The 57,671-nt window shown below is 58.3% G+C and carries 47 protein-coding genes, 2 tRNA genes, 1 pseudogene and 1 riboswitch (2 of these 51 running past the window's edge); of the genes and pseudogenes, 19 read left to right on the top strand and 31 right to left on the bottom strand.

Annotated features, from left to right (window positions below; genetic code table 11):
• Window positions 1-3,015, bottom strand: partial view of a pyruvate:ferredoxin (flavodoxin) oxidoreductase gene (gene nifJ, locus M9920_16875; GenBank protein ID MCO5053953.1) — the 5' portion only. It extends 600 nt beyond the left edge of the window; only the first 3,015 of its 3,615 coding nucleotides appear in the window; its start codon is at window positions 3,013-3,015; its stop codon lies off the left edge, out of view.
• Between the two features lie 257 nt (window positions 3,016-3,272).
• Between nifJ and M9920_16880 the strand changes: the two genes are divergently transcribed.
• Window positions 3,273-4,475: a CvpA family protein gene (locus M9920_16880; protein ID MCO5053954.1), complete on the top strand. Its 1,203-nt coding sequence runs from the start codon at window positions 3,273-3,275 to the stop codon at window positions 4,473-4,475.
• A 55-nt stretch (window positions 4,476-4,530) separates the two neighbouring features.
• Here the strand turns inward: M9920_16880 and M9920_16885 are convergent, their stop codons facing one another.
• The 6 genes from M9920_16885 to dnaA all read right to left on the bottom strand — a co-directional run bounded on the left by M9920_16885 (window position 4,531) and on the right by dnaA (window position 10,596).
• Window positions 4,531-5,034 carry a hypothetical protein gene (locus M9920_16885; protein MCO5053955.1) on the bottom strand — a complete coding sequence of 168 codons (504 nt, stop codon included), beginning with the start codon at window positions 5,032-5,034 and terminating at the stop codon, window positions 4,531-4,533.
• A gap of 34 nt (window positions 5,035-5,068) precedes the next feature.
• Entirely contained in the window at window positions 5,069-5,716 is a 648-nt protein-coding gene (locus M9920_16890) for a sigma-70 family RNA polymerase sigma factor (protein MCO5053956.1), read from the bottom strand.
• Between the two features lie 17 nt (window positions 5,717-5,733).
• On the bottom strand, window positions 5,734-6,780 hold the full coding sequence (locus M9920_16895; protein MCO5053957.1) for a polyprenyl synthetase family protein: 1,047 nt from the start codon (window positions 6,778-6,780) through the stop codon (window positions 5,734-5,736).
• Window positions 6,781-7,718: 938 nt separating this feature from the next.
• Window positions 7,719-8,138, bottom strand: a complete 420-nt coding sequence (locus M9920_16900; protein MCO5053958.1) for a secondary thiamine-phosphate synthase enzyme YjbQ — start codon at window positions 8,136-8,138, stop codon at window positions 7,719-7,721.
• A gap of 81 nt (window positions 8,139-8,219) precedes the next feature.
• Window positions 8,220-9,197 carry an ABC transporter ATP-binding protein gene (locus tag M9920_16905; GenBank protein ID MCO5053959.1) on the bottom strand — a complete coding sequence of 326 codons (978 nt, stop codon included), beginning with the start codon at window positions 9,195-9,197 and terminating at the stop codon, window positions 8,220-8,222.
• A 67-nt stretch (window positions 9,198-9,264) separates the two neighbouring features.
• Window positions 9,265-10,596, bottom strand: coding sequence for a chromosomal replication initiator protein DnaA (gene dnaA, locus M9920_16910; protein ID MCO5053960.1), 1,332 nt, complete (start codon window positions 10,594-10,596; stop codon window positions 9,265-9,267).
• 683 nt (window positions 10,597-11,279) lie between these two features.
• Here dnaA and M9920_16915 point away from each other — a divergent pair.
• From M9920_16915 to M9920_16930, 4 genes are all read left to right on the top strand, one after another.
• Window positions 11,280-11,861: a thioredoxin family protein gene (locus M9920_16915; GenBank protein ID MCO5053961.1), complete on the top strand. Its 582-nt coding sequence runs from the start codon at window positions 11,280-11,282 to the stop codon at window positions 11,859-11,861.
• A 4-nt stretch (window positions 11,862-11,865) separates the two neighbouring features.
• The gene (gene prmC, locus M9920_16920; GenBank protein MCO5053962.1) at window positions 11,866-12,720 is read left to right on the top strand and encodes a peptide chain release factor N(5)-glutamine methyltransferase; all 855 of its coding nucleotides are present in this window, start codon (window positions 11,866-11,868) and stop codon (window positions 12,718-12,720) included.
• Between the two features lie 110 nt (window positions 12,721-12,830).
• Window positions 12,831-13,748 carry a ThuA domain-containing protein gene (locus M9920_16925; GenBank protein ID MCO5053963.1) on the top strand — a complete coding sequence of 306 codons (918 nt, stop codon included), beginning with the start codon at window positions 12,831-12,833 and terminating at the stop codon, window positions 13,746-13,748.
• Window positions 13,749-13,860: 112 nt separating this feature from the next.
• On the top strand, window positions 13,861-14,514 hold the full coding sequence (locus tag M9920_16930; protein MCO5053964.1) for a YceI family protein: 654 nt from the start codon (window positions 13,861-13,863) through the stop codon (window positions 14,512-14,514).
• A 234-nt stretch (window positions 14,515-14,748) separates the two neighbouring features.
• On the opposite strand, the gene M9920_16935 is transcribed toward M9920_16930, so the two are convergent.
• Complete coding sequence (locus M9920_16935) at window positions 14,749-15,639, bottom strand: LysR family transcriptional regulator (protein MCO5053965.1); 891 nt, start codon at window positions 15,637-15,639, stop codon at window positions 14,749-14,751.
• 77 nt (window positions 15,640-15,716) lie between these two features.
• Between M9920_16935 and M9920_16940 the strand changes: the two genes are divergently transcribed.
• Both M9920_16940 and wrbA read left to right on the top strand, forming a co-directional pair.
• The gene (locus M9920_16940; GenBank protein MCO5053966.1) at window positions 15,717-16,439 is read left to right on the top strand and encodes a pirin family protein; all 723 of its coding nucleotides are present in this window, start codon (window positions 15,717-15,719) and stop codon (window positions 16,437-16,439) included.
• 23 nt (window positions 16,440-16,462) lie between these two features.
• The gene (wrbA, locus tag M9920_16945; protein ID MCO5053967.1) at window positions 16,463-17,062 is read left to right on the top strand and encodes an NAD(P)H:quinone oxidoreductase; all 600 of its coding nucleotides are present in this window, start codon (window positions 16,463-16,465) and stop codon (window positions 17,060-17,062) included.
• A 171-nt stretch (window positions 17,063-17,233) separates the two neighbouring features.
• On the opposite strand, the gene M9920_16950 is transcribed toward wrbA, so the two are convergent.
• The 4 genes from M9920_16950 to trpS all read right to left on the bottom strand — a co-directional run bounded on the left by M9920_16950 (window position 17,234) and on the right by trpS (window position 22,565).
• Entirely contained in the window at window positions 17,234-20,167 is a 2,934-nt protein-coding gene (locus M9920_16950; GenBank protein ID MCO5053968.1) for a C45 family autoproteolytic acyltransferase/hydrolase, read from the bottom strand.
• A gap of 371 nt (window positions 20,168-20,538) precedes the next feature.
• Window positions 20,539-20,615, bottom strand: a tRNA-Asp gene (locus M9920_16955).
• 340 nt (window positions 20,616-20,955) lie between these two features.
• On the bottom strand, window positions 20,956-21,384 hold the full coding sequence (locus M9920_16960; GenBank protein MCO5053969.1) for a hypothetical protein: 429 nt from the start codon (window positions 21,382-21,384) through the stop codon (window positions 20,956-20,958).
• Window positions 21,385-21,602: 218 nt separating this feature from the next.
• On the bottom strand, window positions 21,603-22,565 hold the full coding sequence (trpS, locus tag M9920_16965; GenBank protein ID MCO5053970.1) for a tryptophan--tRNA ligase: 963 nt from the start codon (window positions 22,563-22,565) through the stop codon (window positions 21,603-21,605).
• Between the two features lie 131 nt (window positions 22,566-22,696).
• Between trpS and M9920_16970 the strand changes: the two genes are divergently transcribed.
• Entirely contained in the window at window positions 22,697-25,849 is a 3,153-nt protein-coding gene (locus M9920_16970) for a c-type cytochrome (protein MCO5053971.1), read from the top strand.
• A gap of 320 nt (window positions 25,850-26,169) precedes the next feature.
• Here the strand turns inward: M9920_16970 and M9920_16975 are convergent, their stop codons facing one another.
• Complete coding sequence (locus M9920_16975; protein MCO5053972.1) at window positions 26,170-28,380, bottom strand: sialate O-acetylesterase; 2,211 nt, start codon at window positions 28,378-28,380, stop codon at window positions 26,170-26,172.
• A gap of 225 nt (window positions 28,381-28,605) precedes the next feature.
• Here M9920_16975 and M9920_16980 point away from each other — a divergent pair, with 225 nt between their 5' ends.
• On the top strand, window positions 28,606-29,721 hold the full coding sequence (locus M9920_16980) for a 1,4-beta-xylanase (protein MCO5053973.1): 1,116 nt from the start codon (window positions 28,606-28,608) through the stop codon (window positions 29,719-29,721).
• Window positions 29,722-29,836: 115 nt separating this feature from the next.
• Window positions 29,837-30,184, top strand: a complete 348-nt coding sequence (locus tag M9920_16985; GenBank protein ID MCO5053974.1) for a hypothetical protein — start codon at window positions 29,837-29,839, stop codon at window positions 30,182-30,184.
• Between the two features lie 39 nt (window positions 30,185-30,223).
• Here the strand turns inward: M9920_16985 and M9920_16990 are convergent, their stop codons facing one another.
• Window positions 30,224-30,604: a hypothetical protein gene (locus tag M9920_16990; GenBank protein ID MCO5053975.1), complete on the bottom strand. Its 381-nt coding sequence runs from the start codon at window positions 30,602-30,604 to the stop codon at window positions 30,224-30,226.
• Between the two features lie 454 nt (window positions 30,605-31,058).
• Here M9920_16990 and M9920_16995 point away from each other — a divergent pair, with 454 nt between their 5' ends.
• Window positions 31,059-32,300 carry an IS110 family transposase gene (locus tag M9920_16995; GenBank protein MCO5053976.1) on the top strand — a complete coding sequence of 414 codons (1,242 nt, stop codon included), beginning with the start codon at window positions 31,059-31,061 and terminating at the stop codon, window positions 32,298-32,300.
• A 763-nt stretch (window positions 32,301-33,063) separates the two neighbouring features.
• Here M9920_16995 and M9920_17000 read toward each other — a convergent pair.
• The 3 genes from M9920_17000 to M9920_17010 all read right to left on the bottom strand — a co-directional run bounded on the left by M9920_17000 (window position 33,064) and on the right by M9920_17010 (window position 34,428).
• Complete coding sequence (locus M9920_17000; GenBank protein ID MCO5053977.1) at window positions 33,064-33,267, bottom strand: hypothetical protein; 204 nt, start codon at window positions 33,265-33,267, stop codon at window positions 33,064-33,066.
• A gap of 94 nt (window positions 33,268-33,361) precedes the next feature.
• On the bottom strand, window positions 33,362-33,778 hold the full coding sequence (locus M9920_17005; protein MCO5053978.1) for a hypothetical protein: 417 nt from the start codon (window positions 33,776-33,778) through the stop codon (window positions 33,362-33,364).
• 449 nt (window positions 33,779-34,227) lie between these two features.
• Entirely contained in the window at window positions 34,228-34,428 is a 201-nt protein-coding gene (locus tag M9920_17010; protein ID MCO5053979.1) for a hypothetical protein, read from the bottom strand.
• Here M9920_17010 and M9920_17015 point away from each other — a divergent pair.
• Window positions 34,427-37,459 (top strand): hypothetical protein, encoded by a 3,033-nt coding sequence (locus tag M9920_17015; protein ID MCO5053980.1) that lies wholly within the window; start codon window positions 34,427-34,429, stop codon window positions 37,457-37,459. The two genes, M9920_17010 and M9920_17015, sit on opposite strands and share 2 nt — an antisense overlap.
• Window positions 37,460-37,521: 62 nt before the next feature.
• Here M9920_17015 and M9920_17020 read toward each other — a convergent pair whose 3' ends face one another.
• The 10 genes from M9920_17020 to M9920_17065 all read right to left on the bottom strand — a co-directional run bounded on the left by M9920_17020 (window position 37,522) and on the right by M9920_17065 (window position 47,099).
• A complete protein-coding gene (locus M9920_17020; protein ID MCO5053981.1) occupies window positions 37,522-39,003 on the bottom strand; it encodes an alpha-amylase family glycosyl hydrolase in 1,482 nt (493 codons plus the stop codon).
• A 58-nt stretch (window positions 39,004-39,061) separates the two neighbouring features.
• Window positions 39,062-39,760: a cytidylate kinase-like family protein gene (locus tag M9920_17025; GenBank protein ID MCO5053982.1), complete on the bottom strand. Its 699-nt coding sequence runs from the start codon at window positions 39,758-39,760 to the stop codon at window positions 39,062-39,064.
• 174 nt (window positions 39,761-39,934) lie between these two features.
• Complete coding sequence (locus tag M9920_17030; GenBank protein MCO5053983.1) at window positions 39,935-41,401, bottom strand: Gfo/Idh/MocA family oxidoreductase; 1,467 nt, start codon at window positions 41,399-41,401, stop codon at window positions 39,935-39,937.
• Between the two features lie 59 nt (window positions 41,402-41,460).
• Window positions 41,461-42,864: a Gfo/Idh/MocA family oxidoreductase gene (locus tag M9920_17035; protein ID MCO5053984.1), complete on the bottom strand. Its 1,404-nt coding sequence runs from the start codon at window positions 42,862-42,864 to the stop codon at window positions 41,461-41,463.
• Between the two features lie 159 nt (window positions 42,865-43,023).
• Window positions 43,024-43,386 (bottom strand): hypothetical protein, encoded by a 363-nt coding sequence (locus tag M9920_17040; protein ID MCO5053985.1) that lies wholly within the window; start codon window positions 43,384-43,386, stop codon window positions 43,024-43,026.
• A 142-nt stretch (window positions 43,387-43,528) separates the two neighbouring features.
• Entirely contained in the window at window positions 43,529-44,551 is a 1,023-nt protein-coding gene (locus M9920_17045) for a PfkB family carbohydrate kinase (protein ID MCO5053986.1), read from the bottom strand.
• A gap of 5 nt (window positions 44,552-44,556) precedes the next feature.
• On the bottom strand, window positions 44,557-45,399 hold the full coding sequence (locus tag M9920_17050) for an HAD family hydrolase (GenBank protein MCO5053987.1): 843 nt from the start codon (window positions 45,397-45,399) through the stop codon (window positions 44,557-44,559).
• Window positions 45,396-45,974: an SIS domain-containing protein gene (locus M9920_17055; GenBank protein MCO5053988.1), complete on the bottom strand. Its 579-nt coding sequence runs from the start codon at window positions 45,972-45,974 to the stop codon at window positions 45,396-45,398. Before M9920_17055 ends, M9920_17050 begins: the two co-directional genes overlap by 4 nt.
• A gap of 49 nt (window positions 45,975-46,023) precedes the next feature.
• On the bottom strand, window positions 46,024-46,947 hold the full coding sequence (locus M9920_17060) for an ROK family protein (GenBank protein MCO5053989.1): 924 nt from the start codon (window positions 46,945-46,947) through the stop codon (window positions 46,024-46,026).
• Between the two features lie 77 nt (window positions 46,948-47,024).
• Window positions 47,025-47,099: transfer RNA gene (locus M9920_17065), tRNA-Glu, on the bottom strand.
• A gap of 110 nt (window positions 47,100-47,209) precedes the next feature.
• Here M9920_17065 and rpmI point away from each other — a divergent pair.
• The 4 genes and pseudogenes from rpmI (at window position 47,210) to pheS (ending at window position 49,225) form a co-directional block, all read left to right on the top strand.
• The gene (rpmI, locus tag M9920_17070; GenBank protein MCO5053990.1) at window positions 47,210-47,419 is read left to right on the top strand and encodes a 50S ribosomal protein L35; all 210 of its coding nucleotides are present in this window, start codon (window positions 47,210-47,212) and stop codon (window positions 47,417-47,419) included.
• Window positions 47,420-47,462: 43 nt separating this feature from the next.
• Window positions 47,463-47,822 (top strand): annotated as a pseudogene (gene rplT / locus M9920_17075) (50S ribosomal protein L20).
• A complete protein-coding gene (locus M9920_17080; protein ID MCO5053991.1) occupies window positions 47,808-48,092 on the top strand; it encodes a helix-hairpin-helix domain-containing protein in 285 nt (94 codons plus the stop codon). Before rplT ends, M9920_17080 begins: the two are co-directional and overlap by 15 nt.
• 89 nt (window positions 48,093-48,181) lie before the next feature.
• Entirely contained in the window at window positions 48,182-49,225 is a 1,044-nt protein-coding gene (pheS, locus tag M9920_17085) for a phenylalanine--tRNA ligase subunit alpha (GenBank protein ID MCO5053992.1), read from the top strand.
• 156 nt (window positions 49,226-49,381) lie between these two features.
• On the opposite strand, the gene M9920_17090 is transcribed toward pheS, so the two are convergent.
• From M9920_17090 to M9920_17100, 3 genes are all read right to left on the bottom strand, one after another.
• The gene (locus M9920_17090) at window positions 49,382-52,462 is read right to left on the bottom strand and encodes an N-6 DNA methylase (protein MCO5053993.1); all 3,081 of its coding nucleotides are present in this window, start codon (window positions 52,460-52,462) and stop codon (window positions 49,382-49,384) included.
• A 226-nt stretch (window positions 52,463-52,688) separates the two neighbouring features.
• On the bottom strand, window positions 52,689-52,847 hold the full coding sequence (locus M9920_17095) for a hypothetical protein (protein ID MCO5053994.1): 159 nt from the start codon (window positions 52,845-52,847) through the stop codon (window positions 52,689-52,691).
• Window positions 52,813-53,085: a ribbon-helix-helix protein, CopG family gene (locus tag M9920_17100; GenBank protein MCO5053995.1), complete on the bottom strand. Its 273-nt coding sequence runs from the start codon at window positions 53,083-53,085 to the stop codon at window positions 52,813-52,815. The genes M9920_17095 and M9920_17100 overlap by 35 nt, the downstream gene beginning before the upstream one ends.
• A 38-nt stretch (window positions 53,086-53,123) precedes the next feature.
• On the opposite strand from M9920_17100, the gene M9920_17105 reads away from it, so the two are divergent.
• Both M9920_17105 and M9920_17110 read left to right on the top strand, forming a co-directional pair.
• Complete coding sequence (locus tag M9920_17105) at window positions 53,124-54,227, top strand: AP protein (protein MCO5053996.1); 1,104 nt, start codon at window positions 53,124-53,126, stop codon at window positions 54,225-54,227.
• An 89-nt stretch (window positions 54,228-54,316) separates the two neighbouring features.
• Window positions 54,317-54,456: riboswitch (cyclic di-AMP (ydaO/yuaA leader) on the top strand.
• Window positions 54,443-56,440, top strand: a complete 1,998-nt coding sequence (locus tag M9920_17110) for a potassium transporter Kup (GenBank protein ID MCO5053997.1) — start codon at window positions 54,443-54,445, stop codon at window positions 56,438-56,440. (Overlaps the previous riboswitch by 14 nt.)
• A gap of 24 nt (window positions 56,441-56,464) precedes the next feature.
• Here the strand turns inward: M9920_17110 and M9920_17115 are convergent, their stop codons facing one another.
• Entirely contained in the window at window positions 56,465-57,145 is a 681-nt protein-coding gene (locus M9920_17115) for a zinc metallopeptidase (GenBank protein ID MCO5053998.1), read from the bottom strand.
• A gap of 272 nt (window positions 57,146-57,417) precedes the next feature.
• Between M9920_17115 and M9920_17120 the strand changes: the two genes are divergently transcribed.
• Window positions 57,418-57,671, top strand: the start of a protein-coding gene (locus tag M9920_17120; GenBank protein ID MCO5053999.1) for an ATP-dependent 6-phosphofructokinase. 868 nt of this gene lie beyond the right edge of the window; only the first 254 of its 1,122 coding nucleotides appear in the window; the start codon lies at window positions 57,418-57,420; its stop codon lies off the right edge, out of view.

The following is a 57,671-nucleotide window of genomic DNA, read 5'->3' on the forward strand; positions in this document are numbered from 1 at the left end:
CAGCAGCACCTTCACGTTGCGGCCGCTGGCCAGGACGTGATCCAATCCGCCATAACCGATGTCGTAACCCCAGCCGTCTCCGCCGATGATCCACACGCTTTTGCGCACCAACATATCGGCCAGAGTGAGCAGCCGGCGGGCTTCGGGGGCATCCATGGCGGCCAGCTTTTGCTTAAGTGCGGCCACCCGTTCCCGTTGCTCGTAAATTCCCGCCTCATCCTTTTGATCGGCGGTCAAAAGGCCGTTCACCAACTCCGCATCCAGCGCGCCCGCCAATTTTTGCAACAACTCACCGGCGAACTGACGTTGCTGGTCAAGGCTCACGCGGAAGCCCAAGCCAAATTCGGCGTTGTCCTCGAACAGCGAATTACTCCAAGCGGGACCGCGCCCCTCATGGTTTTTGGTCCAGGGGGTCGTGGGCAAATTGCCGCCGTAAATCGAGGAGCAACCGGTGGCGTTGGCCACGATCATGCGGTCGCCAAACAACTGGGTCAGCAGCTTGATATACGGCGTTTCGCCGCAGCCGGCGCACGCTCCGGAGAATTCAAACAACGGCTCCAACGCCTGCATGGCGCGCACGTTTTGCGTGGAAACCGAGCGCCGATCCAATTCGGGAATGGTGAGGAAATGGTCCCAGTTCTTGACGCCCGCCTCCCGCACCGGAGCTTGCGGGCGCATGTTGATGGCTTTCAGCCGGGCCTCGGATTTATTGCGCGCCGGACAGACATCCACACACACGCCACAGCCGGTGCAATCCTCCACCGCCACTTGCAGGGTGTAACGCTTGTTCTTCCATTCCGGCAGCCGGGCGGGCACGGATTGAAACGTCGCCGGATCCGCGGCGGCGTCATCGTACACCTTGCTGCGGATCGCCGCATGCGGACAAACAAAGACGCACTTGCCGCATTGGATGCAAATGTCCGGCTCCCACACCGGCACTTCCACGGCGAGATTCCGCTTTTCCCATTTGGCGGTCGCGGTGGGATACGTGCCATCGCTGGGCAGCGCGCTGACCGGCAGGCGATCCCCCTTCCCACCAATCACCGGACCGAGGACGCGGCGCACAAAATCCGGCGCGTGCTGCGGCACCGGCGGACGGATGGCCGCCACGCTTTCGACGGTGGCGGGCACTTTCACCTCGAACAAATTCGCCAGGGTCGTGTCCACGGCGGCAAGGTTCATCCGCACCACTTCCTCGCCCTTTTTACCGTACGTTTTCTTGATGGAATTTTTGATGGCGTTGATGGCGGCATCGCCCGACAACACGCCCGACACCGAGAAGAAACAGGTTTGCATTACGGTGTTGATCCGCAACCCCATGCCGGCGGCGCGAGCGACGCCGAGCGCGTTGATCGTATAAACCTTCGCCCGCTTGGTGATCAAATCCCGCTGCGTTTCCGGAGGTAAATGCTGCCAGACGGCTTCCGGTTGATGCGGTGAATTGAGCAACAACGTGCCGCCAGGAGCGAGACATTCGGCGACGTTCATGCGTTGCAGGAACAGCGGTTGATGACACGCAACGAAATTCGCCTGCGTGATCAAGTAGGTCGAGCGGATGGGTTTCGGCCCAAAGCGCAGGTGCGACACGGTGGTCGCACCCGCTTTCTTGGAATCATAAACGAAATAACCCTGCGCAAAATAATCCGTGTTTTCGCCGATGATTTTGATGGATTCCTTGTTCGCGCCCACGGTGCCATCCGATCCCAATCCGTAAAACAAGGCGCGCGTCACCTCGGGCGGCTCGATTGAAAAATCCTCCTCCACCGGCAGGCTCGTGTGACTCACATCGTCGTGGATGCCCACAGTGAAATGGTTCTTGGGTTCTGCCGCGGCGAGATTATCGAATACCGCTTTCACCATGGCCGGGGTGAATTCCTTGGAAGATAAACCGTAACGCCCGCCGACCACGTGGAGCGGTTGGGCAAATTTCGCTTTGCCGGTTGCCGCGGACTTCCGTCCCGCTTCGGCCAGAGCTTGCAACACGTCCAAATAAAGCGGCTCTCCGCCCGCGCCCGGCTCCTTGGTGCGATCCAAAACCGCCAGCCGCTTTACCGATGCGGGCAGGGCGGCAATGAAGCGTTCTGCGTCCCACGGCCGATACAACCGCACTTTCAACACGCCGCACCGGCCTCCGGCGGCGTTCAAGTGATCCACCATTTCATGCACCGCCTCGGCGCCTGATCCCATCAGGACTACCACCCGTTCCGCATCGGGCGCGCCGTGATACTCGTAGAGTTGATAGTGGCGTCCGGTCAGTTCACCGAACTTCGCCATGGTGGCTTCCACAATCTCGGCGCAGCGCGCGTAGAATGGATTCACCGTTTCCCGCGCTTGAAAATAAACGTCGGGATTCTGAGCCGTGCCGCGCAGCACCGGACGATCCGGGGTCAAGCCGCGTTCCCGATGTGCCGTGATTTGATCTTCATTGATCATGGCCCGGATGGTTTCCTCGGAAATCATCTCGATCTTGCCGACTTCATGCGAAGTGCGGAAACCATCGAAGAAATGCACGAACGGAATCCGCGCGGCCAGCGTGGCGACGTGGGCAATCAACGCCAGGTCTTGCGCTTCCTGAACGGAGTTGGAACAAAGCATCGCCCAACCGGTTTGGCGTGCCGCCATGACATCCTGATGGTCGCCGAAGATGGACAAGGCTTGAGCCGCAATCGAACGCGCCGCGATGTGAAAAACCGTCGGGGTCAATTCCCCCGCGATTTTGTACATGTTGGGAAGCATCAACAGCAGCCCTTGCGAGGCGGTGAAGGTGGTGGCCAGCGCGCCGGTTTGGAGCGCGCCATGCACGGCGCCCGCGGCGCCGGCCTCGCTTTGCATCTCGATCACGGACGGTACCGTGCCCCAAAGATTATGCCGATGATACGCCGCCCATTGATCCGCCCATTCACCCATGGGCGAAGCGGGCGTAATGGGATAAATGGCAATCACCTCACTCAACTGGTAGGCAATGCGAGCGACGGCCTCATTAGCATCGAGGGTCTGGCAGAGCGCGATATTCATCTGACCATCAGCGTTCCCGAACCGGCGTGGTTAGGAAAACCATCTCTTGCCAATCAATAACCAGAAATTGTTATTAGCGGGACGCAGATGCGTCCGCTGGCGGGAACGGGCCGTCGAAACTGTGCTGCGAACCCTTCCGCCAAATGGCAGACCGTCACCAGGAGAAACGGAGTTTCGATCCGATCCGGAACGCGCCCGACTGCGGCGGCGGGAATTTTCTGCGTGCTTTTCCCACTGATGGTTTCTAATTTGCCGCCATGACAATTTGGTTGTTGGCTCTCATCGTTTTGGCGGTGGTCGCACTGGTCGGGTATAATCAGGGGGCGATCCGCACCGGAATTTCCTTCCTTGGCATCATCCTCGCCTTTCTGCTCGCGCCCCTGGCCGGCAAAATTTTCGTGCCGCTCCTTGGTTTGTTGGGCGTGCAAAGCCCCATCTGGCTGTGGGCCTTACCGCCGCTGTTTGGGTTCATTCTCATTTCCGCTCTGGTCAAAACGGGGGCGTTTTTTGTGCATCAAAAAGTGGATGTTTATTACAAATACAAAGCGGGCGATCTGCGATTGGCGCTGTGGGAGCGACTCAACAAACGGCTCGGCGCCTGCGTGGGCGTGTTGAACGGGGTGGCTTATCTGGTGCTGCTGTCGTTCGTTATTTACGTTCTTGGCTACTGGACGGTGCAACTGGCCACCTCGGAAAACGACCCCAAGGGCCTGCGCCTGCTGAATGTGCTCGCGCACGATTTGCAGAGCACGGGCATGGACCGCGTGGGCAAGTCCATTGATCCGATGAAAGCGCCGTATTACGACACCGCCGATCTCGCCGGGTTGATGTTTCAAAATCCCCTGTTGGAAGCGCGTTTCCTGCGCTACCCGGGTTTCTTGAGTTTGGGCGAACGTCCCGAGTTTCAAACGCTGGGCAAAGATCAAGGCTTTGCGGACATGCGTTTGCAATCCAGTCCCATCAATTCCGTGATGGAGCAGTCTTCCGCCCAAGCCATTTTTTCCAACCCGGAATTGTTGCACCAAATCTGGGCGACCTTGCAACCGGATCTGGCTGATCTGCAGGAGTATTTGGTGACCGGCAAGTCCGATAAGTACGATCGCGAAAAGTTGTTGGGCCGCTGGGTGTTCAACCCCTCCGGCACCATGCTCGCGTTCCGTCGCCTTAAACCCAATCTCGCCGGAGGCGAAATCGCCCGTATGCGCGAGTTTTTGAAGGAACGCTTTGCGCAATGCACGATCGTGGCCGCTCCCGATAAAATGCTGGTGGTGAAAAATTTTCCGCAAGGGCTGGCGCAACCGGGAATGCCTCAGCAAACAACCGATCGCCGCGGCACCTGGTCAGCGGAGGGCGACGATTACGATTTCAATCTGGACGGAGAACGGCACACGGCAAAATTTGAAGGCAATCACCTGATCATGTCGGGAGATGTTCCCCTCGCCTTTCGGAAGGAAGATTGAAACCGCCCTGGCCATCGCGGCTGATGGGCTGGTTCGCTCCAGTCTGACTCGGAATTCAACGGAAGCTGACGGGTTGCGGCTGCAAGTCCGGTCCCAGCGGAATACTGAATAAAGAACCGGTGGCTGGAGAAATCGCGGATGAATTGCTGCTGGTTGCAAAGATCGGCGCAACGGCGGCGGCAGAGGTTGCCAGCATTGGCGCGGCGGCCGGATGCTGAATCAATCCGGTGGCGCCCACCGTCCCCAAGGTCAAATCGGGCTGCGGTTCCGTTCCCACCATAAGAAAGCCACCCAACAGCAACAGACCGCAAGCGCCGGCGGTCACAACGCCAGACAGGGCGGGACGACCTTCAATCACGCGCCAGACGCGTTGCAACCATGAAGCGCGCGCCAGCTCGGCCTTGAGCCGCTGGCCGGAGGACGTTTCGCTCGCGCGCAACCGGGCGGTTATCTGGCCCGGAAGCTCGTTGAAATAGCGCGGGTGCGGTTGTTCGTAGCGCTTGAGCTTGAGCAACTGTTGCAACTTGGCAAAATCTTCTGGTCCTTGCGACTCACTCATACGACCTGACTTGATACTGGTTTGATCTCCTCAACTACTTCAGATAATCCGCGAGATCTCCCTGCAACTGCTGTCGCGCATAAAACAGGCGCGATCTGACCGTTCCCACATTGCATTGCATGATCTCCGCAATCTCCTCGTGTGCCAGCCCTTGCACGTCGTGCAGGGTCACAACGAGCCGATGTTGTTCCGACAGTTTCTGCATGGCCTCGTTCAATTTTTTGTGCAACTCCCCCAGAGCGATGTCGCGACGGGGGGTTTTATCCGAAATCAACGCCACCAAATCCGGATCCTTCTCCGCATTAAAATCCAGATCGTTCAAACTCATGGCGTACCGGTTCTTCCGTTGCTTGAGGAAATTGATCGTCTTGTTGACGGCAATCCGATAGACCCAGGTGTAGAAGCTCGAACCTCCCTTGAAACTCTGCAAGACCTGATAGGCTTTGATGAACGCTTCCTGAGTCAGGTCGTTCGCGTCCTCGTGATTGGACGTCATGTGGTAAAGGGTGGCGTAAATCCGCTCCTGATAGCGGCGCACCAATTCATCGTAAGCCGCCAGATCCCCCTTTTGCGCCCGACCGATAAGTTGGGCCTCTTCCGCACGCACTGATGAAACCACCGGACCGGACGGCTTGACCGGGTCCATCGCACTCGCCGTCTGATCCGATGCTGGTTCGGTCATGGTTATAGGTATCGCAATCATTCTGACAACAAAGCCGCCTGCTGCGCCAGATATTCAGTGGCGACCAAGAGGCCAGCATGCCCCTCGGACTCTGGCAGCAGACTGAGGCTTTGACGGGCTTGAACGAGATAGCGTTCAATTAAATCCACCGTCGGCTTCAAAGTGGCGTGACGCCGCAGGATCTGCTGAATCCAGTCAAAAGCCGTCGGTTGCCACGATTCCACCAGCGTTTCCAACTTGGCCCGGTCCTCGCGTCCGGCGCGTTCCCACGCCAACAACACGGGATACGTCAATTTGCCTTTGGCCAGGTCCGTGCCCAGCGATTTGCCCGCCTCCGTTTCCGAACCGAACAAATCCACGCAGTCATCATAGATTTGATATGCAGTGCCGAAAGCCATGCCGAAACTGCGCAGCGCCGCGCGTTGCGCCGGAGTGGCGTTGGCCAGGAACGCCGCCAGACCGCACGACAACCCAAATAGCTCCGCCGTTTTCATTTCCAAAACGCGGAAGTATTCCTTTTGTGAGCGGGCGAAATTGCGCCGATGCCGGGTTTGCAAAATTTCACCCGAGCAAACCGTATTCGTCGCGGAAGCGACCGCACGACAAACCTCCGGCGTCGGAAAACCCGCAGCCAGAGTAAGCGCGTGGGCAAACAGGCAATCGCCAAACAGCACCGCGATTTCATTTCCCCAATTGGCGGCAACCGTCAATTTACCGCGTCGCAATTCCGCCTCGTCCATCACGTCGTCGTGAACCAGAGTGGCCAAATGCACCATTTCAATGATCGCGGCGACGGTGACGTGGTCTTCGTTGGGATTGCCGAGCGCCTTGGCGGCCAGTGCCACCAAAGCGGGGCGCAAGCGCTTGCCGTTGCCACTGAGGGTGTATTCGGCATAGTCGGCCAACGCCGGGTCAAAAGTTTTTACCTGCCTCAACAAACATTGGGAAACCGCGTCAAGAAAAGGCTCGACCGGCTCCACGAACTGCCTCCAAGCGGTAGGTAGTTTACCCCGCTGTCCCGCAATGGCGTCGGTAGCGGGGATTTTAGACTCAACGGCCACCATGCGAAACCAATTTAAGTTTCATCAGGAAGTGAGTCAAACCTGTTTCCCTGGAAGAGGTGTGTGCCACCCTGCCCTAAATTCTTGGGAGAGACGCGTCCCACCGCGTCCCTGATTGGTTGGGGATGACGTGGAAGTCACCCATCCCAACATAACGGCGCCGTCGCCGTGAGCGTGTGTTCGGCCAACAATGTGGCGGCGGCGCCCCGCCGCAGTTCTGACCGCACCGAGTCGAGACGCCTCGGTAGCCTTTAACTTTAGAACCTGAATGTCGTCCGCGAGACGCGGACGACTACCGCCGAGACGGCGGTGCTCCCCTCAATGGCCATTCCCTTGCCAATCATTCCCTTATCTTCCCGTTCGCGTGTTTCGTGTATCTCGCGGTCGTATCTCTCTGATGAGTTGGGGACGACGTGGAAGTCGTCCCTCCCAGCACAGCGGTAGTACGAACGCATGGGTGGGGCGGGCTTGATTTTGACAGGATGAACAGGATTTAGCGGATCAGGATTTCTGATCGGCGGCTGGAGACCATAGGTTTACGTACCGCGTTTGAACTCCAACTCCTTCGCACCAAGATTCAGCAACAATCGTCCCTTGTATTTTCCCTTCCCCTCGATGCCTCTGTGCCTCGGTGGCCCTTAACTTTAGAATCTGGAAGTCGTCCCTCCCGATATAACGGTACCGGCGACGCGAGCGTGTGCCCGGCCAACCATGTGGCTGCGGCGTCTCGCCGCAGTTCCAGCCGAGCCTCGGTAGCCTTTAACTTTAGAACCTGGATGTCGTCCGCGAGACGCGAACGACGACCGCCGAGGACGGCGGTGCTCCCCCATTTCCCATCCCTTTGCCCACCATTCCCTTGTCTTCCCGTTCGTGTATTTCGCGGTTGTATTTTCCTTGGGAGGGACGCGTTCCACCGCGTCCCTGAACCACAATAGGGCGCGCTATTCACCGATGATTTTTACCAACACCCGTTTGCGGCGGCGGCCGTCAAATTCGCCGTAATAAATCTGCTCCCACGGCCCGAGGTCCAACCGGCCCTGCGTAATGGCGACGACCACTTCGCGTCCCATGATCTGACGTTTCATGTGCGCGTCGGCATTGTCTTCGCCGGTTCGATTGTGCTGGTATTGAGTCGTCGGTTCATGCGGAGCCAACTTCTCCAACCAGACGTCGTAGTCATGCAACAAGCCGTCCTCGGCGTCGTTGATATAAACGCTGGCGGTGATGTGCATGGCGTTCACCAAACAAAGTCCTTCCTGCACTCCACTCTGGCGGACGAGTTTTTCAATCGTGGGCGTGATCTTCAGGTAGTCGCGCCGGTGCGGCGTCTCAAACCAAAGGTATTCGGTCAGATGTTTCATTCCGCCGATTATTCGCCATAATCCGCACGCGCCCAATCCGAATTTGCGAGAGCGCACGCTGGCGATCCCGCCGCCGCCGATTCAACGCGCGAAAATGTGCCGGATCACTTCTTCGATGGGAACTTCCTCGATATCAATGTCCCGCACGGGGAATTGGTCCAATAACTCTTTGCAAACCGAAATGACGCGATCGCGTTTGACCTTGAGTTTGATGCGTCCCGCGGTTTGTTCGATCACCTCGCCGTAACGCTGTAAGGCTTCCTGATCCCGTCCGCTGGCGCGGTCGTATTCAATGGTGATCAGTTTGAAATCAGCGAAACGATCCACGACCTCGCTGAGCTGGCCATCAAAGGAAATCCGGCCGTGGTCAATGATGATCACGCGCTGGCAAAGCGCTTCAATGTCCTCCATGTAGTGGCTCGTGAGCAGAATGGTGGTCTTTTGCGTGGCGTTATGGTGGCGTAAAAATTTCCGCACCGTTTGCTGCGAAACCACATCCAAGCCAATTGTAGGCTCATCCAGAAACAAAACCTTGGGCTGGTGCAACAGGGAAGCGATCAATTCCAGCTTCATCCGTTCGCCCAGCGAAAGTTCGCGCACGCTCACGTTGAGTTTCTCACGCACCTCCAACAACTCCGTCAGCTCGGCCACGGTGCGTTCAAACTGCCCCGTGGGAATGCCGTAAATCCGCGCGTTCAACTCCAACGATTCGCGCGCGGGCAAGTCCCACCACAATTGGTTCTTCTGCCCCATGACCAGCGCGAACTGCCGGCGGTACGCATCGGCACGTTCCCAGGGAACGTGCCCCAGGACGCGCGCCCGTCCGTCCGTTGGGTACAACAGTCCGGCGAGCATTTTAAGCGTGGTGGTTTTGCCGGCGCCGTTGGGACCAAGAAAGCCAACGAGTTCACCAGGTGCGATCTGGAAGCTGACGTTGCTGACGGCGGCCACCGTCTCGTATTCGCGCCGAAACAGCCCGCGCAACGCCCCTTGAAAGCCGGGGCGCTTTTTGTAGATGCGGAAAGTCTTGGTCAGGCCGCTGACCTCAATCGCTGGCACACCGGAGTTTTTACTTTCCAACTTAACAATTCAAGGCTGACCGTGCGGGCGCGTTACCGAACGTCGCTCAACGCATCAGCAGTTTTTGCAAATAACTCACGGCTTGGCGGACGTTTTCGTCTATGGTCATGCGCCCTTCAACCAAGCGGCAGGCGTGCAGCACGGTACCGTGATCCCGCCCGCCAAAAGCTTCGCCAATGCTGCTCAACGATTGCTCCGTAAGTTGCCGCGAGAGATACATGGCGACCTGCCGCGGAAAGGCAATGTTCTCCGGGCGCCGCTTGCTCGTCATGTCCGCCAGACGGATGTCGTAATGTTCCGCGACGCGTTTCTGGATCAGCTCCATGGTCACCGCGTTTTGCCCCTCTTCGTTGAGCATGTCCCGCAACAGCCCTTCAATGACATCCAGGCTCAGCTTCTTCCCCACCAGCGAACTGTAGGAAGCGACGCGAATCAACGCGCCTTCCAACCGCCGGATATTGCTGCGAATGCGTTGCGCCAGGAAAGTGATGATCTCATCCGACAACTCCACCGGCATCAGACTCGCTTTCTTTTTCAGAATCGCCTGCCGAATCTCCACATCGGGCGGGAGCAAATCGGTGACCAGTCCCCATTCAAATCGCGACGCCAGGCGTTTCTCCAAATCTTTGATCTCGGCGGCGGGGCGATCACAACTCATCACGATCTGCCGGTGCGCCTCGTGCAACGCGTTGAACGTATGGAAAAATTCCTCCTGAATCCGCTCCTTGCCAGCGAGAAACTGAATGTCGTCAATCAACAGCACATCCAGTTGGCGATATCGCTTCCGGAATTTCATCACCGAATTGTTCTGGATCGCGTCAATGTACTCGTTGGTGAATTTTTCGCAGGAAACGTAACCGACCCGGGCGTTCTTCTTGGATTTCGCCACATGATGACCAATGGCGTGCAACAGGTGCGTCTTTCCCAGACCGACGCCGCCATAAAGAAACAGCGGGTTGTAGGCTTTGCCCGGCGCCTCGGCCACCGCCTTCGCCGCAGCGCAGGCAAAATTGTTGTTGTCTCCAACCACAAAGGTTTCAAAGGTGTTCTTGGGATTGAAAACCGACTCGTCAGCCGGGGCGTTCCTGACGCTGGCATTTCTGATTGTCCGCGAATTCGCCACCCCCGGTTTGCCGGACGTTACCGGCCTTGGCGTCGTTGCCGCCGTTGACACCGGCGCGTCCTTCGCGGTTTCAAACCGCACGCGCAGCTCTTGCGCGGCTGCCAGACTCAACACTTGTTGCAGAAGTTTTTGATGGTTGTCTTTAAGCCACATCCCGCAAAAATCATTGGCGACTTCAAGCACCAGACAATCGCCCTCCAAGGTGCGCGCGCGCAGCGGAGCAAACCACAACTTGAACATCTCGGGACTGGTCATGGACCGTAGTTGCTGCTGTGCGGCGGCCCAGATTTTGTCGGCTGAAGGTTGCGAGTTTTTTCCGTCGTTTATGTTGAAATTCTGAGATTTATTCACTTTGCTTCAAATTCCATTGCCGCGAGCCGTTGGCCGCGCCATTTTTAACACACTTAAAATCCTTCGTCAGTAAAAAGTCCCGGCGAACTCTGAAACCAGTCTTTTCCGCACGGAAAGCCGCTTGACATCCAATTGATAAACAACGACTTACAACCGTCAATAAATTAGCCCGCGGTACAACTCGGTTACTGCGGGCCATGTTACAGAAAATTTCTGGTTCGCGAGAAAGATTTTTATGAAATCAACCGATCGGTTGCGAGGACAATATATTACGACTTATTCCGGAGTTATTCACAGCGCGATTTTTGCAATAAAATCAGGGCGTTTTTCCGTCTTCTCCAGGGTTTGAGACCAACCGCTCGAAGAACTTGCCGACAACCATTCACCACTTTTCCGGAACCTAAATCCGGTCTCGCAAACGAAATTTCAATTGCCAATCAAAGGTGATGGGAGGCTCGTTTGCGTCAGCCTCACCAATCCGGGGCTTGAGGAGCACCGCGATTGGTCCAACCGCTACAGTTCGGAAAGTATTTCAACACTTGAATGGTTGGCTCGACTTCCCCAACAGGCTTTCCCACAATTCGCCTATGGCGAGAACTCCTTCCACCATGTTGCCACTGGGCACATTAGCGCCGGACTTTGAACTTCCGGATTCCACGCATAAAACTGTTTCCTTGCGGGATTTCAGCGGCGCCTCCGCGCTGCTGGTGATGTTTATCTGCAACCATTGCCCCTTCGTGCGCCATGTGCGCTCGGAATTGGCGCAACTCGGTCGTGATTACGCCGCCAAAAATGTCGCGATCGTAGCCATCAACGCCAACGACGCGGAGGCTTATCCCGAAGACAGTCCCGCAGCCATGGCCGAGGAAGTGCGCGCGGCGGGTTACTCTTTCCCCTATCTCTTCGATGCGACCCAAAACGTGGCGCACAGGTACCGGGCCGCCTGCACGCCGGATTTCTTTCTGTTCGACGGCCAATGCCGACTGGTCTATCGCGGTCAGTTGGACGACAGCCGGCCCGGCAACGGAATTCCCGTGACGGGTCGTGATTTGCGCGCGGCGCTCGATGCGGTCCTGGCTGGAGAATCCGTTCCGGCCACCCAAAAGCCGAGCCTCGGCTGCAATATCAAATGGAAGGCCGGCAACGAACCGGATTATTTCCGACATTGAACGTGTGACGGTCCTCGAAGTCATCACGAGAAGCACCGATTTTCTCACCAAAAAGGGGGTGGATTCCCCGCGCCTCCAAACCGAGCTGCTCCTGGCTCACGTCCTGCAATTACCGCGCATGCAGCTCTATTTGCAGTTCGAACGGCAATTGACCGAGACCGAACTGAATTTGCTGCGCGCGCTCGTTCAACGCCGTGGTCAACGTGAACCGCTGCAACATCTGACTGGTTCAACCTCGTTTTGCGGCTTCGAAATCGTCGTGAACCGAAATGTACTGGTGCCCCGCCCGGAAACCGAACTGCTGGCCGAGTCGGGATGGCTGTTTCTCCGCAACTTGAATTCCACGCCCGCCTGCGCCCTGGACCTCGGCACGGGGAGCGGTTGCCTGGCCATCGCGCTTGCCGCGAAATGTCCAACCGCCAAAATCGTCGCCACCGATGTTTCCGACGACGCCTTGAAAACCGCCCGACAAAATGCGGCGACCAATCAAGCCGGCAAGTCCATTGAATTTCGCCAAGGCGACAAATTCAACGCGTTGAGAACCGACGAATCGTTCGACCTCATCATCAGCAACCCGCCCTACATTCCCACTGCGGAAATTGAAACGCTGCAAGTGGAAGTGCGCGAATATGATCCCCATCGGGCTTTGGATGGGGGTGCGGACGGATTGGATTTTTACCGCTACCTGGCAGCGAACGCTGCGCCGCACCTGAACCCCGGCGGTAAAATCATGCTTGAATTCGGCGCCGGTCAGGCGGCGGCGCTACGCGAAATCTTTAGTAGCCAAAACTGGACGAACCTCACGATTCACAAGGATTATTCCGGTCTCGAGCGCATCTTGATCGCAGATCGCGGTTAGCCCGTGACGGCCGTCGCCGCGACCAGACCAATCCCGTCCGCCCCGACAATTTTCCTGGGATTTTTCCTCGCCAATGAGTGGTGAACCAACGCAGACTATCCGCAGATTAAATGAAAACTTCACGCTCGCTCACTGCCAAGCCATTGTCCCTGATCATGCTGGGGACGCTGCTGCTCGGCCTCGTCGTTTCCGGCTGCCGCACTTCCTCCTGCTGCGCTCAAAGCAAGTCACCGAAGCATGTGCTGGTGGTGACGACCACGACGGGCTTCCGGCATAGCTCGATTGAGACGGCGGAAAAAATCATCGCTCAGCTCGGCGCCCGCAGCGGGGATTTTACGGTGGACTATGCGCGCGTCTCTCCCAACGCTCCCGAACTGAAGGGCGCCGATGGCAAACTGGACAAGGCCAAATACGAAGCCGCCATCAAGGCCGTTCTGGCGGAGAAACTGAGCGTGGCGGCCTTGAAGCAGTACGATGCGGTGATTTTTGCCAATACCACCGGTGACCTGCCGATTCCCGATCTCGCGGGCTTTCTGAATTGGATTCGCTCCGGCAAAGCGTTCGTCGGCATGCACGCCGCTTCCGACACGTTCCACGGCTTTCCCGTATTCACCGAGATGGTGGGTGGGGAATTTAAGACGCACGGTCCGCAAGTCTCGGTGGATGCCATCAACCTGAATCCGGACTGCGCCGCGTGCCAGCACCTGCCGGCCACCTGGACGGTGTTCGATGAAATTTATCAGTTCAAAAATTACGACCGCACCAAGGTGCATGACTTGTTGTCACTGGATAAACATCCCAATGACAAAACTCCCGGACACTATCCGGTGGCTTGGGCGAAAATGTATGGCCAGGGCCGCGTGTTCTACACCTCGTTTGGTCATCGCGAAGATGTTTGGGAGCCCAACAGCCCGGCTCAGTCCGGCGGAATCAAGAACGCTCCCGAAGTTGCGGAAGCTTATCAACAGCACATACTAGGCGGAATCCGCTGGGCGTTGGGCCTGGCCCCGTGCGATTTGAATGACTGAATGGGGATTGAACAGTCGGCGCGCCGGAATCGCGCCGTCCGGCACGATGGGATTTTGAATGATTGAAAACTTTCTACGTCCAACTTTGTATTGAATTTAAAAGTGTAATGATATGAAAACGAAACGAACGGTGAATCTCGCTTTCCCTAAAACCAGACTCATGGGCGTCTCAGCCTGCTTGTTTGCCGCCACGCTCATGTGGGCCACCGCACAAGACCTGGTCCGCTACGAAGCGGTGTCCGGCGGCAGTTCTTGTGCGATTGACGGCACCTCCTCGATCCACGATTGGACCATGACGTCGAAAATCATCAGCGGTTACATTGAAGCGGCCCCCGGCTTTCCTGAATCGGCCCTGACCGATGCGGCGGCGGCCACTCCCAAAGTGGTGGCCAACCTTCCGGCCCGCACCTTCCAGAGCGGCAATTCCGCGCAGGACAAAAACATGCAGAAAGCGGTGAAGGCCGACAAACACCCGCGCTTCGAATATCGCCTGATCAGCTTGAAACCCAAATCCCAACCCGGAGCCACCGGCCCCGTGGAATTTGAAGCCACCGGCACGCTGGCGATTGCCGGCAAAACCGTCACCAATACCTTCCCCGTCACCATCGAAAAGAAGGACGGAAAGCTAAAGGTCATCGGCAGCACGCCGATTAAATTGTCCGACTACGATATCCAGCCGCCGACCATTAATCTGGTGGTAACCACGATCAAAGTGGGAAACGACCTGAAAATCAAATTCGAGTGGGAACTGGCGGAGAAGAAGTAATCCGTTCAAGCCACCTTAATTTTCACACCAGGCTGCTCTTTCCGTGAGCAGCCTTTTTTTATCCGGAACGATGCAGTTGGTCCAGGTGGAACGGCCAACTTGGCCGTTCCACCCAAACTCCAATCGGATCGTTCCGGTTTATTGCCACGGCCTCTGATCAAACCGTCACGACTTCTGAAAAGGGAGCAATCCACGCGCTGGTGGTCGAATTGCGGTTGCGGGGCACTGGCCCGTTCATTCCGCATGCGCCGCGGCTTTGCGCAGTTCTTCGATAAAAACGGCGAGGGGTTTATCCTCGGCTCGATTCGCCGGATACCCCGCCGCAATGCACAGCGGTGCAGGCGGCGTGGCCAGAGGTTTCAACAAAACCCGTTTGGCCAGCCGATCCGCGGTTCGCGTGGTCACCACCGCCACTCCCAGTCCCGCTTCCACCGCCGCCATCAAACTGTCCACTCCATCATATTCGCCGGCGATCTGAGGTCGCAGCCGTCGCGCGCGAAACCAGCCGATCACCAGCTCCCAATACTCCGGATAATCCCGCTTACAGAACATCAACAGCGGTTGCTTGGCCGCGTCGGCGGGCGCGATTTGCTTTTGTCGGGCGAGCGCATCATTTCGCTTGAGGACCAGGCGCCACTCCGAGCGAACCAGCGGCACCCACCGCAACTCGCGCGTCTCATTGACCGGCGCCACGCTGACCACCACGTCGAGCCGGTTATGACTCAACTCGGCGAGCATTTCGTTGGTCGCCAAATCGAACAATTCCACTCGCGCATTCGGGTGAACCTGTGTGAAATTTTCCACGGCCACCGGCAAAATCCCGGCGGCCAGCGACGGCGCATAGCCGACCCGCAATCGCGCCCCGCGACCGATGCGACGCACCCGCTCTGTCATTTGCTCGACACGCTCCAACAACTCGCGCGCCTCGATCAGCAACGCTTCCCCCGTCGGCGTCAGTCGGATCGAATGGGCGTGACGTTCCAGCAGGCACGCTCCGATTTCCTCTTCCAGCGCCTTGATCTGCCGGCTCAAAGCGGATTGCGTCAGAAAAATTTTCCGGGCCGCGCGACTGATGTTCCCGATCTCCGCCACGGCCACAAAGTAACGCAATTGTCGAAGTTCCATGCCGGGGCAGCATACGCAAAAGTCAGTCTCAGGCAAACCACTGAGCATTGGCCGATGGATTGAACCGCGTGAATACTATGGGCGTGAAAACGATAACGTCTGAACTAAATCTCCGACGAGCCAACGAACGCGGCTTTGCCGATCACGGCTGGCTCAAATCCCATCATACCTTCTCCTTTGCCGATTACTACGATCCGGCGCACATGGGCTTTCGCTCCCTGCGCGTCATCAATGACGATCGGGTTGCGCCCGGACGCGGCTTTGGCACGCATCCGCACCGCGACATGGAAATTTTCAGTTACGTGCTGGAAGGCGCTTTGGAACATCGGGACAGCCTGGGTAACGGACGTCAACTCAAGCCGGGCCAGATTCAACTCATGAGCGCGGGCCAAGGCGTCGCGCACAGTGAATTTAATCCCTCGGCGAACGACCCGCTGCATTTCCTGCAGATCTGGATTCAACCGCGCACCCGTGGTTTGACGCCCAGTTACACTGAATGGCATCCGCAAGCCGAACACGCGGACGCCGCCAAGGTGCTGGTCATTTCGCCCGACGGACGCGAAGGCTCCGCCACGATCCATCAGGACGCGGACATTTATCGAATCCGATTGAAACCGGGGCAGACCGTCACGCACACTCTGCAACCCGGACGCGGCGCGTGGTTGCACGTCGCAACGGGAGCGCTGACCGCCAATGGCGTCGCGCTCGAAACGGGTGACGGCGCGAGCACGGAGCGGCCGGGACGGCTGACCTTTACCGCCGTGCAGCCGACCGAAGCGCTGTTGTTTGATCTGAACTAAACGTTGCCAACGAAAAATATATTATGACAAAACTACTGGTCCTCTATTACTCGACCTACGGACACATTGAAACCATGGCCAACGCCATCGCCGAAGGCGCCCGCGGCGTCGCCGGCGTCGAAGTCACTTTGAAGCGCGTGCCGGAAACCATCCCGGTCGAACGCGCCAAAGCCATCGGGGTAAAACTCGATCAAGCCGCGCCGATTGCCGATCCCAAGGAACTGGGCGATTACGACGCCATCATCTTTGGCACTCCCACGCGCTTCGGCAACATGGCCGCGCAGATGCGTGATTTTCTCGATCACACTGGCAGCTTGTGGGTCAAAGGCGGACTCGTGGGCAAAGTGAGCAGCGTTTTTGCCAGCACCGGCACCGGCGGCGGCAACGAAAGCACGATCATGAGTTTCGTGAACACGCTGATGCACCACGGCATGATTTACGTCGGCTTGCCTTATTCGTGCCCGGAACTGACCGACATCAGCGAGACGCGCGGCGGTTCACCGTGGGGCGCGGCCACCATCGCGGGTTCGGACGGCTCACGACAACCCAGCGTGAAGGAACTCGCGATGGCGCGTTTCCAAGGGCAGCACGTGGCGGCGATTGCCGCCAAACTCAATCGCTGATCCGAGAGCGCAGACTGTTAACCACCCGTCGCAGTTTAATGCCTGCGGCGGGTGAATTGCGCTATCTGATTCCGTTCGGCTTCGACGGCTACAGCTTCAATCAGATCGCCATAGCCTCGGAGCGTTGAGCAATCGGAACCGGATGGAGCAGCATCAAATCCGCTGACGTTCTCAGTTCGATCCCACCCGCTGAACCGCCTCGCCGTTGTTGGCCGTCATCGCGGTCTCGTAAAACTTCAGCAGTTCGTCCAGTTTCACACGCGTATAAGGTTCATCGCACGCCGGAGTGGTGCGCCCGGCATCGGCAAACCACATTTCCAACGTCTCCGGCGCGAAGATGGCATTGTGCAAATTCGATTCCATGGCGACCGGGCGTTTGATGATTTCCATGAGGCGCGGCGCATCAATCTTCCCGTAATTCTCGCGTAACCGGCGGCTCAGCGTTTCGGCGCGAACTCCCGCCGACATGAACACCGCATCCTCCGGCACTTCGGGCAGCAACGGATGTTGTTGTCCCGGTTGCAACACCTCCATTTTATCCGGCAGACAATGCAGCCCGCGCATCGCGCCGGTTTTATCGCTCACCACGTAATAGTATTCACAAGTGCGCGGCGTGCTTTGGATGATGGCCAGCGCTTCTTCCACCGTCGCCGCCCGCTCCATCACGTCCCGCAGCAAAAAGCTCATCGGCAGACCGTCCCACAACCCTTCGCCGCGTCCGCCCATTTCGCCGATGGCCAGTCCGCGCTCGTTCATGGCGGTAACCGTCCCCAGGAAACCGGCGTAACTCAGGCTCATCCACGCGTGATGATCCTGCGGCTGAAAAACCATGACGGTGGCCGCGTGTTGCAAACCAATGTCTCGCATGTAATCCAGCACCCGCGCGTGCAAGACCTGACCGCCCACGGTCGCCCCGCCCCGCAACGCCACGCCACTGCAATGAAAGCGCTCGGGAAACAGATTGGCGTAACGCATGTCCCGCGGCGGCACCTGCGCCGCCGCCGCGAGCGCGTCCGTCTCGGCAAAAAACCGCGCGGGCAAATAAGGCGTGACCCGCTGCTGAATTCCGCCCAGCACATCGGGAAACCAGTTGCCGGATTGGATGGTGTCCGCCGCGCCCACGCCATAAACCACTCGCTCCACCAACCGCCGCGTCGTCTCCCCCAGCAACGCGCCGTGTGCGGCCCCCATCTGCTCCGGCGTGCCTTTGACCATCAAAATCTTTTTCCCGGACAGTTGCGCGAGTAATCCGTGTCCAGCCGGATCCCGCGCCACCACCGTCAGTTCGCTCGCGGCAGGACTGGCGGATTTGCCCGTCTGATCATTCAGCAGTTCACCGGCGAAATTCAGCACGGCGGAAAACATCCGATACAATTCCGCCTGGGGCACTTCTCGACGCGAATTGCTGAAAGGCGGCTCAAAAAGTTCATCGGTCGCCAGCGTGTTGGTTTGCCAGCCCAAAATGCGGATGTGCCCCCGCAAATCGCCGAAATCGAGATCTGCCCGCGTCGGCGTCAACGCGTCTTTCGCCAGCGTTAATCGCACTGAACCAGCGCTACTATCGCGCGCCGCCACGCGCAGCACCTGTCCATCGGTGGCGGTGGAGTCCACCTCGGCTTGAATCCATTTTTGCGGCAGATCCGGCACCAGGGCCAACGTCGCGCCCAATCCGGCCACCATGCGATAGCTGATCAAATTCTCCGGAGTCAGATGACTCCACGCGGTCTGATTCGTAACTGGCGCCAACGTGCCGGCGAACACCGTTTGCTCCGGCCCCCCGCACAACCACGGGTAACTCCCCTGCCCCGCAATCACTTCGCCCAACATCGGCAACTGACAGCGCAAACTGAACCGACCCGCGTTGCCCACCACCAGCCGCGCGCGGCCCTCGATGGGCTTTCCGTTCGCCCCACCGATTGAAAATTCCGCTTCTAAAAAGTGGCAGCGCCGCGGCGCCGGCTCCACCGTGATCATCGTCATCGCTTGTTGCACCACTCCCACCACTTGCTGCATCGGCGTCAATGGTTGCGCGCTGATTGGTTTTGCGGCCACCACGGCATTGGCGGGTAAATCTTGGGCAAAGAAATCGCCGAGCAACCGCAATGCGCGCGGCAATTCCGCCATGGCCGTGTAATGCCCCAGCCCGTCGAACCAGACCACCCGATCGGCAATCCCCAGCGCGGTGGCCAGCTTCCGCGTGCAATCCGGCGGAATCACTTCGTCCTGTCCGGCGTTGATCATGAGCACGCGCCCCTGCGCCGCGCGTTCCCGCAAAGCGGGCGCGAGCGTCAGCGGATCCAGAGCTTTCAATTGCGCGTCCACCTTCGCCCGATCCGCCGCCGACAAGCGTTGCAGCAACGCATTCAGCGAACGCGTCTCGCGCGCGTGCCCGATGATTGCCGGTAAATCGCCGCCCGCCAAAAGCATCCCGACCCGTTGCAAGCGCGGGTCCATGCCCCCCGCGGTGCCGGCGAGAATGCCGCCGAGGCTGATGCCCGTGACGCCCAAACGCTGCGCGTCCACTTCCGGGCGCGACGCCAATAAATCCGTCACCCGGCGAATATCCGCCAGGGTCTGCTCCAAGCCCGAGAGGAACATGGGCAGATTCTTTTCCAACACGCGCGGCCCTTCACTGCCACCGCGTTCTTTGTAGTACGGCAACGTGAACATCAGCGCCGGAATCCCGCGCTGCACCAGCACTGAACAAACCGCGCTGCTCAAATCCTCGTCGCCATTGAGAATCGGCAGGCAGATGACCGCCGGACGTTTTGCGCCCTCGGACGAAAGTTGATCCGGCAGGAACAACCGCGCCGGCACCGTGTTGTTCTGCGGCAACACCGATTGCACCGGCGAAGGAAACCGCAATTGCAGGATGTGATAACCCGAACCCACCTCGCGCCCCACCACTTCGTAGGTGAACGGCTCGCCGTCAAACGTCTTGGTTACCGTGACGGAATGGGTTGGGTTCGTCTGCGCCGCAATGGGCAGCGTCGAATACCCCATCAACCCACCGACCAACAGCGTCAGCACCGCCAGCCGCCGGAGATTGGAAGGGACGACGAAAACACTCCACCGCGCGAACTTTGAAACTTGAAAACTGTGCATGGGCGCAAATTCTAACCTTCCTGCCCCTGAGCGCAAGCGGGCGAAGCCGTTTTCTTTCGTGTCTGCGGCACGCACAAAACGGAGCAGTGCGCCACAATCACCAGTTACAAACCGTCCGCCCGTATTGCGTAGCGCCGGCCGCGTGGCGGCGACGCCCTCGTCGCCGGGTAACCCCGAACCGAGGGCCTTGCCAGGCAACCGAACGAATTCCAGTCACCGAGCCGGCGATCTAATCCAACACGAAGAAGAGTGAACCGTCGCCGCAACAGGTAAAATTTCGTGAAGATAAATCCATCTTGCAACGGGACGGGAGGGTTGCTGGATTTCCGCCGCTAGGCGGCGCGACCTTGCTGTAAAGCCAAAGAAGAGAATGGCGGGAGCGGCGGGGCTCGAACCCGTAACCTCTGCCGTGACAGGGCAGCGCTCTAACCAGTTGAGCTACGCCCCCGCGTGGGAGAGTGACGTTAGGCAAACCGCATCCAAGGGTCAAGCAGAAGCTGGAAAAATTCGGGCAGCAGACGCCAAGGAGGTGGGGGTGGGGAACCCCGCTGAAGAAACGTACTGCTACCCGAACACTGAATACTTGAAGATGGTCTTTTAAATGTCAATCTTCGCCACGCGCAAAAACCCCGTAGCCCATTGTCGGGTCAATCCTGTCCCCATTCCTCAAATCTTCGCCGTCTCCCGGCCCGAATTACCCAATCATCACGCAGTGCGCGATGCAATATCCAGTAGGTTTGGTAAGCGTGCCCGTTGCCGCCAATTTGCCCGCCCCCCAAGTTATTTTTTCACAAGCTGGAGGTTTGGGTCGCTGGAAGTTTGATGCACGGCTGACGGTGATTGAAAACAAACGGTTCAAGTAAAAGCGCGGCGGTGATTTGGCGGGCAACGTCGGCAAAAGTGTTGCCGTTGAAGAAGAGGAACGGCGCGCTGCGATGGCAGTGCCGCAGAAATTCTATGGTTTCGTCGAGAGAGAGGATTTCGCGCTGTTTTTGTTCCCACTCGCCGCGGCACGTTGCTTGAGTCTCTCGATTAACGCCGTGCTGCGCGCCTCCTCTTGCGCACGCTCCTCGGTTGAGGCCGATGACAAGCTCCCAACTCCGGTTTTTGAGAAAAGCGGCTCGGGCTTGTAACGGTGATTGCTCGCCAGCACCTCCTCGAGGATGTCCTCGTCCGTCAGGTGCTCCAGCAGATCCAATCTCAGTTTCATCGCTCATAAATTAAGCCCGGCTTCCCGGTTTATGCAAGGGCGGTTATCGTCCACGCAAGACTGACGCGCAATCCTCTCATTAGCACCAGGCTTTAGTCCGGTGAGGCTGGCGCGACGGCGGGAAAACGGTTTCAACCGTTTTGCTCTCCCGGACGAAAAGTCGCTAAAGCGGCTCAATCCCTTGCGGCTTCGTCCCGCGCTAATGAAACCGGAAATCCGCCAAACCTATTCCAACCCGCTCGCCTTCCGGGCGCGATGGAGCACTTCGGTCGCCTTGGCACGCGCTTTGGCTGCGCCGTCCGCCAAAACCTGATTCACGTAATCCAAATTCGCGACCAATTCCGCGCGCCTGGCCCGCGCCGTCGCGAAGTGTTCCCAATAAACCTCGAACAGCTTCTTCTTCAGATCACCGTAGCCCAGGCCGCCGGCGCGCAATTTCTCCTCCCACTCCTTGCCGATATCCGCATCAATTACCTTGAGCAATTGGATCGCAAGATTTTGTTCCGCGTCCGGCTTCGGTTCGGCGGGCGCGCGACTATCCATCTTGAGCGACATGACTTTTTTGCGGAGCGCTTTTTCGTCGCCGAAAATCTCGATGGTGTTGTTGTAACTCTTGGACATTTTTTCGCCATCCACACCCGGCACTTTGGCGGTGTCCGCCTTGATGCGCGACTCGGGAATCACGAACGTTTCGCCGTAGGCTTCGTTAAACTTGATGGCGATGTCGCGCGTCATCTCGACGTGCTGCTTCTGGTCCTGACCGACAGGCACGAGGTTCGAGTCATAAATCAAAATATCCGCCGCCATCAGCACCGGATACGCGAACAAACCATGATTGATGGGAATGCCCTTCGCGGACTTGTCCTTGAAGGAATGGGCGCGTTCCAACAAACCCATCGGCGTGAGCGTGGAAAGAATCCACGCCAGTTCGCACACTTCGGGCACGTCGGATTGTCTGAAGAAGACGGTCCGTTGCGGGTCGAGTCCGCAGGCGAGAAAATCCAGAGCGACATCCAGCGTGTTCTTACGCCGCTCAGCGGCGTCGAACAACGAGGTCATCGAATGGTAATTGGCGATGAAATAAAAAGCTTCCCCCTGCTCTTGCAGCGCGATGGCGGGGCGCATCATTCCAAAGTAATTGCCGAGGTGCAACGTGCCCGACGGCTGAATGCCTGACAAAATTCGCATGGATTCAAATTAAGCGGAAACGCGCGGATTCAGAAAGAAAAGAATCACGTCCCACGAACCCCGAATCGGCGCGCCGAGAATCCTCGCTTGCAAATTGGCGCGGCTGCGCTTTACTCGTGGCCATTCGCTCCATGAAAAAGCGCGCTTATTGTCTAACCGGACTCCTCACCATCGCTTTCCTCAATTTCGCGTTCGCGGCCGAATTCAAGTTCGCCACGCAGACGCTGACCGTACCAGACGGGTTCGAGGTGGAGGTGGTTGCGGGAACGGATTTGGCGCCGCGTCCGGTGTCCGGTTCGTTCGACGAACTGGGCCGCCTTTACGTCACTGATTCCTCGGGATCAAATCTCACTCCTGCCCAACAAACCAACGACCCGACGCATCGCATCGTACGTTTGGAAGACACGGATGGCGACGGCAAATTCGATCAATCCGTCGTTTATGCGGAAAAGGTCATGTTCCCTGAAGGCTGCCTTTATTACGACGGCTCGGTTTATGTATCCGCGCCGCCATACCTGTGGAAATTCACCGATACGGACGGGGATGGCGTCGCGGACCGGCGCGAGATCTGGCACGATGGCCAGACGCTCACCGGTTGCGCCAACGATCTGCACGGACCGTTTCTGGGGCCGGATGGCTGGCTGTACTGGTGCAAAGGCGCGTTCGCCGAACAAACCTACGAGATCAACGGCCAACCGTGGACCAGTCGCGCGCCGCACCTCTTCCGCGCGCGAGCGGATCACGGTAGGTTTGAGCCAGTGATCACTGCGGGCAACGATAATCCGGTGTGGCTGGCCTGGACGCCCAGCGGCGAGCGGATTTTATGCGGCACTTTTTTTGCCCCGAACGAACCGGGCCATCGCGACGGAATGATCCACGCCGTTTACGGCGGGGTCTGGGGCAAATTACACGACGTGTTGGATGGCCACCCGCGCACCGGCGAATTGATGCCGATACTCACGCACATGGGCCCAGCCGCCCCCTGCTCGGTCGTCGTTTACAAGTCCACCCACCTCGGCGCCGAATATCGGGGCAACGTGTTTTGCTGTCAGTTCAACCTGCACAAAGTCTCGCGGCACGTGCTCGTTCCTGACGGAGCGACCTTCAAAACGGTGGACAGCGATTTTCTCGTTTCAGACAATCCGGATTTTCATCCGACCGATGTCATCGAAGACGCCGACGGCAGCCTGCTCGTGTTCGACACGGGCGCTTGGTACAAACTTTGTTGTCCCACGTCGCAACTGGCCAAGCCGGATGTGTTGGGAACGATTTATCGCATCCGACGCAAAGGCGTGCCTCGGCCTGCGGACCCGCGCGGCGTGAAGCTGGTTTGGAACGGCGCAACCGCGTCGGAACTGATCCGGCGTCTGACTTCCGACCAGCCCGCTGTGGTGGAGCGTGCCACGCAAACGCTGGCCCAACGGGGCGCGGAATCGGTGGATGCCCTGCAAAGCGTTTTGCACCAAACCACGGACGCGACGTTGGCGCGTAACATCATCTGGACGTTGACGCGGATTGAAGCGCCCGCCGCCCGCCACGCCATCAACACCGCGTTCCTCGAAAGCCAAACGTCTCCCGGATTGTCATCCGATGAACTGCTCAAAGTGATGCTCGACTCCATCGGCGTCTGGCGCGAGGCGACGGCGATCCCAACGACGCCCGCCGGGAACGCCGCTTGGGAGCACGTCTTGACCAGTCGCAATCCGGTGCTTCAGCGACAAGCCGCAGAGACGCTGGGGCGACTCGGAAATCCGGCGTTTGCCGTTCCGCGTTTGTTGAAAATGGCTTCCAGTCTTCAGTCCGATCGGTTTCTCGAACACTCCATCATTTACGCGCTGATTGAGTTGAACGCGCCCGCGCTCACCCGCGCCGGTTTGAAAGCGGCCCATCAACAACGCATCGCGCTGATGGCGCTGGATCAAATGCCCGCCGGCGACTTGCAACCAGCCGACGTGTTGCCGTTCCTCAGCCGCACTGAAGCGGAGTTGCGCCAAACGGCGGCGTGGGTGGCCGGGCATCATCCCGATTGGGGCAACGCCCTCGCCGACTTTTTCCGCGAACGCATTGCCGCCGGCGGTCTGACTGAAAACGAGCGGGCGGAGTTGGAAAAGCAACTGACGCAATTCATCGGCAGCGAAGCGGTGCAGGCGGTCTTGGCTCGGTCGTGGCCAACGCAAAGCGCGAACCCGGCCACCGCCGCCATGCTGTTGCGGTTGATGGCGCAACCCGGATTGAAAGAACCGCCCGTTGGCTGGGCCGATGCGGTGCGCGCGGCTCTCGTTCAACCCCATGCCACGTTGACTCATACGGCGATTGCCGCCGCCAACGCCTTGGGGCGCGCGAAAAACAACGCGCCGACCTTTACCAGGGAACTGATGCAAATCGCGCAGGACGCGACGCGCCCGGCGGATGAGCGTTTGGATGCCCTCGCCGCCTTGCCGCAAGGTCTCGCCGCGGTGGATTCCGATTTGTTTCCGTTCCTGATCGCCAACCTCGCCCCCAACCAGCCGGTCACCGTTCGTTCTGCCGCCACCGGCGTGTTGCTCGCCGCCCGGCTGAATCCCGCGCAACGGCAAATGCTCGCCGACACGCTGAAAACTTCCGGGCCGATGGAAGTGGCGCGGCTGCTTCCGCTTTTTGCGCAGCAGCCCGAGGCGACGATTGGTTTGCGCTTGATGGCGGCGCTCAAGGAATCGCCCGGACTCACAGGCGTGCAACCGGAGGTTCTGAAAACGGTGGCGGCGAAATACCCGGCTTCCGTGCAACAACAAGCCGACGCATTGTTGACCCTCTTGGATGCGGATGCGGAACAGCAGAAAAACCATTTGGAATCCTTGCTGACTTCCCTGCCGGAAGGCGACGTGCGACGCGGTCAGCTCGTGTTCAACAATCCCAAAGTTGCCTGCGTGACCTGTCATCGCATGGGCTATCTCGGCGGCAGCGTCGGTCCGGATTTAACGGCCATTGGCCCGACCCGCACCAAACGCGATTTGCTTGAGGCGATCATCTATCCCAGCGCCAGTTTCGTGCGCAGCTACGAACCGTTGATCGTTACGACCAAGACCGACGACCTGTTCAGTGGCGTCTTGCGCAAGGACGCCGCGGACGAAGTGATTCTGGCGACGGGTGCAACCACGGAAGCGCGGATCCCCCGCGCCGATATTGAAGAAATGCGACCGGGTCGCGTGAGTGTGATGCCTTCCGGGTTGGAACAACAGTTATCCGAACAGGAACTGGCGGATCTCATTGCGTTCCTGAAAAACGCCAAGTCCGGTCCGAACTAGGCGTTTTAAGCATTCCTATAGCCGACAATGTGAGGGCGGATGCCCGACTTCAAGCCAAGCACCGGTGTCAAATTGACGACGACCATTGGTTCGGGACGAGCACCCGTCGCGGTAGCGTCTTGGACTGCGGCAGCCCTCTGCCGCTTTTGAATTGCAGGCACGCGGCGGAAGAGCGGCAGCGGACTGCCGCAGTCCAAAACCTCGCGGATAGAGCCAATACTCATCCATTTGCACCCAGCCTGCATTGAGGCGCGCCCGCTCTGCTTCGACGGCTACAACTTTAATTAAACCAGTATAGCCGGCAAACGGCGCGATCCGAGTCAATTCCCGCTCAAGCGCACCAGCACCCGCAGCCGTTTGGTGGTGTAATTCTGCGCGTTGCGGGCAAACGTCCAATCAGGATTTCCACTGCCTTGATTGCCGATGCCGATATCGGCGGCTTCACCAGCGTTCCAGTTGTTGACCGCGAAGAGCGTCTGGCGCTTGTCGTGATTGTGAATCTGCATGCTGCCGTAACCATCAGGTTCTCCTGCCGGATCATCACCGAAGTCGTACGTCTGCGAGGACGCGCCCGGCACACTGGCTGAATTGTTCTGACCGTAGTTGCTCGACCAGAACTCGAGGTTGCCACCCGTGAGACCAACGCCCGTGGCGACGCGTTTAACGTCGGAAACCACGTTCATATCCTCGACGTTCTGTTGAAACCGCGCGCCGCTGGATGTGGTCGGCACGCCAATCTTTTTCAAGTCGCTCGTGAAGGCTTTCACGGAAACATAAACGTATTGGGACGGACCGTTTTTGGGTTCGAGTTCCAGGAAATAGGCGATGCGATCGAACGGTTTCTTGATCGAATCGCTCCGATCCACGGTGTAGTTGATCTGGCGACCGAGCTTGTTGAGATCGAGATCATACACGAGCTGGTACTCCTTGGCTTCGGGAACATACATTTCCAGCGCGTCGCGATCCGGCACGTTACCCGCGCGAAACGCGCTCGCCGGCAGGCCCGCGCCGTTCATCAAATTGGGTTCGGCCAACATACTCCAGGCAAAACGCATGGCCACCGGATGCGGCGCCGTCGCCGCGCTCAATACCACCGCATCGCCCTCGAGCTTGGCCTCCGCCTTGACGAAGCCGCCTTGGTCAGCGTCAATCACTTCAAACCACGTCAGCGGCTGGCCGTCGCGACTGGTCAATCCGGCGGCATGATCAAACGTCACCCGCAACCGATTTCCCTCCAGTTTGAGCGCCCGAAAGACCGGTCCGGAGTATTCGAGGTTTGATTGACCGTAGGTTCTGGCCAGCGCGATCCGGGCGAGCCGATCGCCGACGGTCGTTTTATCCGTGGGATGAATGTCGTGCAAATTGCCGATGTCGTTGATGACCGCCATGCCGGTGTTCGGTTCGGAAACCGAAGCGCTTTGCGCCTCCCACAATTCCGCTTCCACCTCGGGCCGCCCGCCGTAATTGAACGGGGCGATTTGCACGAAGTTGAACGGAAACTCGCCCCCGCCCCAAATCTGCCGCCACCCGCGGATCAACGCGCGCATCCGGTCGGCGTATTTCATACCCTCACTCAGATTGCTCTCGCCCTGATACCAGATCGCTCCCGCGATGGTGAACGGGCAGATCGGAGCAATCATTCCATTGAACAACGCGGTCGCCTGTTGCACATCATGCGGCGGCAACAAGTCCGGCGGAAATGTGGGCATGGTCGGACCGATGCCGCGTTGTGCCAACGCGCCACGCGCATCCGTCACCCAGCGCTCGGTGGTTTGCAAAAAGTCTTTCAATTGACGTTCGTGTTCAACGCTGGTCGGATCAGCCAGCAACACTTTGCCGTAGTCCTCGCGTAACGCGGGCACGGCGGCGAAACCTTCCGGCGGCGTCCACGATTCAATGCGCGTACCGCCCCAGGTTGAATCAATCAATCCAATCGGCACCTGCAGTTCCTCCTGCAGTTTGCGCCCGAAATAAAATGCGGCCGCGGAAAAACCGCCCCAGCCGCCTTCCTTGATCGTCTCCGGCGTGCAAACCTTCCAGGCCGCGTCAATGTTGGTTTGCGGCAGCGGCGTCCAGCGATTCGGCACCATCAGCAAGCGCAATCGCGGCAGGTTCGCCGCCGCGATGGCGGCGTCCGCGCCCTCGCACATGGCGATGCCCATTTCCATGTTGGATTGCCCCGAGCAAAGCCAGACTTCCCCCACCAACACGTCATCAAATTCAATCTGGTCGCTCCCCTGCACCACCAGTTTGAACGGACCGCCCGCCGACCTCGCGGGCAGCGCCACCTTCCATTCGCCCTGCGCGTTGGCCGTTGCTTTCACCACCTGCCCGTCGAGTTGGACGGAGATGGATTCGCCGGGAGCGGCCCAGCCCCAAACATTGATCGGCTGGCCCCGCTGCAACACCATGTGGTCACTGAAAACATTCGGCAGACGCACCGCGGCGGACGCCGAAAAACTCAATCCAACCAGCAAGCCCAACCAGGAAAAGCGACGTCGCCAAAAGGAAAATTTTGAATGTCTTTTCATAAGTGATAAATCCGGCACGGGCGGATTCTAACGCAATGCGCTCCGCGATGAAAAGCACTTCTGTTTGTCGAAGCGAACTCGGACGACTCCATAGTTTGTTGCCAGTCGCCTCACGGCGCCGTTCTCTCGTTTACGGCACGCGTCTCGAACCGCGAGCGCGTTCGCAAGTGTTCAAAAGAGAGGCTGACAAACTATTCCCGGTTTTCTACGCTCCCCATCAGTCTTATGAGAATCGCCATCATTTGTGCCGCGCTGCTTAGCGGTCAAAATTTTCTCTCCGTAAATGCCACGCCGGTGGCGCGGTGGTCCGAAGCGAAAGCGAACGCCTGGTATGCCAAACAACCCTGGCTGGTGGGTTGCAATTTCACGCCCAGCACCGCCATCAACCAACTGGAAATGTGGCAGGCTGAAACCTGGGATCCGCAAACCATTGATCGGGAACTGCGCTGGGCGCACGACCTGGGCTTCACCAGCGTGCGGGTGTTTCTGCACGATCTGGTTTGGAAAAACGACCGCGCCGGTTTGCTCAAACGCATGGATCAATTCCTGACAATGGCGCGCCGGCATCAGATCGGCGTGATGTTTGTCTTCTTCGACAGCGTGTGGGATCCGTATCCGCACGCCGGACCGCAACGCGCACCCCGACCACACGTGCATAATTCCGGCTGGGTGCAAAGTCCCGGACAGGACATTTTGCAAGACCCGGCGCGGCAGGATGAATTGAAAGATTACGTGCAGGGAGTCATCAAACGCTTCGGTAAAGATCGGCGCGTGCAAGTTTGGGATTTGTTCAATGAGCCGGACAATCTCGTGCCCCAATACCGCGGTCAATTGCTCTCCAACAAAGTGGCCCTGGCCACGCTGCTGTTGCGCAAAACCTTCACCTGGGCGCGCGAAATGGAACCCACGCAACCGCTGACTTCCGGCGTGTGGATCGGGCATTGGAGCGACCCGAACCGGCTCTCCGCCACCGAGTGGGTGCAGGTGGAGGAATCCGATGTCATTAGTTTCCACACTTACGATTCGCTCCCCGGCGCGCAGAAATGCGTGCAAAACCTGCGTCGCTACAATCGTCCCCTGCTCTGCACCGAATACATGGCGCGCGGCCAGGGCAGCACGTTTGATCCGGTGCTGGGTTATTTTCGTGCCCAAAATGTGGGCGCGTATTGCTGGGGTTTTGTGGATGGCAAAACGCAGACGATTTATCCGTGGAACTCGTGGGACAAAACTTACACCAGCGAACCTCAGCCGTGGTTTCACGACATCCTGCGTCGGGACGGCTCGCCCTACGATCCGAAGGAAACGGATTACATCAAGTCCGTAACCCAAGCGCAGCGGTAATCAGCGCGGACGAATGACTGCGCCAAGCTTTGTCCACGCCCACCGGCGCCACTGATCCGGTCCAGCAGACAAAAGCTGAGCCCCACCAGCCAAACATTTTGGGAGTTGGCTGGGGTTGTGTCCCGACAACCGGATCACCGGCGGCAAGATCATGAGTTCGCACACGCGCGACGTGCAGAGCCGGGCGGCCACGGCCCTGCGCCTGGCGGCGCAGGCGCTGAACCAGGCGCAAAACTATTTTGGCGACCTCTACCGGCGTTGGAAGGCGCGGCTCGGGACGCCCAAGGCGATCACGGCCATGGCGCATAAGTTGGCGCGCATCCTGTGGCACCTGTGCAAATATCGGGAAGCCTTCAACCCGGAGGTCTTCCAAAAGGAGGAGGAAAGAATGCAGCGCAAGAAACTGGCCCGCCTGCACCATACCGCCACCGCCCTCGGCCTCAGGCTCGTTCCCGCCCAATGACTTAACCCATCAGCTTATCAGGAGGAGACGGCATTTTCGTCATTTCGAGTGGTCTTGTGTGGACTTCACTGAGCCGTCCTCATTATACCAAGTCCATGTCCCGACCTGCTTGCCGCCCTTGTAAACGCCGTAATAATTCGTGCGACCCGACGCGAAGTAACCTGTGTCCGCCCCCTCGGCAACGTGGTGGTCATAATGCTGGACATAGCACTTCGAGCCATCGGGGCTGTAGGCGATAAACTCGCCGTGATACTTCCCGTCGTCGTAATGAATCTGGTGGCTCTTCTGTCCATTGACGAAATACGTAATCCAAATGCCAGCGAAATTTGTGGGCGGTGCGACCCAGACATTGCGGAGGCTTGGTGAAAGTGTGCGCTCGAATAGAATGTCTCCTTTGTTGCGAAACCAGCAAGTCAGCATCCACGCATCATCAAGACGATATGACTGACTGTGAGAACCTCCTGAACCCATCCCCCACATAGGAGTCACATGGTATGGCGAAAGCAACTCTAGCAGGTTCGTCTTTGTCATACCGTTGGTGATGGAGCTGACAACTGCCTCCCAATTCGTGCGCGAGGGCGCAGTGTAACTGGAGCGCAATATCTTGGCTGCGGCATCCCTGACCTCTTGAGACGGAGAACCAAGGTCATCTGCCGGAGAACCGATAAGGCAGGTTCGCCAACAGCAAATCAGAAGCAGGATGAGCAATCGCGTGGTCATGGGCATTGCCGTCTAGTCAGTATGGCTTTTGCTGGGAGCGGAAGCGGTGTCTGCTCTCCGGGATGAGCGTGGGTTACGCCGCGTGAGCGGCGCCGAGCCACAAGTTGTGGGACTTGCGCCCCAGACAACAATGATGACCGCAAGAGCAAACACCATGAAGACCTACATACTCCGCGACCCCAACCGTGTCGAGCCGCAAAAACCAGCGCGCGCGCCGCGGGTCGCACTCCCGCCCCCGCCCCAACCCATCACCCCGCCCGGACCGACGTTGTTCGTCGGTCTGGACGTGCACAACGACAGCATCGCCGTTTCCATCGCGCCGTCCGACAGCCCCGAGGTGCGGCGTTACGGCATCATCGGCGGGACGCATGACGACGTGCGCAAGCTGCTTCTGAAGTTGAAAGCCGCGCATCCAGGCGTGGCGTTGCAGTGTTGTTACGAGGCCGGGCCGCGCGGGTATCCGTTGTGCCGGTTCATCCGCAGTCACGGGTGCGAATGCCTCATCGTGGCGCCGTCGAAGATTCCCCGCGCGCCGGGCGACCGCGTGAAGACGGACCGACGGGATGCGGATCAACTGGCGCGGTTGTTCCGCGCGGGCGAACTCACGGGCATCTACGTGCCCGATCCGCAGGACGAGGCGGTGCGGGACTTGATCCGCGCCCGTTACCAGGTCAGCAAGCAACAACACCGCGCGCGGCAGCAGCTCAAGATGTTTTTGCTGCGGCAAAATATCCGCTACGCCGGGACCAAGCCGTGGACACAGAAGCATCGGAACTATCTGGCGACGGTGAAGCTGCCGTATGCGGAGCAGCAATGGGTGTTTCAAGAGCTGGTCCACGTGATCACGGAGGCGGGCGAACGCTTGGAACGGTATGAGAAGCAGATCGCCAGCGTGGTGGAGACGTGGCGGTGGCAGCCGGTGGTCAAAGCGTTGCTGAGTCTGCGCGGGGTGGCGGCGTTGACGGGGGCGACGCTGGTGGCGGAGTTGGGCGACCTGCACCGGTTTGATACCGCGCCGCAGTTGATGAGTTACCTGGGGTTGTGCCCGAGCGAACACACCAGTGGGCCAACGCGCCAGCAAGGCGGGATCACCAAGCTGGGCAACGGGATGGCGCGCAAGGCGATGATCGAAGCGGCGTGGAACAACAGCCGCGCCCCGCGCATGAGCCGCACGGTGCTGGCGCGGCAGGCCGGATTGCCCAAAGCGGTGACCGACGCTTCGTGGGCGGCGCAGACCCGGCTGCATCAAAGATACAAACACCTGACGGGCGTGGGCCGCAAGAAATCCCCAGTGGCGGCGGCGGCGTTGGGGCGGGAACTGGCGGGGTTCGTGTGGGCGATTGGCCGGATGGTCCCGCCGCGAGCGCTGACGAGTGAAGGGAAGCAGACCGCCTGAGGGCGGGAGCCAAGACCAAGACCGCTTTTAATAAAAAGACCAAGAATGAAAACCAGCGCCTGTCAGACTTGATCGTGCCGGAGACAGGGACCCGGTCAGGCGAAACGCTTGATGGTCGTTTGAGGCGGTAACCAATCCGATCCTCGTGCCTAGACTAAGCAAACCGTCGCGTCGGACCGTGTTCTGTTGATAACTTCGCGTGCCGCGCGAGCTGTGCGCGAGTGGACTCACGTATCTCAGCATTGATCACCGCAGGAAGCCCAGCGTTCCTGTCTCCGACCCGATCCAGAAGACGGTGAAGAAAATGCCGGAAGCAAAACAAAGATTTTCCGGAGCGCAGCAGCACTGTGCGCTTGACAGAATTAAGCCATATCAACGACAAAAGCTCAGCGACCTGGTGCAGGGTGCGCTACGATTGCAACTGCGGCGCGAAGCCCGAGCTCGCGCATGGTTAGGCGGCAACATCCTCATATGTGAGCGATAGTTGCATTGGCTTGCTTGTCGCCATATCAAATCATTGTGCAAGCAAACATTGCGCCAGCGAACTGAGGCCGCCCAAATTACCTGTCAAGCTGTGGTTTCCCAGAGCTCGGTGGAGTGTTCGTTCCATAACGCGACACGAAGCGAGCTGCATCCGTACGGGCGCCTCCTGCCCAATTCCCAGACGCATAGTTAACTGTCAGCGTCATGTGGCTCATTCAAAGGAACGGCCGGTGACACGCTCTCAGTTTGGCGGCATGCCAGCGCCACGACCCCAAAGCCATCATCGCCATGGCGCACACTTGAGCGACTTGGGAAGCCGCGAAAGAAATTCGGCCGAGCCGAAGGTCCGCCGGGCCGAGCGAGCGGGAGCAAGCGAGTTCATTTGGCCCGCATCCTCTGGCATCTGCTCAAATACCAACAGCCGTTCAATCCGGAAGTCTTCACCAAAGAAGAAGCGAAAATGAAAGGCAGAAAACTGGCTCACCTCCAAAACATTGTCGCGTCACTCCAATACCAACTCGTCCCCCAACCATGAAAACCAAGAACTTACAGAGCTAGTTTCTCAGGAGGTCACAGCCTCATTTGTTTGTCTGTCTTTGCAGCCATAACAGCTTCGATTCCTCCAAAACTCGCTCCAGCACTCCTGTGCCGATACGTTTCTCAATCTCAGTCTTGGAAACCTCGTTATAACCTTTGACGCTCTCAATCAATGCCTCAGTCACAGAACATCCAGCCACTGGGTGCATTACAATCTGATGCCGGCTAAGAAGGTTGCTGCGATATACATCAATCCACGGCACTGGCATGCCCCAAGTCTTCAAGACCAACTTCCCATCTGCTATGTCTCTCTGTGCTTCTGCCTTTCCATTTTGATACGCAGTTTTGAGCACATCACTTTTATGGAGATCCGACTCTGTTTCCCTCGGTTGCCGTGAGCAGCCGACCGTAACTACAATCATGCAGACTAAGAATAAATAGGCGTTCCAACTATTCATGGCGCATGATGTGGCATAACAGTTAAGTGAGCGATAGTTGCATCTGGCCTATTTGTCGCGTGATCATTGTGTCCGTAAATTGAGGTTGCCCAAACCACTTGTCAAGCTGTGACTTCCCAAAGCTAGGGCATTTTAAGTATTGCTATAACCGCCGACATGACGCAGCGGGCCTTCCAACCACAAGCCAAGCGTTGGGGTCAAACGGACGACCGCCCTTGACTCGGGACGAGCACCGGCGCGGCCGCGTCTTGGACTGCGGCAGTCTTCTGCCGCTCTGGAATCATCGGCCCGCGACCGAAAAGCGGCAGAAGACTGCCGCACTCCAAAACCTCGCGGACGGAGGCGACGTACTGGCAGTGGATCAGCCGGTAATGCGCCCCACCACCCCACGTCTCATCCTTCGTAAATCATCCCTCGTAATTCGCCCCCATTCCCCATTCCTTTGCCAATCATTCCTTTGTCTTCCCGTTCGCGTATTTCGGGTATTTCGTGGTTGTATTTTCCCTGGAAGGAGCGAGCGCTTTAGAAAAGTTTGCCGCGCAGGTTTTTGCGTGCATCGGTTGTCGTTTTGCGCCGTAATAGCGGTGTTCGACCACAGGCAAAGTTGGAATAACTTTTTCCGCACGTTGAAACGGGTCGGCAAATAACATGATTAAATTTCTCCTCATCAGTGTCGCGCTCCTGGGAGCGCAGCTCAATTTGGTGGCCGCCCCGACCCCGCGCGCCGCCTTATTGAGCGACCCGCATCTGACCCAGAATGAAGCGTTGATTGATGCAATTGCGGGACAGGTGGCGGCGGCAGGTTATGCCGCGGAGCGCATTACGGTTAATCAACTGGCTGACCCGGCGCAACTGAACCGCAATCGGTTTGATCTGCTGGTGTTGTGCGAAGCGGAGTCCTTGCCCGCAAAGGCGGCTCCCGCCATTGAGAACTTCCTCAAACAAGGCGGCGACTTGCTAGCGCTCGGATTGCCAGCCTGGAAAAATCCGCAATTCCAAATCAACGATCGCTGGATTTCCCGCGCCGATTATGAGCACACCCTCGCTGAGCAACGCCCGACGCATTGGCTGTTCAATTTCGAGGCCGACAACCTCGATGCTTGGCGGCGCACCGCGGATAATCCAGATAACCCCGCCCATTATGAGATCGTGGATGTCGGCGGGACAAAAGCGCTGCACGCCAGCATCGGCAAATTCACCGGCTGGGATACCTTTCAGAGTCCGACGCGGCAACAGCCATTTCCAGCGGGACATTCGTTGACCTGCTTTCGCGCCAAAGGTTCAGCGCACACCAAACAACTGGCATTGGAATGGACTGAACGTGACGGTTCGCGCTGGATTGCCACGGTAAATCTGACGGATGAATGGAAGCAGTATGCGCTGCCTCCCGAAGCTTTCAAAGCGTGGCGGCCGCCCGGCGAACACGTTGGCACGAACGATCAGTTGCGCGTTGAGAAGGTGGCGCGGTTGGTAGTGGGATTGGCTTATTCGCACACCGCGCTGGAAAGCGGCGCGCAAGCGTATTGGATCGCGGATATTGGCACGGCGGCGAATCCCTTCGGGGCGGCAACCTTACCGGATAATTTTGAGCCGCCGCATTGGGAAAGTTTAGCTCCGACGTACCAATGCTTCCCCATCAACCACGGCTCAAACCCCACGGTTCAACTCGAATGGTTGACGGCCAATCTCTCGAATCCGACCGCGCCCGCAGCCTTGGTGAAACTACCCGTAGCGCCAGATTCGACATGGCTGGGACTGCATCCCCGCCCGCGCGGAGTGGGCTTCAATCAAGCGCGCGCCTATCGTTGGGCGCCGCTGCTGGCGGTGCGCGACGCGGACACGCACGATTATCGCGGGGCCATGGCGGCGTTATTGATCCACTCCCAACCGCCCTATCGCGGCAGCGTCTGGGCCGCGTTCACTCCGGCGGAATTGGAATTTTATCAGCAGCCGTTGGTGCGGAATTGTTTGCGCCAAACCTTGTCGCGGATGCGCCGCGGATTGTTCCTGACCGAAGGCGGTGCCGAATTTTTCACGGTGTTCCCGGACCAAACGGTGCCCATTGGGCTCCGCGCGGTGAACTTTGGTCGCACCACTCCGACAAATCTCACGTTGCGCCTGTCCACGCGCGAGGCGAGCAATCCGATCCAAGGACTGACCATCAGCGGCAGTCCCGTTCTCGCGCCGGATCAAACAGCGCAGCTCAGCCAACCCTGGCAGCCCGAATCATGGCCGCGCAACGGCTGGCAAGTCGTCAGCGAACTGCTCGTTGACGGTCAGGTGGTGGATCGGTTGGAACATCCCCTTCACGTGTGGCGGCCCGCGGCGCATCCGCAATTCATGGTCGCGAGCAACGGCGGTTTCTGGCTCGGCAACCAACCGTGGAAAGCGCACGGCGTAAATTACATGCCCTCCAGCGGTCTCGGCTTGGCGAACTGGCGGCACTTCGAGCATTGGGTTGGGCGCGGCGCGTATGACCCGGAAGTCATTCAACGCGACTTGGAACGAGTCAAAGGCATGAACCTGAACGCCGTGAGTGTGTTCATTTATCATCAATCCCTCGACGCCCAACACCTGTTGGATTTCCTCCGACGCTGTGAAACGCTGGGCTTGAAAGTGAATCTTTCGCTGCGGCCCGGCACGCCGTTGAATTTCCGTTGGGGTGAAATGCGCGAAATGATTCAAACCTTGCGCCTTGCCCAAAACGACACGGTCTTCGCTTACGATCTGGCCTGGGAACCCAGCCACGGACCGCACGACGCCCAGGTGCGCGCCTACCTATCGAACTGGAACGAATGGATTCAACAACATTATGCGTCGCGGCGCGATTTGGTGACGGCCTGGGGCGAGAGTATTGTCGCTCAACTCACCAACGCAACGCCGGCCAACGTCCCGTGGGCTATTCCGCCGATACACTGGATCACGCAGGATGGACCGTGGCGACGTTGCATTGCCGATTACCGCCAATTCCTCGATGCAAAGGTGGCCGCAGCGTACGCCGAGGCGCGGCGTCTGGTGCAATCCGTTGACCCACATCACTCCGTCAGCTTCCGCATGCAACACGCCGGCGATCCCACCTTCAACTGGGACGGTTTTATTCCGTATGATTTTTACGGCTTGCGGGACGCCGTGGACCTTTGGGAACCGGAAGCGTATGGGCGCATTGGCGATTGGGAAAAAGTGAGGCCGGGCCGGTTCACTGCGGATTACGCGCGGCTCTGTGATCCCGGCAAACCAATCTTCTGGTCGGAGATGGGTTACTCGGTTTGGGATCGCCAATTGATGCAACCAGGCGTGACGCAACAAAATTTCCAAGCGCAGTATTTCAGCGATTTCTATCGGCTGCTGGACGCATCCGATGTGGATGGAATTTTCTACTGGTGGTATCCGGGCGGCTATCGGCTGAACGAGCAAAGCGATTACGGCATCATCAACCCCGACGGCACTGACCGACCGGTGACCCAAGTCATCCGAAAACGCGGCGCGGAATTTTTGGCGCGGCCGAAACAGACCGCACCGCCGGACTACTGGATTTCCGTGAATCGCGACCGTGACGCGCGCGGTTTGTTTGGGATTTACGAAGCCGTCCAAGCGGATTACTGGAAAGCCATTGCCGCAGGCAAACGGCCCGGTTTGCGCTGGTCACATCCGCCGGGCGCGGCGACGGAAACTTCGCGATAACGCCAACGGGTGAGCGACGCCGACGGCCCGCCGGGACGATACGGATGCGAATGTGCTGGCGTTCAATGCTTCGGCTCGAAGCGAAAGATTTGCGCCGCGTGCGCCGGGACATCCAGATACAAGCCGAATTGTGTGAGATCGCTGCCAACGCGCTCAAAAACTTCAGCGCCGAGCCAATCGCGCAAGCTCCAGTCGTATTCGTCCAATGCTGGAAAATTCAGCGGCGCATAGGCCTGGCCGCGATTCGCACTCAAATTGACCACCACCAGATCAAATCGGTTTTGCGTTCCCGGCCAAAGCACGAGAATGAAATCTTGGTGAGAAAAATTTCCTTCCCACGCGGCGCGGGGCGACAGCAATTGGCCGGCACCCTGACCAATAAAGGTTTTTGGCAGAGCGTTCAGCAGCGTCATATAAATGGTTTTTATTTCCGCCGACTCTGGCTCAACGGGCGCGCGCCCCAACTGCACCGGCAGTTTCAATTTTGCCCCGCTGAGTTGGCCCTGATGCAGCAGACACATTCCCGGCAAAGCCAACACCGCCAGGGCCGACGCGCGATTTTCTGCCGGTGACAGTTTTGCCGCCACGCGCGGCTCATCATGATTTTCGAGAAAGTGAACGCTGTGTTCCACATACCCGGACGGATGCGCGAGCAATTTGCGCTGCGCCTCGACCGGCTGGCGCCCGATCAAATCATCGTACAACGCCTTGTCGTAGGTGTAATCAAACCCCTGCGCCTGCAGTCGGCCTTCCAATCCCCAATAGACTTCGGCAATGAAAATGAACTCTGGAAATTGCGATTTAACGGCAGGAATGGCGGTCGGCCAAAACTCTTCCATCGGCGCCGGTTCAGCCCCCGGCAGATGCGCCCAAGTTTTTGCGAAGACCTCATTCAACAACAGCATGGCCATGTCGCAACGAACGCCATCGCAACGCCGCGCGACCTCCCGCAGTTGTTCGGTCACGGCCTGGCGCGTGGCGGCGCGACGATAATCCAGCTGCGCGACGTCCGTCCACGGCGCGAAATAAGGATCTTTGCCATTGGCGATGAAGCGCACTCCGGTTTTCGTTTCGACGGTAAAAGTGCCATGGGTCGCGGTCGGGCTGGACACGAACAACTCCGGTCGTTCGCTCACCCAGGCATGATCCACCCCCAAGTGGTTGGGAACAAAATCCAGAACGAGCTTGATTCCAATCCGATTCAACTTGAGACGGAATTCCCGCAAGGCTTCATCGCCACCGAGCGCTTTCGGGACGGAATAATCGGCAATGGAATACGGTGAACCCGCCACGTCCGCCTCCGTCCAACCCGGCAGCACCCGGTCGTACTCCGCGCGCAAATCCGGATGTTGCCGCGCAATGGCCCGCGCCCGCTTTCCCGTGGTCCAGACGCCCATGAGCCAGAGGTGCGTGAAGCCGCACTGCCGCCAAAATTGAAATTCTGTTTCGGGTACGCTGGCCAACGTCACGGGGCGTCGCTCAACCCGGGATAGATTTTGCAGCCAACAACGGGTGTTGATCTGATACAGCAACGGATGTCGCATAACCTCACCGGCACCATAACAAGCTCGTTTGGCGGCGCAATCGCAAAGCCGTCGCGCGCTACCGCGACGTCGCGGCTGCGGCCACGATCAATTCCGCCGCGCGCTTGAACGAAACCAGACCGGTATTGATGACGAGATGATACAGCAGCGGATCATCAACGTTGGCGTGGAAATACCGTTTGAAATAGCGGGCGCGACCGCGCTCTTCCCGCGCCACCAGTTCCCGCGCGGCGGGCGCACTTATTTGGTAAAATTCCTGAGCGTGCGCGAGGCGTTGCTTGAGGGGCGCCACCAGCCGAACGTGAAGAACGCCGGGAATATCCGCGGCAATCCGGTTCGCGCCGCGACCGATAATGATCACGTTGCCCAGATGCACCAGGCGCAAAATGGTTTCCGCCGTATGCTCCACCACCGTCCAGGTGGAAGGTTGCACCCCGAAGAGCGATCGCACCGCGTCGTGAATTTCCGAACCGCGATCTTCAGGCAAATACGCCGCGAGCCGCTCGGGTAGATTGTGGTCCTTCAACACTTGGGCGATCAAATTGCGATCAAACACCGCCCACGGTCGCGCGACGGGTTTTTGCGCCTCCAACAATTTGGTCAAATGTTCCGCCACCATCGAAGCGCCGCTGCCGACCTGACGGGAAATTGTAATCGCTCGCAACCCCGAGCTTGAACGGGTCTCGGACTTGGGACGTTTGTGAAAATACGCATCGAGAACCGAGTGCGCCTTGCTGAGACTTTCAAAGTTCTTCATAAGTCGTTCCGGTTATCAAGACCGATTCCCGCAGGACCCGGTTGTCACTTCGAGTCGGTCTTCTGCCGCAATGTACGGGGCGCGTTTCGCTCTGTCCACCGTCCGCGGGCAATTTTACGGCCCGCTTATGCACTCGTTTAGAGACGCTGGCCGCGCTGGTAAAAGTGGTCTGACTTAATACTCGCGCGTGGTTTTGATGCCGGGTTCAGGAACCGGGTACCGACCGTTCGCGTCGGCCTGCACTGGCGCGGGCGAGTCATAGGTGAACTTGTCAATGCCCGGTGACATTTCATGTTCGCAATTCAACATGTCGTCGAACGTGATCTCCTGACCGGTATGCGCCGCCATGCGGCCCATGGCGGAAACAATGCTCGCGGTCACGCCATACTCCACTTCGTTGTATGGTTGATCGGCCCGGATGGCGGTCATCAAATCGTTCCACTCATTTTGATAGGGATTCTCCTCGCCCGGCGGCACCTCGGAAACCCACAGGCGCTCGGCCCCTTTCGGCGTTTGCCCCTTATACAAACTGGACGGCCCGCCGCAATCCCCGAACTTGGCCGCAACGGCACTGCCTTTCGTACCGTGGATGTAACTGGAGAAATTGTCCTGGCAGCCCGTTACGCAGCGGCCATCAAAATATAATTTTGTGCCGTCGGCGTATGTGTATTCCACCGAGTAGGTGTCAAAATTTTGATCCACATAGGGCAGACCTTCCGGACTGAGTTTATAGTGACGACCGCCCAGCGCCTGCGCCCGCACTGGCACGGCGTTTTTCATCCAGTTCAAATGGTCAATGGTATGAATGTAGAAATCGCTGAAACAGCCGCCGCTGGCCCAGATGAAACTGTGAAAGCGTTGAATCTGATAGAGCAGTTCACTGATGTTGTCCGGTTTGGGCAGCGATTCGAAAAACGCCACCGGCCCGTGCATCCGATAGCCACGTTGCAAAATGATCTCGCCAATGGCGCCGTCATGAATGCGTTCGGTCAACTGCTGCATGTTCCGGGCGTGCCGCGAGTTCAAGCCCACGCCCACCTTGAGGTTTTTGGCCTTGGCCGCTTCCGCCAGTTTGAACATGCGTCGCCCACTCGGACCGTCCACCGCCACCGGTTTCTCCATGAACACGTTCAAGCCCTTTTCAATGGCGTAGGTGAAATGCACCCACCGAAACGCGGGCGGCGTGGTCAGAATGACAATATCGCCGGGCCGCAAGGAGTCCATTGCTTCACGATAGGCGTTAAATCCCAGGAAGCGTCGTTTGTCGGGAACATCCACCTGATCCGTGAACCGCTGTTTCAAAGCGGCGAACTTGGCCGCCAACCGTTCGGAAAACACATCGGCCATTGCCACCAGTTTGGTGCCGCCGCCGTTGACGGACAAAGCATTGCCCGCCGCGTCCGTGCCGCGCCCGCCGCAACCCACCAAAGCCACCTGCAACGTATCATTCCCCACGGCATGAACCGGCGGCAGGGTCAGTCCCGCCAAAGCGGATGCCGCCACCACCGTGCCGGTTTGTTTGATAAAACCACGCCGGGTCACTCCGGTTGCACTGGATTTCTCAGAATTGGTTTTCATGCGCGTCATCATTCCACGGCGCAGATTGGTCACGTCGAACGCAACGCGGGCTCGACGAACCATAACCGCGCATTTCAGCCTTTGCCCCGCTGCTGATGAGCCGAGCCGGGTGCGGATAAAATTTAATACTCGCGCGTGGTTTTGATACCGGGTTCAGGAACCGGGTACCGACCGTTCGCGTCGGCCTGCACCGGCGCAGGCGAATCGTAAGTGAACTTGTCAATGCCCGGCGCCATCTCATGTTCGCAGTTCAACATGTCCTCGAACGTGACCTCCTGACCGGTGTGCGCCGCCATGCGGCCCATGGCGGAAACAATGCTGACAGTCACGCCGCGTTCAACCTCGTTGTACGGTTGATCGGCCCGAATGGCGTCCACCAGATCATTCCACTCATTTTGATACCAGTTGTCTTCGCCGGGGGGCGTGGTCGAAGTCCAGACGCGCTCCGATCCCTTCGGAGTTTGCCCCTTGTAGATGCTGGAAGGGCCGCCACAATCGCCGCTCTTGGCCGCGATGGCGCTGCCTTTCGTGCCGTGAATGTAACTGGAAAAATTATCCCAACAGCCCGTGATGCAGCGACCATCAAAATAGAATTTCGTCCCGTCTCCGTAGGTGTACTCCACCGAATAAGTGTCGAAGTTCTGGTCCACATAAGGCAGACCTTCCGGACTGAGTTTATAGTGGCGACCGCCCAGGGCTTGCGCCTTGACGGGCCACGCATTTTTCATCCAACCTAGGTGGTCAATGATGTGAATGTAGAAGTCGCTGAAGCAGCCGCCGCTGGCCCAGATGAAACTGTGGAAGCGTTGAATCTGGTAAAGCAACTCGCTCACATTGTCCGGCTTGGGCAGGGACTGGAACGAAGCCACCGGCCCGTGCATCCGGTAACCGCGTTCCAAAACAATTTCTCCAATCGCACCGTCATGAATGCGTTCCGCCAGTTGCTGCAAATGGCGCGCGTGGCGTGAATTCAAACCGACGCCCACCTTGAGATTTTTGGCCTTGGCCGCTTCCGCCAGTTTGAACATGCGTCGTCCACTCGGACCATCCACCGCCACCGGCTTCTCCATGAACACGTTCAAGCCCTTTTCAATGGCGTAGGTGAAATGCACCCACCGAAACGCGGGCGGCGTGGTCAGAATGACAATATCGCCGGGCCGCAAAGAATCCATGACTTCGCGGTAGGCGTCGAATCCTCGAAAACGGCGGTTGTCCGGGACATCCACCTTGTCGCCAAATTTTTGTTTCAGCGCGGCGAACTTCGTGTTCAAGCGCTCGGGCAAAATGTCGGCCATCGCGACCAGTTTGGTGCCGCCGCCCTTGACGGACAAAGCGTTGCCCGCCGCGTCCGTGCCGCGCCCGCCGCAGCCCACAAAACCCACCTGCAAGGTGTCGTTCCCCGCCGCATGGACGTGTGGCAAGGCCAGTCCCGCCAGAGCGGACGCCGCCACCACCGTGCCGGTTTGTTTGATAAAATCACGCCGAGTCGTCGGAGTAGAACCCGAAGCATCAGGATTGGTATTCATGTGCGCCATCGTTTCACTGTCGCGCTTGGGAGTCAACACACAAAACGCGCTGATCGAGTTATCAGTTGAAATCAACCTCATCCGCTGCTCGAAGGGAACGGTTTGGCGGAAGCGGCGTCCGAGGAATCGTCTATCCCAATAGGGTGGGTTCGACGCTCGCTATTTCGTGATCCGGGCGGATTCGATCAGCTCCCAAAACTTGGGGTTTTGTTGCAAGGCCGCGTCTTCCTCGACCTTCAATCCGGAGCGATACATGAAGTCTTTGAGCGTGTTTTTGCTCAAAATCCGATGCACCAAAACGCCCAGCTCGTGACGCTCAAAATAAACGCGAAAATCTCCGATGCGGAAGCGATGCAGGATACGCCCGCCCCGTTCCAATTTCCCGAAATCACTCAACTCCGTGCCGATGACTTGCTGAGGCAACCCACGAAATTCGCCGAGGATATGCAATTGCAGTTCCTTCGGCATGCGCGACAACTCCGCGGCGCTCGTCGGCGTGAAGATAATCTGGAAAGGCGTCATTTCTAATCTCTAGCTTTGCCGCGACTCAGTATGGGGTTCCGCCCCGGACAACGCACGCTAAATCCATCAAGGCCATTTCCTGAAAGCATCGGCGGGGTTTAATTCGCGCGGTGATCGCTTGCAATCGAATTGGTCACCTTGCTCAACCGGTCACGACCAAGGGTCGCAACTGTGCCACGCTGGCCGTGCCGGTCGTGCCGAGTTGATGAATGACTATGGAGCTGGCGGCGTTGGCCAACGCCAGCGCGTCGCGGATGGTAGCGCCACTTTGAAGAGCGACGACCAAATTTGCCGAAACGGCATCGCCCGCGCCCACGATGTCAATTTCACCGCGCAACGGCAACGCGAGCAGATGTTCCGTGCGGCCATCTGGAGTGACGCCTAAAATTCCTCGTTCCGAAAGCGTCACGAAGACCGGTCGTTGATTTTGTCTGGACAGGCGCACCGCTGCCGCCGCGATGTCTTTCAATTCTGCCGTCGCCGCCAGACCGGTCAACGCGGAGAGTTCGGTGGCGTTCATTTTGAAGATGGCCGGTGGAAAATCGCGCAGACCACGGCGGCTGTCGGCCAGGATCAACTGTTGCGGACGCGATTGGGCCACGCGCCCCAAAGCCGCCAACACGGCCGGAGTCAATACGCCGGTAGCCTGTTGATCTTCCTGTTCCAAAACCACCAGTGCGTCCGCCTGTTCTGCCGCCGCAATCAGATGGGCGCATAACTGTTCCACCACCTCTGGCGGCGTGGGCGTCCAGTTCTTTTGGTCGAGCCGATTCAATTCGCGCGGCGGGCGGTTCGCCTCAACCATCAACGGTTTGCAATAGGTAAAGGTGCGGCGCGCGGTCGTCTGCAGAAAATAGTCCAGGCGCACGCCCGGCAAGGCGGCCAACGCCCGACGCAGTTCGTAGCCTTCGCCATCGTCGCCGGCAAACCCCACGGGAAAAATCTGGCCGACGCCGAGCGCGACCAGGTTGTTGAGCACGGTCCCCGCCCCGCCCGGTTGCGCGCGAACTCTGACGACGTTATGCACCGGCAATCCGGTTTCGATGGAAGTCTCCACCTTGGTGGGATCAATCTCGAGGTAGCGATCCAGACAAAAATCACCAACCACCGCGATCCGCAATTGCGGATACTGCTCCGTAATGGTGGCGAAACGCTCGGCGTTCATGAGCCTCAATGATCCAGGATGCGCGCCAGGAGCGACGTTGCATCGCGGAAGTCGGGAATGACCACATCCGCGCCCACGCCCAGCAGACGTTGCCGTTTCCATTCATCGAAGCGCCCCGAACCGTTATGCGCCTCATCACTCGCGACGGCCACCGCCAATCCGCCGACCTCCTTGGTATTTTGAATTTCCACGTAGCCATCGCCAAAGGCCAGCAGTTGCGCCCCGGCAATCTGGTTTTCACGCAGCAAACGTTCGATGACCATTTTTTTTGAGAACTGCTTGTAGTTGTCCAGCGCCCCGTAAATATGCGGGCCAAAGTAACGGGTCAGACCAAGCAACTCAGCTTCCATTTTGACGAATGGCTCGTCAGTGCCGCTGGCCAGATACAACGCCAATCCGCGTCGCTGTAATTCGTCCAACAAACCGCGCGCACCATGCACCAACAGATCGTCAGGTTTGAGCACACCGTGACGCAAATCATCAGTGCGATGCCGAATCCGCTCGTCCAGTCGCCGCAAGTATTCGTGTTTATACCACAACGGATCACGCGGGGTACCGCCCCGCTCCTTGATGCGCTCGGCCAGTTGCATCATTTGATAAATCGTCTGCTTGCCGTTCAGACGCATGATGTCCTCGAAGCACAACTGCCGGCGCGCCGCCTCGGTTTCATCGGGCAATCCGGGCAACATCTCGACAAACATCGGCACCATGACTTCGGGCCAGCCTTCCCGAATGAGAGACAGCGTGCCGTCAAAGTCAAAGAGCACATGACTGATCTGCGGACGGGGAGCGAAATTAGCGGTGAATTCCACGCGCCCGGTAAAATGGGTGGCGGCAGGCGTACTCATTTGGCCCAATCTGGATGTTCCATGAACGCGTAGCACAGCACATGGCAAATCCCCATCTGCGCATCTTCCACGCGACCGTAATGCGTGTCGTTGATGACAATGACTTGCTCGGCAACCTCCGCCATGCGGCCGCGCTTGGCGCCCACCAGGGCCACCGTGCGCAAGCCGTTGGCCTTCGCCCACTCCAGCGCCCGCACGCAATTGGGCGAGTTGCCGGAAACACTGATGCCCAGCGCCAGGTCGCCCGGACGCGCGTAATTTTGCATCTGCCGCAGAAAAACGTCTTCGTAGGTGTAATCATTTCCCAGCGCCGTGATCCAACTGACATTGTCAGTCAGACTCAGCACTCGAAAGCGTTTCCCCAAACGATCGGAAGCGCCTTTGCCGAGATCCGTCGCAAAATGCGAGGCGTTCGCGGCGCTCCCGCCGTTGCCAAACACCAATATCTGGCGGTCTTCCTGATGAATGTGGCGAAGGGTTTGAATCAATTGCACCAGCGCTTCCGGCGCAATGGAATCGAGCGCCGCCTTTTGCGCTCGGAAATAATCGGCAACCCACTGATTGGCAGTCGTCATGCGCGATGAAGGATAGGGATGGCGGACAAATACTCAAATCTTCGTTTGCTCAACCCGCTTTCGCGGCGTCAACCGCGAGCAGCAGGGCGCCAACCGGAACCACGTCCGCGCCCAGTTGCGATAACTGAACGCTGACGCCGGACCGGAAGGCTTCCATTACCCAACCGCGCAAAGCGTTTTCCACGGCCAGACGAAGCGGTTCGCCCAACCCAGCCAAGCCGCCGCCCAAAATGAGGCGTTGCGGGTGGAACAAATGAACCACATGCGACAACCCAAACGCCAGATCCTCGGAAATTTCCCGTAAGAGCTGTTGCGCCAGGGGATCGCCTTGCGCCAGGGCCGCTCCGAGATGTCGTGCCTCGCCGCGAGTTTCCCGCCCCACCAAACGCGCGAGCTGGCTTTGCGGTTGTTGCTGGATCAACTCGCGAATCCGCGCGTCCACCGCCCAACCGGAACAACGCGATTCAACCGTCGTGCCGCGGCGATCCAGCCGCACGTGACCGATTTCCGCCTCGCCGGGAATCGCCCCGTGATAAATTTGCCCCGCCACGACCAGCCCACCGCCAACGCCGCTGCCCAACGTCACGTAAAATACCGGATCACCACCCACGCCCGCGCCGCGATGCGCCTCACCCAGCGCCGCCACATTCGCATCATTGTCCACCGCCACCGGAGCGCCGGACTGCTCGCGCAACCAGGACGCCAGATCAAAATCCGACCACCCTTCGATCTGATGCGAGCGACAGATTTTTCCCGTGCGCCAATCCACCGGGCCGCCAAATCCGACGCCAACGGCTTCAATCTGGCGACTGGCGCGCAATTCACGAAGCGCCTGCGTTATTTGTTCACGGATGCCGCCCGCGCCGGAATTCGGGTTAACGGTCAAAGTGTGTCGGTGCTGAATCACCCCGTGTTCGTTGCCGAGCGCAAGTTGCAATTTCGTGCCGCCAATTTCGATGCCCAGAATGTTCATTTGTGGTTCTGCCCCGCCGATGCTGACGCAAGCGGAGACTTGGGGCAATGGTGGAGACGTGAGGAGTGAGGAGCAACTGGTAGCGCGTACGGGAATCGAACCCGTCTTTCAGCCTTGAGAGGGCCGTGTCCTAGCCGATAGACGAACGCGCCATAACGCCCGCATCCTATCCCCTCAGACCACCTTGTCACGCTGAAATTAACTCTTGCGCTCCGCCTTGCACGTTTTATACTGCGCCTCCTTTTGTAACAGGAAGTTATTTATGCGACGTCCCAAAGGTATCAAAACCAAGAAATCTGTGACCAAACGTTTCAAGCTGACGGCTCGGGGAAAAATCCTCCGCAGTCGCCCCGGGCGACGTCATCTTTGCCAGACCAAAAGCGCCAAACGCCGGCGCGGTCTGCGCGGCGCGGCGCTCGTCCACACCACGGACGAATATCGTATCAAGCAAAGCCTTCCGTTCACCCACTGATTTCATCCATTTCCGTTCCCACGAATTTTAATTTCTACTTTTCATGCGCGTAACAAATTCACCAGCCTCTCGTAAGCGCCGCAATCGCATGTTGCAAGCGGCGAAGGGTTTTCGCCTCAAACGTTCCAAACTTTACCGCTACGCCAGCGATGCCGTGGATCACGGCCGGCAGTACGCCTACCGCGATCGTCGCGTCAAGAAGCGCACGTTCCGCTATCTCTGGCAGATTCGGATCAACGCCGCCGCGCGCACGGCCGGAATCACTTACAGCCGTCTGATCGAAGGTTTGAAGGCCGCCAAGTGCGAATTGGATCGCAAGGTGATTGCCGACATCGCCGCGCAGGATAACGACGCGTTTCTGCAATTGGTGAAGCTGGCGCAGGACGGTTTGAAGGCCAAAGCCGAGCACGCCGGCAAAGGCGATGATCTGACCGAAATCGAAGGTGTCGGACCGAAAATCCAGGAAGCGCTGCACGCACAAGGCATCAAGACCTTCGCCCAAGTGGCCGCCACCTCGGTGGCGCGACTGAAGGAAATTCTCGCGGCAGGCGGCGCGCACCTGAAACAATGGGATCCCACCACCTGGCCTGAACAAGCGGCACTGGCCGCCAAGGGCGATCGCGAGGCGTTTGAAAAACTCAAAGTCGAACTTAAAGGCGGACGCCGCGTTTAATTATTGAACCCGATTTTCAAGGCGACCAGCAATGGTCGCCTTTTTCTTTTGCTGCTCGAGCGAATTCGTTAAACTCCCAACCTGAATTTATGGCTGGCTTCCTGGAAGAAATTGAACCGTTGAAACAAACCGCCCTCGCCGACTTGAAGGGCGCCGCCAATCTGGCCGCGCTCGAGCAAATCAAGGGAGCGTGGATGGGGCCGAATGGCAAATTCACCGCCTTAATGAAACGCCTCGGCGCGCTGGCCAAGGAAGAGCGTCCGGCGGCGGGCAAGTTGATCAACGCGGGCAAGCTGGAGCTGGAATCCGCGCTGGCCGAGCGACGCGGCGAACTGGAACTGGCGGCGGCGCAACCCAAGCACCCGACTGATTTCACCCTGCCCGGACGGCGCCGCGGTCTCGGCAAATTGCATCCGCTCACCCAAGTGACGGACGACATCGTCCGCGCGTTTCGCAAAATTGGTTTTGCGGTGGCGGATGGTCCGGAGATCGAAGACGAATACCATTGCTTTGATGCGTTGAACACGCCGGCGGATCATCCCGCACGCGACTTGCAAGATACCTTCTACCTCGCCAATGATCCCCAGGCCGGGAGCGCGCCGGGCGACTCCTCACACCGCGGTTCGTTGCTGCGCACGCACACTTCCTCGGTGCAGATTCGCGTCATGGAAAAGCAAGCGCCGCCGGTGCGCATCATTGTGCCGGGGCGCGTGTTTCGCCGCGATAACGCGGATGCCACGCACAATCCCACCTTCCATCAAGTCGAGGGGCTGTACGTGGATCGGAACGTCACGGTTGGCGATCTGAAAGGCACGGTGGAATTTGTCTTTCGCGAGCTGATGGGCAACGACGTAAAAATCCGTTTTCGCCCGCACTATTTCAGCTACACCGAGCCGAGCTATGAAATTGACTTCACCAATGCGCTGGTCAAAAAAATGGGCAAAGCGTGGTTGGAGATCGCCGGTTGCGGCATGGTGCATCCCCAGGTTTTTGAGAATGTCGGTTACGATCCGGAAGTCTGGACCGGCTGGGCCTTTGGTTTTGGCATCGAGCGCATTGCGATGTTGCGTTACGGGATCAACGACATCCGATTATTCTACGAAAACGACGTGCGGTTCTTGCGGCAGTTTTGATACGGAAACAACGCCTCGACATCAACCCATTCCGACATTCTTCTTACCCGCAGGTAAATCACGCAGGCACACACCACATGCGACTCACAGGGTGTGTCTCGATCGTGTTGTCCGATCCGCAAATTGCGCAGGCGAAATAGTGACCGCTTTCGTAGGTTACGGTGGCTGGATGCAATCGTCCGTTACCAGGGATTGCGGCGTGGGATAGCCTGGCGGCACGCCGGGAGCAGTGACGGGTTCACCCCGTTCAATCCGGGCGGCGACGGTGAGATTCAATTCAAGGAGTTGGGCCAGCAAATCCTGTTTGGCGCTGAAACCATAGGCGTCGAGAACGGCGGCATCCAATGCGGCGTGGGCGTCCTTCAACGGATTCGCGCCGGGCAGTTCGAGCGTGCGATAGAGAGCGCGCAGGCCGCCTTTCAGATGCTGCAATGCTTCGGCGCGCACGCGGCGCACCGTGCGCGAGGCAGAGGCCACGGCGTCAATTTTCGCGATGGTCTGGGGAGTACACGCGCCCCGCGTGTCGGTTGCCGCACCCTCGCGGCAACCCTTCAGCGGAATGGACGATTGCGCTGATACTGACGTTGAATTTGATGCGCGCGCGCCAGTGCCGACCGCGAGGGCGCGGTCGGCTGCACCCGGGGCGGGTGCGCTCCCCATTTCAAACTGCGGCCACGGGAACGTGTCGAAGACGGATTCGGGAGTGTAGCGAAAGCGTTCGGTCAGCTTGCTGCATTTTGTGATGAACCAAAGCCAATGGATATCTGATTGCAGAACACCGAAACTATAATCATCTGCAAAGGCAAACACTTTGAGCGCGTTCGTAGGCAGGTAATTCGCAGAAATAAAAACGAATGTCGGCCTCTTCATCACAGCCGAACAGGCAACATAGCGAGGAAGCTTCTTCAGAGCCTGTTGCAAATCATTTCTCGGACGCTTCAAAGCCCACCATGTGTCCAACCGATTCTGGTGCTCGCCACGGTCGCGCCCGAGTTCCTTGTTTTCCTGTGCAGCATTCTTTTCCCAATCCTTGAGCACTCGCTCTTTGGGAATCGCGAGCAAGCGAGGTAATGCCGATGTTTGAAGCACGTTTAGGTTACTGAGGTCAACGACGTATTCCGGCTTGGTCACATATCGCGCCGACAAAAGGTCAGAACCGTTAATGAACGGCTTTACATATGGTTTGTGTTCATCAATCGCAAGCAAATCGTTTGCCTCCGCCGCAGAGATAACAAAACCATCGTGTCCAGTTTGAACACCTTCAAAAACGCACTTTGGCTGCGTATTGCATTTCAAGATTTTTGCCGCAGCCACATCCGTCGCGTCTGACAGCGCCGAATTGATTTGATCGCATTCACGAGCATCAAGCTCGTATTCCTTGGTCGCTGAACCACTGCCGCGCTTGCGAGTTTTCTTTACAGAGGCACTGGGTTGGATTTTGAACCAGAGTTTCCGCTTCTTGGGCAGCGACGCGGCGTCTTGCGTTTTCATCCAATTGGCGATGGAAACATTGACGTTGGCTTCGCCCGACCACGGTTGGTTCTCTACGGCTTCCACGATCGCCCCTGTCGAGACGACATGGTCCAACCCACCTTCGCGTGATTCGTTGTTGCGGATATTTTGTGTACCAACCAGTCCGCCGCGCCCGGAGAGTGGGTCGGCTGTAGTGCAGGCTGGCAGATGATCGGCAGCCTTGCGAAACCAGTAGGTGCAAAGGTCAGCACGCCGTGGAACTTCGGGATAGTTCTTTTCCAGTTTCCCAACGTATTCGCGCCCGTGTTCCATTGTCATTTTGCGTGCATCGAGGAACGGCGGATTACCGATGATGACATCGGCTTGGGGCCATTGCGTCGGCTGGCCTTCGGGCGTGAGCAGCGCGTCGGCGGCGATGAAGTTGTGGTCGAGATTGTCGAGCGGCAGCGGGGGTTCGCTGATGTGCAATTCGTCAATTGCCAGCTTGCGCCCAATCATCATCGTCACCTTGGCGATCTCGACGGCAAAGGGCAGAACGTCCAGACCGTAAAAGTTTTGCGCGCTCAGATAGCTCAGCGGCATCTGCGCTGCCTCCTTCGCATCGGTTTTGAACTCCGTCCGCAGCCGCTCGAAGATCCGGGCTTCGAGCCGTTTCATCTCGCGATAGGCGATGTACAGGAAGTTGCCCGAGCCACACGCCGGATCAAGCACGCGAAAGGTGTGCATCCGGTCGAGTAATTGATTGAGCCGAGTGCGGGTTTTCGCCCCTTCAATCTGCTCGGTCCACGGGTCGGTGATCGTCGGTTTGACGATTTTCATGATGTCGGACGGGTGCGTGAAGTGCGCGCCGAACGCGTGGCGCTCCGCGTCGTTCATCGAGTGCTGGAACAGGGTGCCGAAGATTTCCGGCTGCACTTTCGACCAGTCGAACTTGGCGGCCTTACGGAGCAGCACGAGTTCAAGGTCTTGAAGCTCCAGTCGGGCCGGTTCGCGGAACAGGCCGCCGTTGAAATAACGCACGCCTTTGAACCGTCCGCCCGCTTTGGGCGGATTGCTGTTCATAGCCTCGAACAGCCCGCCGATTAAGTCGTAGCCATCGGCGGGAGTGGTACATTCCTCAAGGAGTTGCGCGACAAAATACTTGGGGAGCAAATCAATATCCTCCGCAAACAACGCGACGAGCATTTGCAGGATGAAGCGTTGGGCGTCCGGTTGCGGCACGCCACGCCGGACGAATTTGCGAAAACATTCCGCCAGACAATCGGCGGCTTCACGGGTGACTTTCTCGCGGTCGTTGTCGAACGTGGGACGGGGATTGCCTGGCGCGAGAAATGCCAGCGGCCCCCAGCGTTCGGGCAAATCCTTCAGCGCGAGCGTGTCCTTGGGCGTATCGAGATCGGTATCGAAATCATAGACGCAGAATTCGTCGAAGTTGCAAAGCACCACGTAGCGCGGGCGATGCGGCACCAGGCGCGTCCAATAATCGAAGGCTTGTCGGTAATGTCTCTGGAGCTTTTCACCGCGCTTCTTCATTTCGACGAGCACGACGGGTTTCCAAACGTAATCCGCAAAGGCGGTCCCGCCGCCGTCGGCGTCGGCCTTGCGAACGCGGAATTCGGGTTCACCGCCGACATCGAGAGAACCGGGTTGACCGAACGCCTGGAAAAGCCGGTCGAGGAAGATTTGCGCCTGGCCTTTTTCATCACCGGTGATGTGTTGGTCACACCACGTAACAAATTGCTCCAGTTTATCCCGGCTCGGCATGGATGGATTTATACCGGAAACACGTCGCCCCGAGCAATCACTGAGTCCGGCAGGTTTGGCGCGCAAAAGTAAGTTCACTGCTATGGTAGTAACCGCAGAATCGATCTCAGCGATTGTAGTAGCGGGCGTAAGTCCGCTCTGATTTTTCAGGAAGGAAGCACGAGCCGCCCCACGTCGTCTGCTACAGTTGGAGGGCAAGATGCGGCTACAGTGTTTAATTAAACCGCTATAAAATCTCCGTCCACGTCACGATGCTGATGACGATTTCCTCGTATTGATCAAGCTCGCGGCGGGTCGCAGAAGCGCCGTTGAGATAATCCACCAAGATATTGGTGCAAAAACTGCCTTCATCATTGCTCCCATTCCGCGCGCAACCGGCTTTCATATTTCAGCGCGTCAATCTTCTTCTTTTTCCACAAACCAAATGCGCTCCACCCTTTGTCAGATTGCTCTTCGCGAAGATAGTTTCCGACGGCGCGACGGATAATTTCCGCGCGCGATGTTTTTTCGCGGGATGAAATGGCCGCCAGCGCTGCCAACTGCTCTTCCGACAATTCGATAATTATTCTCACGGTGTCATCATACGACGTCGCTATTCTTATTGGCAAAAATTTGATTTCCAATGCGGGGTCTCTCGGGTTTTATTTCCAGCGCTTTATTTATGAAACAATTGATCACCCTCTGCGCGCTGTTGGCCGGCATTATCTCATTGGCCGCTGCCGATTTGAAAACCAGGAATGTTTTTCTCATTTCGACGGATGGGTTGCGCTGGCAGGAGGTCTTCAGCGGCGCCGAGGAAGCGCTGCTGGATAAAGCCAACGGCGGGGTGGCCAATCCGGCGACGACGCGCGCCAAATTCTGGCGCAACACGCCGGAAGAGCGGCGGCGCGCTTTGCTGCCATTCTTCTGGAGCGAAATCGCGAGTCGAGGCCAGCTCTTTGGCAATCAAACCAGGGGCAGCATCGCGCAACTGGCCAATGACAAAAAATTCTCCTACCCGGGCTACAGCGAGTTTCTCACCGGCGTGGCGGACCCAAGCCTGAACAGCAATGACAAAATTCCCAATCCCAACACCAACGTGTTCGAATGGCTGAATCTACAGCCGCGCTTTGCCGGCCGGGTGGCGGCGGCGGTGAATTGGGACGTCGTTCCGTGGATTCTGAATGTGGAGCGAAGTCACCTGGCCGTGTGGAGCGGATTTTCGTTGCCGTCCGGCGCCCCGGTTTTATTTACTCCGTCTGCCGAGCAACTCCAATGGATCAACGATACTCCGGCATTATGGGATAACATGCTGTTCGACGCCGTCACCTTCCGCGTGGCCCGGGATTACATTCAAACGAAGCAGCCGCGCGCCTTTTACCTTTCTTTCAGTGAAATTGACGAATGGGCGCATGAAGGGCGCTACGATTTGATGCTGGCCGCCGCGCACTATCAGGATGATTTCATCCGCCGTTTATGGGAAACGGTGCAATCCATGCCCGCGTATCGAAACCAAACCACGTTCATCATCACCACCGATCATGGTCGTGGCGACGCGCCCAAAGCGTGGCGTTCGCATGGCGCCAGCGTTCAGGGCGCGGAGAACATCTGGATTGGAGTGCTTGGCCCGGACACGCCGCCGCTCGGCGAACGAACCAATTGCGCGAAAGTAACGCTGAGCCAGGTCGCCGCCACCGTTGCCGCTTTTTTAGGGGAAAATTTTCCCGCCGCCATGCCGCAAGCGGCGCCGCCGTTGCCGGACGTGTTGCCCCGGACCAGTAATTGAATTTTCGCTCCGCAATGCGGCTTCTCGTTCGGCGGCGGTCAGGCGCGTTCGTTTGACACGTTTTCCGCATTTTGCGATGCTGCCCTTGCAGTCCAAGCCGGACGCAATCGCATCCGGCCCGGGGGAACCAAAGTCCGCGTGACGCGGAGGGGGCGTGGCGGCGCTGACCGCGGGTCACTTTCAAGACCCAGCCCGACAGCTAACCTCGGCGACGTGTGAAAGGGCAGTTTTCAACGGTGACGTTGAAAATTCCCGCCAACTCGATGCAAGCAGACAACAGTTCAAGCTCCAAACCGGCGCCGCCGGACGCGACGATTTCCGAAGCGGAACACCAAACCTCGCCCGAGCCAACCTCCCTCAAGTATCTCGCGCTGGCCGCGCTGGGCGTGGTCTATGGCGACATCGGGACGAGTCCGCTCTATGCCTTGCGCGCCTGCTTTGCCGGGGAACGATCCGTTGCCGCCACCACGGATAACGTGCTCGGATTGCTTTCCCTGATTTTCTGGGCGTTGATTTTGATTGTCTCGATCAAATACATCGTCTTCGTGTTGCGCGCGGATAATCGTGGCGAGGGCGGCATTCTCACTCTCACCGCGCTCGCCTTCCCCGAACGCAAAAAACCAACCCGCAGTTGGACCATGTGGTGGATGATCACCTTTGGCGTCTTTGGCGCCGCGCTGCTCTACGGCGATGGATTAATCACTCCCGCCATTTCAGTATTGAGCGCCGTGGAAGGATTGGAAGTTGCGGCGCCCGGTTTGCAATCCTACGTCGTGCCGCTGACGGTCTTGATTCTCGTCGGTTTGTTCAGTGTGCAGCGCATTGGCACCGCGAAAGTGGGACGCGCTTTTGGTTGGGCCATGTTGGTGTGGTTTCTCACTTTGGCGGGATTGGGGCTTAAACAAGTTTTTCATTCACCCGAAGTTTTACGCGCCGTCAACCCGGTGTATGCCTGGCAATTCTTCGAGCAAAATGGCTTCCGCGGCTTCCACCAACTCGGCTCGGTTTTCCTCGTGCTGACGGGCGCGGAAGCGCTCTACGCGGACATGGGGCACTTCGGTAAAAGGCCGATCCGAATCGCGTGGTTCAGTCTGGTGCTGCCGGCGTTGTTCTTGAACTACCTCGGGCAGGGCGCGCTGGTGCTCAGTCATCCGGAAGCGGCGAGCAACCCCTTCTACCTCCTGGCGCCGGGATGGGCGCTGTATCCCCTGGTCGCTCTGGCCACCGGAGCCACCGTCATCGCTTCCCAAGCGCTGATTTCCGGCTCATTCTCCCTGACCATGCAAGCGGTGCAACTTGGCTACGTGCCGCGCGTCGCCATTGAACACACCTCGTCATCCACGCACGGGCAAATCTACATCCCGCTGATCAACTGGACGCTGATGGCCGCCTGCATTGGTTTGGTATTGGGCTTTCGCTCCTCGGAAAATCTGGCCGCCGCCTACGGTATCGCCGTCGGTCTGACGATGCTCATCACCACCCTGCTCTTCTATTTCGCCGCGCGACGCCTGTGGAACTGGCACCCGCTCGCGGTCGGATCGCTCTGCGGAGTCTTTCTTGTGATCGAACTTTTCTTCCTGGCCGCCAATCTGGGCAAAGTCAGTCATGGCGGCTGGTTTCCGCTGACCATCGGGGCCATCGGCTTCACCTTGATGGCCACCTGGAAAACCGGACGCGCGCGCCTGCGGCAACGACTCATAAAGAGTCTGTTTCCCATCGAAGATTTCTTGCGCGACGTCAAAGCGCATCCGCCGCATCGGGTCAGCGGCACGGCGATTTTTTTGGCGAGCAACCCCGAGGGCACGCCCGCCGCGCTCACCCACAATTTCAAGCACAACAAAATCCTGCACGAACGCGTGGTGCTGCTCACCATTCTCGTCGAAGAAACGCCTTACGTGGCAAAGAATGAGCGCATCAGCGTGACTGATTTAGGCGAAGGCTTCTACCGGGTGATCAGCCGTTATGGTTTCATGGAAAAGCCCGACGCGCAGGAGACGCTGCAATTGTGTGAAGCGCACGGACTGAAATTTCGCGAGATGGAAACCACCTTTTTCCTCAGTCGGGAAACCATCATCCCCAGCCAGCGCCTGGGTTTGTGGCAATGGCGCAAACGTCTGTTTGCCTTGCTCGCGCGCAACGCTCAGCCCGCCAATGCTTTCTTCAAACTCCCGCCAAACCGGGTCGTCGAGCTGGGATTGCAGATCGAAATTTAAGCCGTCGCAGCCGACCACATGGATTCAATCCCGACCGCGCGCGATACTTAGAAAATATAGTAATTGCATGACGGAACTGACCAGCGCCGCCACGTAAGTCAAACCAGCCGCGTTCAAGACCTGACCGACTCCGGCGCTTTCCTCGGACCGGACAATCCCGAGGCGCAACAACTCCACTTTGGCGCGGCGACTCGCGTCAAATTCCACCGGCAACGTCACCATCTGAAACAACATCATGATGCTGAACAACCCGATCCCCACGTAAATCAGATTGGTCATTTGCAGAAAGAATCCGATCATGATGAGCACGACCCATGCGTAACTGGCGAAGCGTGTGGCCGGCACCAACGCCGCCCGCAGTTTCATCGGCGCGTAACCGACCTGGTGTTGCAACGCGTGACCCGCTTCATGCGCCGCCACGCCCACGGCGGCAACGGATGCGCCCCGAAAATTATTGCTCGAAAGACGCAGCGCGCGTTTCGTCGGATCGTAATGATCGGTGAGTTGCCCGGGAATTTCCTCCACCGGCACGTTTTGTAATCCGGCCTGATCCAGAATTTCCCGCGCCGCCTGGGCGCCAGTCAACCTGGAAGCCAGCCCCACCCGGCTGAAACGCGCGTAGGCGGAGGTCAGCTTGAACTGCGCCCACAAGCCAATCAACAGCGCCGGCAGCATGAATACAAAATATTTAGGATCAAAAAACATAGCGTCTTAATTAAGCTGCTTACTCACCAACTGCGCTCATTTTAGACGGCGCCATGACAAAAGCAAATCGTGTCTGAAAAAACCTTGCCCTCTGGAGGTCGCGCCGTCGCTTCGCCAGAATTTTCCGGTCCGCTCCAGTCTTTCGTGAAAACTGACTTCACCTCGACCCGCAAAATTGGTAACCAAAGACGGTAATAACGGCGACCGGGTCGGAGCAACTCGAATTGCCCCTCAACCAAGCCAACACTCAATGACTCCAACAGACTGAAACCATGCGCAAAACACGGGTTGGAATTTTAACGGCGGGCGGCGACAGCCCGGGTCTGAATGCGGCCATTCGCGGCGTGGGCAAAGCCGCACTTGATGCGGGCATGGAAATCGTTGGCATCCGCGACGGCTTTCGCGGGCTGGCCGAAAACTTGACCATCAAACTGGATAAACGCAGCCTGGCCGGGGTGCTGACGGTCGGCGGCACCGTGCTTGGCACCGGACGCGACAAACCGCAGGCCATGGAAATCAACGGTCG

Source organism: Verrucomicrobiia bacterium, assembly GCA_023953615.1.
Classification (GTDB): Bacteria; Verrucomicrobiota; Verrucomicrobiia; order Limisphaerales; family JADLHS01; genus JADLHS01.

Coding starts and splice junctions, on each gene's coding strand:
- M9920_16880 (MCO5053954.1), top strand. CDS start 3,273: ATGACAATTTGGTTGTTGGCTCTCATCGTTTTGGCGGTGGTCGCACTG.
- M9920_16885 (MCO5053955.1), bottom strand. CDS start 5,034: ATGAGTGAGTCGCAAGGACCAGAAGATTTTGCCAAGTTGCAACAGTTG.
- M9920_16890 (MCO5053956.1), bottom strand. CDS start 5,716: ATGACCGAACCAGCATCGGATCAGACGGCGAGTGCGATGGACCCGGTC.
- M9920_16895 (MCO5053957.1), bottom strand. CDS start 6,780: ATGGTGGCCGTTGAGTCTAAAATCCCCGCTACCGACGCCATTGCGGGA.
- M9920_16900 (MCO5053958.1), bottom strand. CDS start 8,138: ATGAAACATCTGACCGAATACCTTTGGTTTGAGACGCCGCACCGGCGC.
- dnaA (MCO5053960.1), bottom strand. CDS start 10,596: ATGACCAGTCCCGAGATGTTCAAGTTGTGGTTTGCTCCGCTGCGCGCG.
- M9920_16915 (MCO5053961.1), top strand. CDS start 11,280: ATGGCGAGAACTCCTTCCACCATGTTGCCACTGGGCACATTAGCGCCG.
- M9920_16925 (MCO5053963.1), top strand. CDS start 12,831: ATGAAAACTTCACGCTCGCTCACTGCCAAGCCATTGTCCCTGATCATG.
- M9920_16930 (MCO5053964.1), top strand. CDS start 13,861: ATGAAAACGAAACGAACGGTGAATCTCGCTTTCCCTAAAACCAGACTC.
- M9920_16935 (MCO5053965.1), bottom strand. CDS start 15,639: ATGGAACTTCGACAATTGCGTTACTTTGTGGCCGTGGCGGAGATCGGG.
- M9920_16940 (MCO5053966.1), top strand. CDS start 15,717: ATGGGCGTGAAAACGATAACGTCTGAACTAAATCTCCGACGAGCCAAC.
- wrbA (MCO5053967.1), top strand. CDS start 16,463: ATGACAAAACTACTGGTCCTCTATTACTCGACCTACGGACACATTGAA.
- M9920_16950 (MCO5053968.1), bottom strand. CDS start 20,167: ATGCACAGTTTTCAAGTTTCAAAGTTCGCGCGGTGGAGTGTTTTCGTC.
- M9920_16960 (MCO5053969.1), bottom strand. CDS start 21,384: ATGAGCGATGAAACTGAGATTGGATCTGCTGGAGCACCTGACGGACGA.
- trpS (MCO5053970.1), bottom strand. CDS start 22,565: ATGCGAATTTTGTCAGGCATTCAGCCGTCGGGCACGTTGCACCTCGGC.
- M9920_16970 (MCO5053971.1), top strand. CDS start 22,697: ATGAAAAAGCGCGCTTATTGTCTAACCGGACTCCTCACCATCGCTTTC.
- M9920_16975 (MCO5053972.1), bottom strand. CDS start 28,380: ATGAAAAGACATTCAAAATTTTCCTTTTGGCGACGTCGCTTTTCCTGG.
- M9920_16980 (MCO5053973.1), top strand. CDS start 28,606: ATGAGAATCGCCATCATTTGTGCCGCGCTGCTTAGCGGTCAAAATTTT.
- M9920_16990 (MCO5053975.1), bottom strand. CDS start 30,604: ATGCTGACTTGCTGGTTTCGCAACAAAGGAGACATTCTATTCGAGCGC.
- M9920_16995 (MCO5053976.1), top strand. CDS start 31,059: ATGAAGACCTACATACTCCGCGACCCCAACCGTGTCGAGCCGCAAAAA.
- M9920_17005 (MCO5053978.1), bottom strand. CDS start 33,778: ATGAATAGTTGGAACGCCTATTTATTCTTAGTCTGCATGATTGTAGTT.
- M9920_17015 (MCO5053980.1), top strand. CDS start 34,427: ATGATTAAATTTCTCCTCATCAGTGTCGCGCTCCTGGGAGCGCAGCTC.
- M9920_17010 (MCO5053979.1), bottom strand. CDS start 34,428: ATGTTATTTGCCGACCCGTTTCAACGTGCGGAAAAAGTTATTCCAACT.
- M9920_17020 (MCO5053981.1), bottom strand. CDS start 39,003: ATGCGACATCCGTTGCTGTATCAGATCAACACCCGTTGTTGGCTGCAA.
- M9920_17025 (MCO5053982.1), bottom strand. CDS start 39,760: ATGAAGAACTTTGAAAGTCTCAGCAAGGCGCACTCGGTTCTCGATGCG.
- M9920_17030 (MCO5053983.1), bottom strand. CDS start 41,401: ATGGTTCGTCGAGCCCGCGTTGCGTTCGACGTGACCAATCTGCGCCGT.
- M9920_17035 (MCO5053984.1), bottom strand. CDS start 42,864: ATGAATACCAATCCTGATGCTTCGGGTTCTACTCCGACGACTCGGCGT.
- M9920_17040 (MCO5053985.1), bottom strand. CDS start 43,386: ATGACGCCTTTCCAGATTATCTTCACGCCGACGAGCGCCGCGGAGTTG.
- M9920_17045 (MCO5053986.1), bottom strand. CDS start 44,551: ATGAACGCCGAGCGTTTCGCCACCATTACGGAGCAGTATCCGCAATTG.
- M9920_17050 (MCO5053987.1), bottom strand. CDS start 45,399: ATGAGTACGCCTGCCGCCACCCATTTTACCGGGCGCGTGGAATTCACC.
- M9920_17055 (MCO5053988.1), bottom strand. CDS start 45,974: ATGACGACTGCCAATCAGTGGGTTGCCGATTATTTCCGAGCGCAAAAG.
- M9920_17060 (MCO5053989.1), bottom strand. CDS start 46,947: ATGAACATTCTGGGCATCGAAATTGGCGGCACGAAATTGCAACTTGCG.
- rpmI (MCO5053990.1), top strand. CDS start 47,210: ATGCGACGTCCCAAAGGTATCAAAACCAAGAAATCTGTGACCAAACGT.
- pheS (MCO5053992.1), top strand. CDS start 48,182: ATGGCTGGCTTCCTGGAAGAAATTGAACCGTTGAAACAAACCGCCCTC.
- M9920_17090 (MCO5053993.1), bottom strand. CDS start 52,462: ATGCCGAGCCGGGATAAACTGGAGCAATTTGTTACGTGGTGTGACCAA.
- M9920_17095 (MCO5053994.1), bottom strand. CDS start 52,847: ATGAAAGCCGGTTGCGCGCGGAATGGGAGCAATGATGAAGGCAGTTTT.
- M9920_17105 (MCO5053996.1), top strand. CDS start 53,124: ATGAAACAATTGATCACCCTCTGCGCGCTGTTGGCCGGCATTATCTCA.
- M9920_17115 (MCO5053998.1), bottom strand. CDS start 57,145: ATGTTTTTTGATCCTAAATATTTTGTATTCATGCTGCCGGCGCTGTTG.